Source organism: Actinosynnema sp. NPDC050436, from assembly GCF_040655415.1.
In the GTDB taxonomy this organism is placed as follows: domain Bacteria; phylum Actinomycetota; class Actinomycetes; order Mycobacteriales; family Pseudonocardiaceae; genus Actinosynnema.
This window is the reverse complement of record NZ_JBFAJV010000008.1, coordinates 115343-173013: the sequence shown is the minus strand read 5'-3', so window position 1 is coordinate 173013 and position 57671 is coordinate 115343. Positions and strand designations below refer to the sequence as shown.

At 75.2% G+C, this 57671-nt stretch carries 46 protein-coding genes (2 of these 46 running past the window's edge); 24 read left to right on the top strand and 22 right to left on the bottom strand.

The genetic code is table 11. From position 1 onward, the window contains the following. A protein-coding gene (locus AB0I60_RS20820; protein ID WP_360732071.1) for a DEAD/DEAH box helicase crosses the window boundary here: on the bottom strand, positions 1-1795 show its 5' portion. 1637 nt of this gene lie to the left of the window's left edge; the window shows 1795 of its 3432 coding nt (coding positions 1-1795); the start codon lies at positions 1793-1795; its stop codon lies off the left edge, out of view. Between the two features lie 71 nt (positions 1796-1866). Then, positions 1867-2775, bottom strand: coding sequence for a helix-turn-helix domain-containing protein (locus AB0I60_RS20815; protein ID WP_360732070.1), 909 nt, complete (start codon positions 2773-2775; stop codon positions 1867-1869). A 70-nt stretch (positions 2776-2845) separates the two neighbouring features. On the opposite strand from AB0I60_RS20815, the gene AB0I60_RS20810 reads away from it, so the two are divergent. Continuing rightward, the gene (locus tag AB0I60_RS20810) at positions 2846-3886 is read left to right on the top strand and encodes a hypothetical protein (RefSeq protein WP_360732069.1); all 1041 of its coding nucleotides are present in this window, start codon (positions 2846-2848) and stop codon (positions 3884-3886) included. Between the two features lie 50 nt (positions 3887-3936). Here the strand turns inward: AB0I60_RS20810 and AB0I60_RS20805 are convergent, their stop codons facing one another. Next, the gene (locus AB0I60_RS20805) at positions 3937-5325 is read right to left on the bottom strand and encodes a serine hydrolase domain-containing protein (RefSeq protein WP_360732068.1); all 1389 of its coding nucleotides are present in this window, start codon (positions 5323-5325) and stop codon (positions 3937-3939) included. A gap of 87 nt (positions 5326-5412) precedes the next feature. On the opposite strand from AB0I60_RS20805, the gene AB0I60_RS20800 reads away from it, so the two are divergent. Further along, positions 5413-6522, top strand: coding sequence for a sensor histidine kinase (locus AB0I60_RS20800; protein ID WP_360732067.1), 1110 nt, complete (start codon positions 5413-5415; stop codon positions 6520-6522). Next, positions 6512-7159, top strand: a complete 648-nt coding sequence (locus AB0I60_RS20795; protein ID WP_360732065.1) for a response regulator transcription factor — start codon at positions 6512-6514, stop codon at positions 7157-7159. Before AB0I60_RS20800 ends, AB0I60_RS20795 begins: the two co-directional genes overlap by 11 nt. Here the strand turns inward: AB0I60_RS20795 and AB0I60_RS20790 are convergent. Both AB0I60_RS20790 and AB0I60_RS20785 read right to left on the bottom strand, forming a co-directional pair. After that, on the bottom strand, positions 7135-7497 hold the full coding sequence (locus tag AB0I60_RS20790; protein ID WP_360732064.1) for a hypothetical protein: 363 nt from the start codon (positions 7495-7497) through the stop codon (positions 7135-7137). The two genes, AB0I60_RS20795 and AB0I60_RS20790, sit on opposite strands and share 25 nt — an antisense overlap. A 22-nt stretch (positions 7498-7519) precedes the next feature. Continuing rightward, entirely contained in the window at positions 7520-7885 is a 366-nt protein-coding gene (locus tag AB0I60_RS20785; protein ID WP_360732063.1) for a transcriptional regulator, read from the bottom strand. Between the two features lie 107 nt (positions 7886-7992). On the opposite strand from AB0I60_RS20785, the gene AB0I60_RS20780 reads away from it, so the two are divergent. From AB0I60_RS20780 to AB0I60_RS20770, 3 genes are all read left to right on the top strand, one after another. Then, complete coding sequence (locus AB0I60_RS20780) at positions 7993-9180, top strand: helix-turn-helix transcriptional regulator (protein WP_360732062.1); 1188 nt, start codon at positions 7993-7995, stop codon at positions 9178-9180. Between the two features lie 50 nt (positions 9181-9230). Next, positions 9231-10103 (top strand): DMT family transporter, encoded by an 873-nt coding sequence (locus AB0I60_RS20775; RefSeq protein ID WP_360732061.1) that lies wholly within the window; start codon positions 9231-9233, stop codon positions 10101-10103. A 77-nt stretch (positions 10104-10180) separates the two neighbouring features. Beyond that, positions 10181-10762 carry a signal peptidase II gene (locus tag AB0I60_RS20770; protein WP_360732059.1) on the top strand — a complete coding sequence of 194 codons (582 nt, stop codon included), beginning with the start codon at positions 10181-10183 and terminating at the stop codon, positions 10760-10762. Here the strand turns inward: AB0I60_RS20770 and AB0I60_RS20765 are convergent. Then, on the bottom strand, positions 10732-11436 hold the full coding sequence (locus AB0I60_RS20765; protein ID WP_360732057.1) for an SDR family oxidoreductase: 705 nt from the start codon (positions 11434-11436) through the stop codon (positions 10732-10734). The two genes, AB0I60_RS20770 and AB0I60_RS20765, sit on opposite strands and share 31 nt — an antisense overlap. Before the next feature lie 144 nt (positions 11437-11580). Between AB0I60_RS20765 and AB0I60_RS20760 the strand changes: the two genes are divergently transcribed. Further along, positions 11581-12369: a molybdenum cofactor biosynthesis F family protein gene (locus AB0I60_RS20760; RefSeq protein ID WP_360732056.1), complete on the top strand. Its 789-nt coding sequence runs from the start codon at positions 11581-11583 to the stop codon at positions 12367-12369. A 61-nt stretch (positions 12370-12430) separates the two neighbouring features. Here the strand turns inward: AB0I60_RS20760 and AB0I60_RS20755 are convergent, their stop codons facing one another. Continuing rightward, complete coding sequence (locus tag AB0I60_RS20755; RefSeq protein WP_360732055.1) at positions 12431-12868, bottom strand: PPOX class F420-dependent oxidoreductase; 438 nt, start codon at positions 12866-12868, stop codon at positions 12431-12433. 280 nt (positions 12869-13148) lie between these two features. On the opposite strand from AB0I60_RS20755, the gene AB0I60_RS20750 reads away from it, so the two are divergent. From AB0I60_RS20750 to AB0I60_RS20740, 3 genes are all read left to right on the top strand, one after another. Continuing rightward, on the top strand, positions 13149-14588 hold the full coding sequence (locus AB0I60_RS20750) for a S1 family peptidase (RefSeq protein ID WP_360732054.1): 1440 nt from the start codon (positions 13149-13151) through the stop codon (positions 14586-14588). A gap of 130 nt (positions 14589-14718) precedes the next feature. After that, positions 14719-15693, top strand: a complete 975-nt coding sequence (locus tag AB0I60_RS20745; RefSeq protein ID WP_360732052.1) for a LysR family transcriptional regulator — start codon at positions 14719-14721, stop codon at positions 15691-15693. 217 nt (positions 15694-15910) lie between these two features. Beyond that, entirely contained in the window at positions 15911-18637 is a 2727-nt protein-coding gene (locus AB0I60_RS20740) for a BTAD domain-containing putative transcriptional regulator (RefSeq protein ID WP_360732051.1), read from the top strand. Positions 18638-18688: 51 nt separating this feature from the next. Here AB0I60_RS20740 and AB0I60_RS20735 read toward each other — a convergent pair whose 3' ends face one another. The 4 genes from AB0I60_RS20735 to AB0I60_RS20720 all read right to left on the bottom strand — a co-directional run bounded on the left by AB0I60_RS20735 (position 18689) and on the right by AB0I60_RS20720 (position 23810). Next, positions 18689-20017 carry a glutamate decarboxylase gene (locus tag AB0I60_RS20735; RefSeq protein WP_360732323.1) on the bottom strand — a complete coding sequence of 443 codons (1329 nt, stop codon included), beginning with the start codon at positions 20015-20017 and terminating at the stop codon, positions 18689-18691. A 90-nt stretch (positions 20018-20107) separates the two neighbouring features. After that, a complete protein-coding gene (locus AB0I60_RS20730) occupies positions 20108-20956 on the bottom strand; it encodes a class II glutamine amidotransferase (RefSeq protein ID WP_360732049.1) in 849 nt (282 codons plus the stop codon). Between the two features lie 109 nt (positions 20957-21065). After that, the gene (locus AB0I60_RS20725) at positions 21066-23219 is read right to left on the bottom strand and encodes an LCP family protein (RefSeq protein WP_360732048.1); all 2154 of its coding nucleotides are present in this window, start codon (positions 23217-23219) and stop codon (positions 21066-21068) included. A 156-nt stretch (positions 23220-23375) separates the two neighbouring features. Continuing rightward, on the bottom strand, positions 23376-23810 hold the full coding sequence (locus AB0I60_RS20720; protein ID WP_360732046.1) for a hypothetical protein: 435 nt from the start codon (positions 23808-23810) through the stop codon (positions 23376-23378). Between AB0I60_RS20720 and AB0I60_RS20715 the strand changes: the two genes are divergently transcribed. The 3 genes from AB0I60_RS20715 (at position 23791) to AB0I60_RS20705 (ending at position 25974) form a co-directional block, all read left to right on the top strand. After that, the gene (locus tag AB0I60_RS20715; RefSeq protein ID WP_360732044.1) at positions 23791-24606 is read left to right on the top strand and encodes a proteophosphoglycan 5; all 816 of its coding nucleotides are present in this window, start codon (positions 23791-23793) and stop codon (positions 24604-24606) included. The two genes, AB0I60_RS20720 and AB0I60_RS20715, sit on opposite strands and share 20 nt — an antisense overlap. 250 nt (positions 24607-24856) lie before the next feature. After that, entirely contained in the window at positions 24857-25222 is a 366-nt protein-coding gene (locus AB0I60_RS20710) for a helix-turn-helix domain-containing protein (protein WP_360732042.1), read from the top strand. A 146-nt stretch (positions 25223-25368) separates the two neighbouring features. Continuing rightward, positions 25369-25974 carry a response regulator transcription factor gene (locus AB0I60_RS20705; RefSeq protein ID WP_360732041.1) on the top strand — a complete coding sequence of 202 codons (606 nt, stop codon included), beginning with the start codon at positions 25369-25371 and terminating at the stop codon, positions 25972-25974. Positions 25975-26011: 37 nt separating this feature from the next. Here AB0I60_RS20705 and AB0I60_RS20700 read toward each other — a convergent pair whose 3' ends face one another. From AB0I60_RS20700 to AB0I60_RS20685, 4 genes are all read right to left on the bottom strand, one after another. Beyond that, positions 26012-28255 (bottom strand): histidine kinase, encoded by a 2244-nt coding sequence (locus tag AB0I60_RS20700; RefSeq protein WP_360732039.1) that lies wholly within the window; start codon positions 28253-28255, stop codon positions 26012-26014. Positions 28256-28368: 113 nt separating this feature from the next. Then, positions 28369-29856: a SagB family peptide dehydrogenase gene (locus AB0I60_RS20695; protein ID WP_360732037.1), complete on the bottom strand. Its 1488-nt coding sequence runs from the start codon at positions 29854-29856 to the stop codon at positions 28369-28371. Between the two features lie 18 nt (positions 29857-29874). Next, positions 29875-32094 carry a TOMM precursor leader peptide-binding protein gene (locus AB0I60_RS20690; protein ID WP_360732036.1) on the bottom strand — a complete coding sequence of 740 codons (2220 nt, stop codon included), beginning with the start codon at positions 32092-32094 and terminating at the stop codon, positions 29875-29877. Beyond that, on the bottom strand, positions 32091-32258 hold the full coding sequence (locus AB0I60_RS20685) for a hypothetical protein (protein WP_360732034.1): 168 nt from the start codon (positions 32256-32258) through the stop codon (positions 32091-32093). Before AB0I60_RS20685 ends, AB0I60_RS20690 begins: the two co-directional genes overlap by 4 nt. A 256-nt stretch (positions 32259-32514) precedes the next feature. Between AB0I60_RS20685 and AB0I60_RS20680 the strand changes: the two genes are divergently transcribed. Then, positions 32515-32988, top strand: coding sequence for an SRPBCC domain-containing protein (locus tag AB0I60_RS20680; protein ID WP_360732032.1), 474 nt, complete (start codon positions 32515-32517; stop codon positions 32986-32988). Between the two features lie 6 nt (positions 32989-32994). Here the strand turns inward: AB0I60_RS20680 and AB0I60_RS20675 are convergent, their stop codons facing one another. Next, positions 32995-33963, bottom strand: coding sequence for a LysR family transcriptional regulator (locus tag AB0I60_RS20675; RefSeq protein WP_360732031.1), 969 nt, complete (start codon positions 33961-33963; stop codon positions 32995-32997). A gap of 115 nt (positions 33964-34078) precedes the next feature. On the opposite strand from AB0I60_RS20675, the gene mdlC reads away from it, so the two are divergent. The 3 genes from mdlC (at position 34079) to AB0I60_RS20660 (ending at position 37950) form a co-directional block, all read left to right on the top strand. Next, complete coding sequence (mdlC, locus tag AB0I60_RS20670) at positions 34079-35647, top strand: benzoylformate decarboxylase (protein ID WP_360732029.1); 1569 nt, start codon at positions 34079-34081, stop codon at positions 35645-35647. Between the two features lie 36 nt (positions 35648-35683). Then, positions 35684-36886 carry an aromatic acid/H+ symport family MFS transporter gene (locus AB0I60_RS20665; RefSeq protein ID WP_360732028.1) on the top strand — a complete coding sequence of 401 codons (1203 nt, stop codon included), beginning with the start codon at positions 35684-35686 and terminating at the stop codon, positions 36884-36886. Between the two features lie 179 nt (positions 36887-37065). Then, positions 37066-37950, top strand: a complete 885-nt coding sequence (locus AB0I60_RS20660; protein WP_360732027.1) for a M28 family peptidase — start codon at positions 37066-37068, stop codon at positions 37948-37950. Between the two features lie 139 nt (positions 37951-38089). Here AB0I60_RS20660 and AB0I60_RS20655 read toward each other — a convergent pair whose 3' ends face one another. Continuing rightward, entirely contained in the window at positions 38090-38215 is a 126-nt protein-coding gene (locus AB0I60_RS20655; RefSeq protein WP_360732025.1) for a hypothetical protein, read from the bottom strand. 274 nt (positions 38216-38489) lie between these two features. Here AB0I60_RS20655 and AB0I60_RS20650 point away from each other — a divergent pair, with 274 nt between their 5' ends. Continuing rightward, a complete protein-coding gene (locus AB0I60_RS20650; protein WP_360732024.1) occupies positions 38490-38738 on the top strand; it encodes a hypothetical protein in 249 nt (82 codons plus the stop codon). A gap of 537 nt (positions 38739-39275) precedes the next feature. On the opposite strand, the gene AB0I60_RS20645 is transcribed toward AB0I60_RS20650, so the two are convergent. Then, positions 39276-40523, bottom strand: a complete 1248-nt coding sequence (locus AB0I60_RS20645) for a M1 family metallopeptidase (protein ID WP_360732322.1) — start codon at positions 40521-40523, stop codon at positions 39276-39278. Continuing rightward, positions 40520-44311: a Pls/PosA family non-ribosomal peptide synthetase gene (locus AB0I60_RS20640; protein WP_360732320.1), complete on the bottom strand. Its 3792-nt coding sequence runs from the start codon at positions 44309-44311 to the stop codon at positions 40520-40522. Before AB0I60_RS20640 ends, AB0I60_RS20645 begins: the two co-directional genes overlap by 4 nt. Positions 44312-44574: 263 nt before the next feature. On the opposite strand from AB0I60_RS20640, the gene AB0I60_RS20635 reads away from it, so the two are divergent. Further along, positions 44575-45450, top strand: a complete 876-nt coding sequence (locus AB0I60_RS20635) for an LLM class flavin-dependent oxidoreductase (RefSeq protein ID WP_360732023.1) — start codon at positions 44575-44577, stop codon at positions 45448-45450. Between the two features lie 104 nt (positions 45451-45554). Here the strand turns inward: AB0I60_RS20635 and AB0I60_RS20630 are convergent, their stop codons facing one another. Then, on the bottom strand, positions 45555-46793 hold the full coding sequence (locus AB0I60_RS20630) for an MFS transporter (RefSeq protein ID WP_360732022.1): 1239 nt from the start codon (positions 46791-46793) through the stop codon (positions 45555-45557). A 234-nt stretch (positions 46794-47027) separates the two neighbouring features. On the opposite strand from AB0I60_RS20630, the gene AB0I60_RS20625 reads away from it, so the two are divergent. The 5 genes from AB0I60_RS20625 to AB0I60_RS20605 all read left to right on the top strand — a co-directional run bounded on the left by AB0I60_RS20625 (position 47028) and on the right by AB0I60_RS20605 (position 56266). Beyond that, positions 47028-49733 carry an AAA family ATPase gene (locus AB0I60_RS20625; protein ID WP_360732020.1) on the top strand — a complete coding sequence of 902 codons (2706 nt, stop codon included), beginning with the start codon at positions 47028-47030 and terminating at the stop codon, positions 49731-49733. A gap of 490 nt (positions 49734-50223) precedes the next feature. Beyond that, a complete protein-coding gene (locus AB0I60_RS20620; RefSeq protein ID WP_360732018.1) occupies positions 50224-50889 on the top strand; it encodes a hypothetical protein in 666 nt (221 codons plus the stop codon). Next, positions 50886-52409 carry an AMP-binding protein gene (locus AB0I60_RS20615; protein WP_360732016.1) on the top strand — a complete coding sequence of 508 codons (1524 nt, stop codon included), beginning with the start codon at positions 50886-50888 and terminating at the stop codon, positions 52407-52409. The genes AB0I60_RS20620 and AB0I60_RS20615 overlap by 4 nt, the downstream gene beginning before the upstream one ends. A 564-nt stretch (positions 52410-52973) precedes the next feature. Further along, positions 52974-53591: a hypothetical protein gene (locus AB0I60_RS20610; RefSeq protein WP_360732014.1), complete on the top strand. Its 618-nt coding sequence runs from the start codon at positions 52974-52976 to the stop codon at positions 53589-53591. A gap of 1427 nt (positions 53592-55018) precedes the next feature. Next, positions 55019-56266: a nucleotide sugar dehydrogenase gene (locus AB0I60_RS20605; RefSeq protein ID WP_360732012.1), complete on the top strand. Its 1248-nt coding sequence runs from the start codon at positions 55019-55021 to the stop codon at positions 56264-56266. A gap of 56 nt (positions 56267-56322) precedes the next feature. Here the strand turns inward: AB0I60_RS20605 and AB0I60_RS20600 are convergent, their stop codons facing one another. Continuing rightward, a complete protein-coding gene (locus tag AB0I60_RS20600) occupies positions 56323-57156 on the bottom strand; it encodes a sugar phosphate isomerase/epimerase family protein (protein ID WP_360732010.1) in 834 nt (277 codons plus the stop codon). Continuing rightward, positions 57146-57671 carry the 3' portion of a Gfo/Idh/MocA family oxidoreductase gene (locus AB0I60_RS20595; protein WP_360732008.1) on the bottom strand. Its footprint extends 488 nt past the window's final position, so 526 of the gene's 1014 nt are visible here — the last part of the coding sequence; its start codon lies off the right edge, out of view; the stop codon is at positions 57146-57148. Before AB0I60_RS20595 ends, AB0I60_RS20600 begins: the two co-directional genes overlap by 11 nt.

Here is a 57671-nt window from a genome sequence, read left to right as displayed (position 1 = left end):
GCACGTTCCGCTTGGAGCCGCAGAACACCAGCACGCTGCCCTGCTCGGCGGTGTGCCGGGTGGTCAGGTCGACCACGACCTGCTCGCGCAGCCGGGCGTTGGCCGCGAAGCCGGACCCGGCGGGCACGGTCGGCAGCTGCCAGGTCACCCGCGACGGCCGCCAGGTGGTCGCCACCAGGTCGGCCTCCAGCCACTCGGCGACCTCGGCGGCGTTGGACACCGTCGCCGACAGGCCGACGATCCGGACCGGCGAGTCCGCGCCGCGCACCCGGGCCAGCAGCGCCTCCAGCAGCGCGCCCCGGCCGGGCGTGCCCAGCAGGTGGATCTCGTCCACGACCAGGCAGCCGACCTCGCCCAGCGCGGCCTGCAACGACGCCGCCCGGCAGACCGCCTCGAACTTCTCCGTGGTGGCGACCCACAGGTCGGCGGCCCGGACCCGCTCGACGTCGACCGCGTACTCGCCGGAGAGCCGCTCGACGCGCAGGCCCCGCGCGCGCCAGGTCTCCAGCTCGCGGTCCAGCTCGTCGGTCAGCGACCGCTGCGGGACCAGCCAGGCGGCCTTGCGGCCCTCCTCCAGGATGGCGCGCAGCACGGCCAGCATCCCGATCGCGGTCTTGCCCGCCCCGGTCGGCGCGGTGATCAGCAGGTGCGCGTCGTCGTCCAGGACGTGCGGCGCGGCCTGCGCCTGCGCGGGGTTCAACGTCGGGAACGGCAGGAACGGCAGCCACGGCGCGGGCACCAGCCGGTCCACCGGGACGGGGTCGGGCACGGGACCGGGCGCGTCGTCGTGCAGGTCCCAGAGCAGGCCGAACGCCAGCCGCGCGGCGAGGGCCTCGTCCCCGGCCACGGGTTCGCAGCGGTCCGGGACGACGCCGCCGACCTCGGACAGCCACGCGGTGGCCTGGAGGTGGTCGCCCTCGCCCGCCACGGTCTCCCGCTCCAGCCAGTGCCGCACCGACCGGTGCTCGACGCCCTCCTGGGTGAGCAGCGCGCGCAGCCCGTCGAACTCCGCGCGGTCGGGCATGATCACCCGCCCGCCGGTCACGCCGGGCGGCGGCTTGAGCGTCGGGTCGGTGGTCTTGCACCACCACACCGGGCCCACGTCGTCGACCAGGTGCGCGGGCAGCAGGGGCGGCTCGTCGCCCTGCGCCGAGGGGACCGCCTCGGACCCGGCGAGGATGGACCGGATGCGGGCGGCCATGACGGTGGTCGACATCCGCCGTGCGGGCCGTGCGGCCGGCTCGACCTCGTCGGCCGAAGTTCCGACGGGCTCGTCGGCGGGCGTGCTGACCGGCTCGTCCGCGGGCGTGCCGGCAGGCGCTGCGGAGGGTGCGGCCGGCGGCGCTGCGGCCGGCACGTCGGCGGACGCGGGCGGCGGGGTGCGCACCGGCCGCCGGGTGGCCGGGGGCTGCGGGTCGGGCCGTTCCGGCGCGACGGCCTCGCGGGCGAGCGCCGCCAACTGCGCGTCCTCGGCCGCCCGGCGGGCCACCGCCTCCGGCCGCAGCTCGCCCAGCACCGACCGCTGCGACAGGTGCAGCTCGCGCAGCGTGAACGACGCCGGGCAGGTCACGCACACCACGGCCGCCTGCAACTGCTGCTTGCCCCGGTGCGGGTGCGCCCGGTACAGGCCGTGCAGCGGGGCGGCGCAGCGCGGGCACGGCTTGTCGACCGGGATCGGCGACCACTGCCAGCCGGGCTCGGCGTAGCGGGCGATCGCGGCGGCCGGCCGGACTCCCCACCGCGCCTCGACCACGCCCGCGACCGACGTGTCGACCTGCGGTGACCCGCCAACCACTCAACGCCTCCACTACGCCCCGGTGAGCACGCGATGCTAACCCGCCCCGGCCGGTCGGCGCAGGCGGCGGGTCAGGCCCGGCGGTAGCGGACCACCGTGCCGGACCTGGTCCGGGTGACCATCCCGGCCCGGTGCAGCCGGCTCAGGTGGTAGGAGACCGTCGACGGCGCGAGGTGGTGGCGGCGGGCCAGCTCCGTCGTCGTGCGCGGCGCGGTGAGGTCGCGCAGCAGGGCGTCGCGGGTCGAGCCCAGCACGCCCGCCAGGTCGTGGTCGGCCGTCGTCGCCGGGTAGACGAGGTGGACCGGGCGCACGCCCAGCGGGTCCACGCCCACCCCCACGTGACCCGCCAGCGTGGACGGCAGGAGCAGCAGGCCGGTGTTCTCCCGCACCTCGCGGTCGAACGGCCGGTCCACCTGGAGCGCGCCGTCCCGCCAGGTGGTCGCGGCGTCCAGCCCGCCGAGCACCGCGCCCAGGCCCTCGCGGGCCGCGACCCTGGCCCGGCGGTCCACGTCGGCCTCCAGCCTGCGGTGCACCGCAGGCCACCGGGGCGAGAGGAAGTCGGCGTGGAACCGGTCCAGCTCGTCCGCCACCTGCTGCGCGAACCGGTCCTCCCCGCGCTCCAGGGCGTCGAGCACCCGGCGCGGCCGGGGAGCGGGCCGCAGCCTGCCGCGCGCCCACCCGGCCACCTCGGCGGCCACCTGCTCCGGCGCGGCCGTCGCCACGGCGTGCAGCTCCGCCTGCACGTCCGCGTCGTACCCGGCGGGCAGCGGGTTGAGGAAGTCCGGCACGTACCCCCGGTGCTCCAGGAAACCGGCCAGCAGCCGCAGGTCCAGGCGCACCACGGTGTCCAGCGCGGAGCGGGCCCAGCGCGCGCCGCGCCGGGCCTGCCACTGGTTGAGCACGGTGCCGATCTCCATCAGCGGGGACAACCCGAACCGCGCGGACGCCAGGGCCGGCGCGGACAGCTCGATCCTGATCATCGGCCCTCCAGACGTTCGATTCTGCTCGAAAACCTGGCGCGCAGATCCGCCGAACGGCCACGATCGTGCGGTGCGCAAGCGAATCTGGTCCCTGACGGTCGCGCTCACCCTGGCGACACCCCTGTCCGCAACCGCCGCCGACTCGCCCTGGCAGAACCAACCCCCGGACGGTCGCGGCGCCCTGACCGCCGTCACGTCCGGCCCCGAGGGCACCTGGGCCTTCGGCGAAACCCCCGAAGGCCGGTCCTACGCCCTGCGCTGGACCGACGACTGGCAGCCCGCCCCGATCCCCGACATCGGCCGGGTCCACCACGCCCAGAGCGGCTGGGCGGTGGGCCGGCGCGGCGCGCTGCGCTGGGCCGACGGCTGGCAGCGGGTGCCGGTCGCCGCCCGGCCCGGCACCACCACGACCCTCGAAGCCGTCGAAACCGACCCGCTGGACGGCGCCCGCGCGTGGGCGGTCGGCGCGGAGACCGCGCCCGGCACCCAGCGGCGGCGCGGCGTCGTGCAGCGCTGGGACGGCACCGCGTGGCGCCAGGTGCCGGTGCCGGAGGCCCTGCTCGACGGCTCCAGCGAGCTGACCGGCGTCGAACCGCGCGGCGGCGACGAGGTGTACGTGTTCGGCGTCGACCACGACCGGTCGGGCGACCGCGTGGTGGTGCTGCGGTACGCCGCAGGCGCGTGGACGTCCGTGCCGGTGCCCCGGCGGGCGGGTTACGACGAGCACGTCGCGGGCCACAGCTCGATGGCCGCCCGCCTGGTCGGCTGGACCGCCCCGGTCGGGGCACCGGCCTCCGCGCGCCGGCCGCTGGTGCTGCGGCTGGAACCGGAGACCCGCGAGGTGGTGCGGGAACGGGTCCCCGCCACCGCCGCCGAGCTGACCTCGGCCACCTCCGAGTACGGCACGCCGCTGGCCGTGGGCCACACGGCGGACGGGCGGCCGTTCGCGGTCCGCCTGTCCGGCGACCCGGCGGAGGGCCGGTGGATCGCCGACCCGGTGCCGTCCGTCCGGGGCCGCCTGCTGGCGATCGCCGGGATCGTGGTGCCGGACATCTGGGCGGTGGGCGTCACCCCCGCCAACCGCCCGCTGGTCCTGCGCGACTCGCCCTGACCGCACCGACCCCTCCGGCCCGTCCGTCGACGGACGGGCCGGAGGGCCGATCACGGGGCGGCCGGGCGTCGGGCGCGGTGCGCGACCCCGACCACCAGGACGACCGCGCACGCCACGGCCGTCACCAGCAGCAGCACCGTGAACGTCGGGTAGAGGTAGGCGGCCTGCTGCCACGACACGTCCCGCCCCCGGTACAGGAACCCCACCACCAGGTGGATCGTCGACGCGAGCAGCACCGGCAGCAGCAACGGCAACAACCGCCACCACGGACGGCGCGCGTGCCTGCGGGCGCGCACCACCCCGCGCACGGCCAACGCGACCACACCCGCCGCCAGAGCCAGCAGGACGACGTCCACCACCAGGAACGGATCCGACACCGGCTCGAACGGCCGCCCCTCCACCAGCGCCACGAGACGGTCACCGAGCGCCTGCGCGTCGCCGTACTGCGTCCCGGTGTTGGCCATCACGGCGATCCCGTACCCCGAATCGGGCAGCAGCGCCTGGTAGGCGGTGGACGTGAACAGGTCGCCCCCGTGGTCGATGAGCCGTGCGCCCGAGCCGGTGGTGCCGACGAACCAGCCCAGGCCGTACGAGCCCGCCGACCGGGTGTGCGCGGCGGCGATGCCCTCCGGCGTGGCGATCGACGTGCCGGTGTTCTGCGCGACCAGCCACGACGCCATGTCCCGCGCGGAGCTGAGCACGCCGCCCGACCCGTTGCCGAACGCCGGCGGCTCGGGCAGCGGCACGGCCCCGCCGAGCACCTTGAGGTGCCCGCGAGCGCTGGGCGGCAGGTCGCGTTCGGTGTCGGCGGTGGAGCTGTCGGACATGCGCAGGGGCTCGAACACGTGCCGGCGCAGGTAGTCGGCGAACGTCTCGCCGCTCACCACCTCCACGAGCCGGGCCGCCACCTGGAAGTTCGGGTTGTGGTACTGCCACTTCGCACCCGGGTCCGACGCCAGCGTCGCGTCCCGCAGCGCGGCGACCGCCTCCCGCAGGGTGTCCACGCGGGGCACGGTCGAGGTCGCGTCGGACAGGCCGGAGGTCTGGTCGAGCAGGTGCCGCACGGTGATCCGCCCGGCGCGCGGGTCGGCCGGCGCGAACTCAGGGAGGTGGTCGCGCACCGGGTCGTCCAGGCGCAACCGGCCCGCCTCGGCGAGCTGCACGACGGCCAGCGCGGTGAACGACTTGCTGACCGACGCCACGGCCATCGTCGTGCGCTCGGACACGGCCGTGCCGTCCGGGGTCCGGCCGTACCCGGCCACGCGCACGACGGTCGTTCCGCGCGTGACGGCCACCGCCGCACCGGGCACCCCCGCTTCTTTTCGGTACTCCTCGACCACGCGGTCTATCGCGGCGGCGTCCGGGTTCGCGGTGGTGGTCGTGGTCGGGGCGATCGTGGGGGAGAAGAGCAGGAGCACGGACATGATCGACGTGAACACGCCGCGCAGTCTCGGTCCGCGCGCGGGCTGCCCGCATCGGACCGGAGTCCGAGGTGCGCCGGCCGTGGCGCGGATACCGTGTCGGGCATGAAGCCCTGGCTCGCGACCACCGTGGACGTGGTCGCCTCGGCGTCGGCCGTGGTCGCCGTGGTGCTCCGCACGCCTCAGCACCACGTGTCGGTGTGGGCGCTCGCGGTGGCGCTGGGCGGGTCGCTGGCGCTGCGGCGGTGGCGTCCGGTCGTGGCCCTGGTCGGGACGGTGGTGCTCGGGGTCGTGATGGTCGTCGTCGGCTGCGGCAACGAGACCGTGCCGTTCGCGGTCGCGTGGGCGCTGTACCCGGTGGCGGCGGCGAGACCCGCGCTCCCGCACGCGGTCGGGTCGGTCGCCGCGGTGTGCGGCGCGGGCGTGGCGGTGTGGGCGGTGCCCGGCCTGCCGCTGATCCCGCCGCGCGGCGGTGAGGAGTCGTTCGCCACGTCACCGCTGTCCACGCTGTTCTTCACCGCAGTGGTGATCGTCGCGGCGTGGGCGGTGGCGGCGGCGCTGCGGGTCCGCCGCCGGCAGGCCGCCGAACTGGCCGAATTGCGCACCGGCCGCGCGGTCGCCGAGGAGCGGCTGCGCATCGCCCGTGACATCCACGACGTGGTCGGCCACAACCTGAGTTTGATCACCATGAAAGCGGCCGTCGCCACGCACCTCGCGGGCACCCACCCTGACGAGCAGGGCGCGGCACTGCGCACCATCGAACAGGTCGGCCGGGCGGCGCTGGAGGACGTCCGGGTGGTGCTCGGCCCGTTGCGCGACACGGCCGCACCCTCCCTGGACCGCCTGGTGGACGATGCGCGGGCGGCCGGCGTCGAGGTGGTCGCGGACCTGGTGGACCTGGCCCGCGTGCCGGCCGCCGTGCGGATCTCGGCCTACCGCATCGCGCAGGAGGCGCTGACGAACGTGCGCCGGCACAGCCACCCGCCGACCTGCCGGCTGACCACCGCGCTGGACGGCGACCGGCTGGTGGTGTCGGTCGAGGACGCCGGCACCGGCCCGCCCGGCGTCGGCGAACGCGGCCCGGCCGGGCACGGCCTGCTCGGGATGGGGGAGCGGGCGGCGCTGCACGGCGGCGAGGTCGTCGCCGGCCCCGCGCCCGGCGGCGGCTTCGCGGTGCGGGCGACCCTCCCGTTCGGGACCCGCCGTGCCGGGTGACCGCGTGCGGGTCCTGCTCGCCGACGACGAACCGCTGTTCCGGGACACCGTCCGGGTCCTGCTGGACGCGCAACCCGATCTGGCCGTGGTGGGCGAGGCCGGCACCGGGCGAGAGGCGTGCGCGCTGGCCGAGCGGACCCGGGCCGACGTCGTGCTGATGGACGTCCGGATGCCCGACCTGGACGGCGTCGCGGCGACCCGCCGGATCACCGCGCTGCCCGCAGCGCCGAAGGTGCTCGTGCTGACCACGTTCGACGAGGACGAGGCGGTGCGCGGAGCGCTGCGGGCCGGAGCGGACGGCTTCCTGCTCAAGGACACCCCACCGGCCCGCCTGCTGGACGCGGTCCGCGCGGCGGCGGCGGGTGAGGCACTGCTCGCACCCAGCGTCACCCGCCGGATGATCGAGGACTACCTCACCCGTGCCCCGAGCCCGGACCGACTGACCGGCGTGACCCCGCGCGAGCGGGAAGTGCTCGCACTCATCACGCGGGGCCTGTCGAACCAGGAGATCGAGCAACGCCTGCACCTGAGCCGCCACACCGTGAAGACCCACATCGGCCACCTGATGACGAAATTGATGGCCCGCGACCGTGCCCAACTCGTCATAGCGGGCTACGAAGCCGGCCTGGCCGACTGAACTCCGTGCGTCGCAGGGATCGTCTCGTCCAGCCACACCACATGCACTCGTGACACTCCTGTGGATCGCGCGCTGATCTCGAACAGGATTCGGGCGTTCTCCGCGTTCTGGGAGCGCAAGGGAGCGTGACCGTCCACGGAGTTGACGTCAGCCCGGTCGGCGTAGGCCAGGCCGTAGCCCGCCACACGTGCGTCTTCGGCCTCGCCGTACTCCTCCACGAGCGCGAACAGCCGTGGCGCCCCGCCGGCCGCCAGCTCACGCATGATTGCGGTGAATTGCTTCGCACTCCACGGAAGTCCTGCGATGGTCGGCCCATGACGTTCGGCCGGTTCGGTCATACGATCTTCCTCTCCTTGTCGCTCAGAAGCACAAAGGCCCGTCGGCATTGCCCTGCCTTCCTGTCGAGGAACGGTCGGTGGGGGTGGACGTGGGTATGACCTCGAACAGATCGTTAGAGCACATCGGGGTCAGGGCGACGAGAGCGCCGCCGATGAAGGCCGGACCGGGTTGCAGGAGACCGCTCAGCACCCGTGCGACCGTGGAGCGGTTGACCTCCATCGCCTTGGCAAGTCCGTAGTCCGAGCGGAAGCCCGCGAGCTGTACTGCTCTGGCGAAGGCGTCAGCGCGCAGCCGAATGGTGTACGACACCTCCGCCCCCTCGATCCGGTGTTCCCACGGCCGTGACCAAGAGTGGAATCCCGGTGAGGTGGCGAACAGCGCCGCCACGAGGCACCGGCATCGCCCGAACGGGGCCCGCATGATTCACCGCTACGCTCAACCAGCGGGAACGTCCATCCCCAGGATGCGGTAGGCAGATGCCAGGAGGTCACCCGATGGCGGCACGACGTATCGGCCTCATCCGCGCCAGAAGAGCCGCCGGCTTCACCCAGGAGTCCTTCGCAGAAGCCACACACGTCGACCGCTCCACAGTGGCCCGCTGGGAACAGGGCACCCGCGAGCCACTGCCGTACCAGCGCCCGAAACTGGCTCGGCTGCTGAAGATCACGATGAACGAACTGGACGAGCTGCTGCGCGCCGAGGCGGAAAGCGTTGCGGCGACACAACGTTCGATTCCATCCGCCCGGACAGTGCCCGCACCACGGGTGGTCCGCGCTGAGCTGCTGATGCAGTACGAGACGCTGACGAGCGCCTACCGACAGATCGACTACCAAGCCGGTTCGGCAGCGGTGTACGAGCACACCGTGTCCCAGCTTCACCGGCTGATGGGGATGGCGGACAACGTGCCGTCATCCTGCTACCAGCGGTTCGCTCTGATTCTCGGCGACACCGCCCAGCTGGCCGCCTGGCTGGCAATCGATCACCAGGACTACGGCGCAGCGCGACGCTACACCTCACTGGCGTTGTCCAGCGCGCAAGAAGGTGAGGACCCGCAGCTGCACGCCTACGTGCTGGGGATCATGAGCTACATCCACCTGCACGCGGGTCGAGGGCCGGATGCGGTGCGCCTGCTGCTGGCCGCGCTGCAACTGGCCGAGAACCCCCGCTTCGGCGTTGGCCACGCCGTCCACTCCTGGCTTTCCGAAGCCATGGGGGAGGCGTACGCCCTGGCCGGAGACCACCGGGCGGGAGCAGCAGCGCTGGCCAAGGCCGAGCGGCTGTTCGATGGCGTCGACCAAGCCGACGTACCGGAGTGGCTCGGGTTCTACAACGGCGTCGAGCACATCATGCGATTGAAGGGGCGCTGCCTCGTGCGGCTGGGTGATGGTGCCGCTGCGGTGGTTGCGCTGGAGGAAGCCGTCCGGGCGTTGCCTGTGCACTACGTCCGGGAGCGCTCCGGCACGCTCATCGACCTGGCCATCGCCCACCTGATATCGTCGCGCACCGTCCGGACCTCAGCCGTCGAGCCCGAGGCTGCTGCCGCTGCTGCCCTCGAAGCCTGGGAGCTTGCCGTCCAGACCGGCTCCGGTCGCAACCAGCGTCGAGTGCGCGAGCTGCTGCCCCAGTTTCAGCCCTACAGGCAACTCGGCGCTGTGCGGACGCTTCTGGATGCTGCCCCGTAGCATCGGTCCGTGCTGATCGAACGTGGAGACCGTACCGAAAGCGCCGGGTAATGAACCGCAGGAACTGGCTGCTGCTCGCAACGTTGTCCTTCTTGTGGGGTGCGGCCTACCTGGTTATCGCGGTTGCGTTGCGCGGGTTTCCGCCGGTGATTGTGGTGTTCGGGCGGGTCTTCATCGCTGCACTGATCCTCGTGCCGCTAGCCATTCACCGCGATGTCTTGAAGCCTCTTTTTAAGCACCCGTGGTGGGTGCTCGTGACCGTGCTGGTGCAGTCCACCGCGCCTCTGCTCCTGCTTACTTACGGGCAGCAATGGCTGTCTGCCGGTCTTACGGGCATCCTCATCGGGGCGCAACCGCTGTTTGTCGCAGTACTCGCCACCTGGTTCGCGCCCGACGAGAGGCCGAAGGGTGTCAGGGGAATCTTCGGGCTGGTGTTGGGCTTTGCCGGTATTGCACTGCTGTTCGGGGTGGATATCGGCGGCAGTTCTGACCTGTTTCTCGGTGGCGTTCTGGTCACCGCAGCCGCATTGTGCTACGCCGTCGGCTCGATCCTGATCCACCGCAAACTTGGCTTCGCCGAACCGCTTGGTATGGCGACATCGGCCATGCTGGTGAGTAGTGCGGCAACTGCGATCCCGGCCGCATTGCTGTTGCCGGAGAACGTGCCACAGTTGAGCAGCGCAATTGCCTTGATCACGCTGGGCGTGGTGTTCACGGCTTTGACGTTGTCTGTGTTCTACGGCCTCATCGCGCGCGCTGGACCGGGCAAAGCGACATTGGCGTTCTACCTGTCGCCCGGCGTCACTGTCGTGCTCGGCTGGCTGCTCCTCGACGAGCAGGTGCGGTGGTCCACGGCAGTGGGACTGGCGGCGATCATTGCGGGATCGGTGTTGGTGGCGGGGAGGGCGGAGGTGAGTGGGTGAGCGATGACAGAGCGGTTCGGGTGCGCACGACCCGGCTTCACCGGGCGCGCACCCGGGCTCGACTACCATCGCCGGCGATGACCACCAGTACCCACACCCGCCGCTTCCCGATCGTCGCCGCGTTGGCCGCGACGGTCCTGCTCGTCGACCAGGCGACCAAGTTCTGGGCCGAGTCCACCCTCGTCGGGCGCGCGCCCGTGCCGCTGATCGGGGACTTCCTGCGCCTGCGGCTGCTCTACAACCCCGGCGCGGCGTTCTCGCTGGGCAGCGGCTCGACGTGGATCTTCACCATCGTCGCGGCGGTGGCCGTGGTGGTGCTCGTGCGCTACGCGCTCCGGCCGCAGCCGGTCGGTCGGGCGCTCGCGCTGGCGCTGCTGCTGGGTGGCGCGACCACGCACCTGCTGGACCGGTTGTTCCGGGAGCCGGGGTTCGCGCGCGGGCACGTGGTCGACTTCATCGACTACAACGGCTGGTTCGTGGGCAACGTCGCGGACATCGCGCTGACCGTGGGCGCGGTGCTGCTCGTCCTGTTCGGGATCACCGACCCGGAGGACGAGCCCTCACCGACCGCCGAGCCGACCGGTGAGGGCACGACCGCTGAGCCGGCAGAGTCGAGCGGACCCGTTGATCAGGCCGGGAAGCCGGAGCGGGCGGAGTAGCCGTAGTCGGCCAGCAGCGCGTGACCGTTGAGCGTCGGCGACGTCGCCAGGAACAGCACCTGCCGGGCCACGTCGTCCGGTGACTGCACCGGGAACGCCGCGTCGTCCAGTGCCGCGTCGCCGAGGTCCGCGCGGGCCATCGGCGTGTCCACCACGGACGGGCACACGCAGTTGACCCGCACCCGGTCCAGTTCCACGGCCAGCGCCCGGGTCAGCGCGACCACCGCGCCCTTCGACGCGCAGTACGCCGCCATGCCGGGCGCGGCGACGAACGCCGAGTCGCTGGCCAGCAGCACGATCGCACCGCCGGTCGCCAGGTGCGGGTAGGTGTGCTTGGCCAGCAGCAGTTGCCCGGTCACGTTGACCGCCAGCACGTTCGCCAGGTCCGCCGCCGCCGTGTCCACCAGCGGCGTGCCGACCGGTCCGGACACGCCCGCGCAGCCGACCACCACGTCGAGCCCGCCCAGGTGGGCCACCGCCTCGGCGACCGCCGCCGCCAGGCCCGGTTCGTCGGTCACGTCCGCCCGCACCGCGCGCACGTCGGCCGGCCCGTCGGCCAGGTCGAGCGCCACGACGTCCGCGCCCTCCGCCGCGAACGCCCGCGCGCAGGCCCGGCCGATCCCCGAAGCGCCGCCCGTGACCAGCACCTTCTTGCCCGCAAGCCCGAGTTCCACGACAGCCATCCTGGACGGGCCGGCGGCGGCCCGGGTTGTCGGTCGACGCACCGTCCTTGTCCGCTGCCGCACGACCGCGCACCGGCCGGTTCCCCGGGCCCGCCGCCGGGGCAAGACTGCGATCACGTCGAGAAAGGACCGCCCGTGACCCAAACCGCATCGACCCTGTCGGACACCTCGACCTGGCTGCCCCTGGACGGCCTGGCTCCGGGGTTCGACGCGAACAAGGCGCCCACGGTCGGCGACCTGGACGGCCGCGAGATCACCCTCGACGGCCCGGACGGGCCGCTGCCGACTGCGCGGTTCGCCGGGAGCCGGATCGAGTGGGACGGCGGGACCGACGACTGCGAGACGTTCCTGGTCGACGACGGCCTGTACTACACCCAGTTCCACCCGCAGTCCCGGCCGCAGGAGGCGGTGTCGCTGTTCCTGGACGTGCGCGACGGCCGCGCGCTGCTGGTCACCACGACGATCAACGAGACCGGCGTCCCGCGCGTCACCCAGCGGTTCACGCCCGCGACCATCCGGGACGCGGTGGTGGGCGGCGCCGAGCCCGCGCCGACCCGATCGCTGATCGGCCGCCGGGCCATGTGGGTCTACAGCACCGAGCACGCCTACGAGCACGTCTACCTCAGCCCGCACTGGTACACCTGGCAGTGCCTGGCCGGCCCGGAGAAGGGCCTGGCGGACACCGACGAGAACTCGGCCTACCAGCTGCGGCCCGGCATCTTCGTGTTCACCTGGCGGGAGAAGGTCATCCCGTGCGCGTCGGTCACCGTCGCCGACCACCGCGACGTGCACCGGCTGCGGTCGCACGGCGTGCTGTTCGGCCTGGACGAGTCCGGCGAGCGGCCGACGCACTTCACGTTCGGCGCGCACGGCCGCCTGCTGAGCAACACCGTGCACCCGCAGGAGTACGACCCGGCGTCCTGAGCCGCCCCGGCGGACCGCCGCCGCGTTCGCACCGACCGGGCGAGCGCGGCGGCCCGGACGCCTACCTGTCCTCCAGCACCCCGGGCCGGAACGGCTCGACGCCCACGACGTGGCGGACCTTCGTCGGCTCCACGAGCAGCATCACCCGGCGCTCACCGGGGATGCGCCACTCGTAGCGCTCGGTGCCGACGTACTTGCGCGCCAACCGGTCGATGGACTCCTCGGCCTCCTCGCCGACCACGAACTCCACCACCCGGCCCCGGATCTCCACCCGGTCGTACGGGTTGGCACCGTCCACACAGGACAGCGACACGCGCGGGTCGCGGCGCAGGTTCTCCTCCTTCACCCGGCCCAGGGCGGTGTTGAGCACGACGAGGTCGCCTTCCAGGTCCACCCACATCGGGGTCACCTGCGGCGAGCCGTCGGGGTTCACGGTGGCCAGGTGCCAGAAGTTCGGTGCCCTGAGCCTGGCCCGGACCAGGTCTGTCAACGCGGCCACGCCGCTCCCTCCGCCGGATGTGGTGGTAGGTGTCCGATTGTGGCCGTGGCCGGGTGCCGGTGTCACCCCGCCGCGTGCCTCGAAGCCGCCGCCGACAGTGCCTGCGCAGCGCGTCGGACCAGGGGTTTCGGCGGTGCTATGGCGATCTGTGATCTCCCCGGCCGGACGGGCGCGGACTACGTTCGGGTGAACCGCCGGGGCGGGCCGTCGACAGCCCGCCTCCGCCGCACCCCCTGCCGCGCGGCCTTCGGCGGTCCCCTGCACCGCGAGGAGATCCAGCATGTCCAGACTGCGCCTGTCACCGGTCGTCGCGCTGGTGGTGATGACCACCGTCGGGGGTTTCGCGGTGGCCGCGACACCGGCCCTCGGCGAGCCCTCGGCCGCCGAGCAGCCGGTGCTCGCCGCGATGCGGCGCGACCTCGGCGTCGCCGACCCGGTCGCCCGGCTCGCCGCCGAGCGCGTCGCGGCCCAGGCGGACCGGGGGCTGCGCGCGGCCCTCGGCCCGCGCCTGGGCGGCAGTTGGTTCGACGCCGAGCGGGGTGCGCTCGTCGTCGCGGTCACCGACGAGCGGGCCGCCGCGACCGTGCGGGCCCGGGGTGCGGAACCCCGGGTCGTGCGCCGCTCGGAGGCCGCGCTCGACTCGGCCAAGGCGCGGCTGGACCGCGCGGCGGCGAGTGCTCCGGCGGGCGTGCCGGGGTGGCAGACGGACCCGGCGGCCAACGCCGTCGTGGTCAAGCACGCGCCCGGGGCGGCGGACCGGGCGCGTGCGTGGGTCGCCGCCACCGGGGCGGACCCGGCGGCGGTGATCTACGCCGAGAGCCTGGAGCGCCCGCGCCCGCTGATCGACGTCGTGGGCGGCAACCGGTACTGGACCAGCAAGTACGGCTGCTCGGTCGGGTTCCCCGTGCAGGGCGGGTTCATCACCGCCGGGCACTGCGGCGAGGTCGGCGAGACGACCACGCAGCCGGGCGGCCGGTTCGAGGGCTCCAGCTTCCCGACCGACGACATGGCGTTCGTGCGCACCAGCGCGGGGGAGACCCCGGTCGGCGCGGTGAACGACTACAACGGCGGCCGGGTCGCCGTGAAGGGGTCGCAGGAGGCGCCGGTCGGCGCGGCGATCTGCCGGTCCGGTGGTACGACCGGCTGGCACTGCGGCACCATCCGGTCCCGCAACGCGACCGTCGACTACGGCCCGGAGATCGGCAAGGTCTACGAGGCCATCGAGACCACGGTGTGCGCCGAGCCCGGCGACTCCGGCGGTTCGGCGATCTCCGACGGCCAGGCCCAGGGCGTGACCTCGGGCGGGTCCGGCGACTGCAAGGGCGGCGCGGCCACCACCTACTTCCAGCCGGTGGCCGAGATCCTGCGCACGTACGGCGTCACGCTGCTGACCTCGGACGGCGGTCCGGGCACGCCGCCGGGCTGCGGCACGTCCGCGACCGGCACGGTCACCTCCGGCGGCAGCGCGGTGCAGCCGACGGCCGGGTCGTACGACGCGGGTGCGGGCGCGCACAAGGGCTGCCTGAAGGGCCCGGCGGGCTCCGACTTCGACCTGTACCTGCAGAAGCAGAGCGGGACGACGTGGCGCACGGTCGCGTCCGGCACGGGTCCCGACTCGACCGAGACGGTCACCTACACCGGGACGGCCGGCAAGTACCGGTGGCTGGTCCGCTCCTACAGCGGGTCCGGCCGGTTCACCCTGGAGACGACCAGGCCGTAGCTCCCACCACGCACCGGGTCAGGGGTCCGCACCGCTGCGGACCCCTTTCCCGCGCGCGCCGGACGGCGGTACGGTCGCGGGACCACCCAGGGGCGGGCGGACCCGCCTGCGCGGGGAGTGCGGAGGTCCCGTGGAGCTGGAAGTGCGCCACCTGCGCGCGTTGGCCGCGATCGACGACACCGGCAGCCTCACCCGGGCCGCCCGGCTGCTGGGCATGACCCAGCCCGCGCTGTCCGGCCTGCTCAAGCGCATCGAGCACAGCGTCGGCGGCCCGCTGTTCTTCCGCGCCGAGTACGGCTGCCTGCCCACGCCGCTGGGCACCGAGGTGCTGGGCGAGGCGCGGGTGGTGCTCAGCAGCATGTCCGCGATCGCCGAGCGGGTGGGCGAGTGGTCCCGGCGCGGCGGGCCGTCGGACCCGCTGCGAGTCGGCGGCTACTGCGGGTACCTGCACGTCGAGGTGAGCCGGTGGCTGCGCGACCAGCCGTGGTGCGCGGACGTGAGCGTGCAGGAGGACATGGACGAGCGGATCGGCGTGGAGAAGGTCGCCATCGGGGAGACGGACCTGGCGCTGGTCTACCGGCCGCCGCTGGCGGGCCTGACCACGCCGCCGGGCGTGGCCAGCGCGCTCGTGCACCCGGCGGAGCCGGTGTTCGTGATGATGGCGCACGACCACCCGATCGCCCGGTCGGGCCCGGTGCCGCTGGCCGACATCTTCGACCACGCCTGGGTGGACGAGCCGCCGGGCGCGACCCGCTGGTGGACCTACCTGAGCCAGGTGTGCCACGAGCACGGCCTCGCGCTGCGCCAGCCGCACAACCCGCAGTGCCTGGCCACGCTGCTGGAGCTGGTGCGGGCGAAGCTCGCGGTGGGCCCGGCCCTGGCGACCAGCCGTGACCACCCGGACAGCATCGTGGTGCGCGCGATCGAGGGCACGCCGATGTGGCAGGAACTGCGGCTGTTCTACCGGCCGGGCACCGTGGTGGCCGAGCACATCGAGGAGATCCACCACCAGGTCATGGTGGCGTACGCGGCGCGGCGCGGGTGCAGCCCGGCGTTCGACGCCTGGTGGTTCGAACGGGGCCGTGAGCTGCTGCCCGCCGTCTGATGCCCGATCCGCCCGCTGCGCGCGACGCCCGCCGGACCCGCCGCCCGCCCGCCGAGTGGTCTGGACCATTCGGGGCACCCGGTGGCCGGCCGCCCGGCGCGTGCCGGAGAATTCGCCGCCGGTCGTGTCGGTGCACGACCGTTCGGGTGAGCGCGGTGCGCGGCGACGCCACCGGCCGTGGCACGCGGACGCACCAGCAGTCGGGTCGGGAGCGCTGATGGAGGTAAGGATCGCCCTGTTGGGCGAGGTGGTGGCCCACGTGGGCGGACAGCGGGTGGACCTCGGGCCCGCCAAGCAGCGGTGCGTGCTGGCCGCGCTGGCGGTCGACCTCGACCGCGCCGTGCCGGTGGAGCGGCTGACCGAGCGGGTGTGGGGTGCCCGGCCGCCCCTGCGCGCCCGCGACACGCTGTCCAGCTACCTGTCGCGGCTGCGCCGGGTCGGCCTCGCGCTCGACCGCCGGTCCGGCGGGTACGCCCTGGTCGCCGAGGAGGGCGCGGTCGACCTGCACCGGTTCCGCGCGCTGTGCGCCCAAGCCCGCACCGGCGGCGACGACCGCGCGGCGGCGCTGTTCGCCGAGGCGCTCGACCTGTGGCGCGGCGACCCGCTGGGCGGCCTGGACGGCGACTGGGCGGCCGGCGAGCGCGGCCGGCTGCGCCAGGAGCGGCTGGGCGTGCAGACCGAGCTGACCGACGTGCGGCTGCGCCTGGGCCAGGGCGCGGGCCTGGTGGCCGAGCTGTCCGGCCGGGTCGCGGAGCACCCGCTGGACGAGCGGGTCGCCGCCCAGTACCTGCTGGCCCTGCACCGGGCGGGGCGCGCGGCCGACGCCCTGGAGCACTACCGGGTCGTGCACGCCCGGCTGGCGGCCGAACTCGGCACCGACCCCGGCGCGGCGCTGCGCGACCTGCACGGCCGCATCCTCCAGGGCGACCCCGCGCTGGACGGGGCGGCCCGCCCGGCACCCGCCGCCGTCCCGCGCCAACTGCCCGCCGCGCCCGCGCCGTTCGTCGGCAGGCACCACGAGCTGGACCGGCTGGACGCGGCGCTGGCCCGGTCCGGCGGCACGGTGGTCATCTCCGCGATCGCGGGCGCTGGCGGCATCGGCAAGACCTGGTTGGCCCTGCACTGGGCGCACCGCAACCTGGACCGGTTCCCGGACGGCCAGCTCTTCGTGGACCTGCGCGGCTTCAGCCCGGACGGCACGCCGATCAGCTCCGGCGCGGCGGTCCGGGGCTTCCTCGACGCGCTGGGCGCGGACCCCGCCAAGGTCCCCGTCGACCCGCACGCCCGGTCGGCGCTGTTCCGCAGCCTGGTGGCGGACAAGCGGATGCTGGTCGTGCTGGACAACGCCGCCGACACCGCCCAGGTCGCCGACCTGCTGCCGGGTACCTCCTGCACGGTCCTGGTGACCAGCCGCAACCGGCTGTCCGGCCTGGTCACCGCCCACTCGGCGGAGCACCTGCCGCTGGACCGGCTCGCCGACGCCGAGGCCCGCGCGCTGCTGGCCGACCGGCTGGGCGCGGACCGGGTCGCCGCCGAGCCCGGCGCGGTGGCCGAGCTGGTCGCGCTGTGCGGCGGCTACCCGCTCGCGCTGAGCATCGTCGCGGGTCGGGCCTCGGCGGGCCACCCGCTCGCCGCCCTGGTCGCCGACCTGCGGGAGTTCGGCCTGGTCGCGCTGGACGACGGCGACCCGGAGGCGAGCCTGCCGGCGGTGTTCTCCTGGTCGCACCGCACGCTCACCGACGACCAGGCGCGGCTGTTCGCGCTGCTGGGCGTGGCACCGGGCCCGGACATCGGCCTGGCGGCGGCAGCCGCGCTGGCCGGCCTGCCGCCGGTCCGGGTGCGGACCCTGCTGCGCGAGCTGGACCAGGCGTCGCTGCTGGCGCAGGACGCCTCCGGCCGGTACCGGATGCACGACCTGGTCCGCCGGTACGCCGCCGACCGGGCCGCCGACCTGGACACCACGGCCGCGCTGCGCCGGCTGACCGCCTTCCACCTGCACACCGGCCACGCCGGGAACCTGCTGCTGCACCCGTACGTCACCCCGATCGACCTCGACCCGCTGCCCGCCGACGTGCGGCCGGTGCCGCTGGCCGACGACGCGGCGGCGCTGGCCTGGTTCGACGCCGAGCACGCCTGCCTGCTGGCCACCGCCGACGCGGCGCGCGAGCGGGGCGACGACCTCGCGGTGTGGCAGCTCGCCTGGACGGTGAACAACTACCACTTCCGCCGGGGCGACCGGCACAACCAGCTCGCGCTGTGGGAGCGGGCGCTCGCGGCGGCCCGACGGCTGGACGACCCGGCCGCGCAGGTCCTCGCGCACCGCAACACCGGCCGCGCGCTGGCCGACGTCGACCGGCCCGAAGAGGCCATGGACCACCTCTACCAGGCGCTGGAGCTGGCCGAGCGGTCCGGTGCGCGGGCCGACGAGGCGCACACCCACCACGCGCTGAGCTGGTCGTGGATCCAGCGCGGCGACGACGAGCGCGCCCTGTCGCACGCCACCAGCTCGCTGGCCATCCACCGCACCCTGGGCAACCCGGCGTGGGAGGCGGACGCCCTCAACGCCGTGGGCTGGTGCGCGGCCCGCCTGGGCCGCCACGACCACGCCCGCGAGCACTGCCGGGCCGCGCTCGACCTGCACCGCACCCACCAGGACCGGGACGGCCAGGCGGACACCTTGGACAGCCTCGGGTTCATCGACCACCAGACCGGCAACCACCAGGACGCCGTCGAGCACTACACGGCGGCCGTCGCGCTCTACCGCGAACTCGGCAACAGCTACCAGGCGGTCAACACCCTGGACCGGCTCGCGGAGTCCCTGCTCGCGGTCGGCCGCGCCGAGGACGCCCGGACGGCGTGGCAGGAGGCCGAGGGCCTGTACCGGGCCCAGCAACGCGCCGAGGAAGCCGACGAGGTGCTCCGGAAACTCGCCACCACGACCTGACCGCGCGCAGTCGCGCACCCCGCGCCGACACCGGGACGGGCCGGCCGGGCGTCACGCGGGGTGCGGCGGGGCGGCGCCGTGCGAGAACGAGGCGGACTCCGGGCCGTGACGCGGGGCGCCCTGCGCGCGCAGCGTCGGCAGCGCGCTCGTCAGCGCCTCCACCAGCAGGTCGGCCAGGTCGTGGGTGAAGCCGTTGCGCACCACGACCCGCAGCACCTCCAGGTCCTGCCGGTCGGCCGGGAAGCGGTACGCCGGGACCAGCCACCCCCGTTCCCGCAGCGCCGCCGAGACGTCGTAGACCGAGTAGCCGCGCTCGCCGTCGGCCAGCGCGAACGCGAACACCGGCAACTGGGTGCCGTCGGTGAGCAGGCGGAACGCGCCCAGCCCGGCGATCCGCGCGGCCAAGTCGGTGGCGACGTCCCGCGAGTACTGCTGCACCCGCCGCAGCCCCTCCCGGCCCAGCCGCAGGAACGTGTAGTACTGGGCGACGACCTGCGCGCCCGGCCGGGAGAAGTTCAGCGCGAACGTCGGCATCTCCCCGCCCAGGTAGTCGACCTTGAACACCAGGTCGGCGGGCAGGGCCGACGCGTCGCGCCACACCACCCAGCCGACGCCGGGGTAGACCAGCCCGTACTTGTGGCCGGAGGTGTTGATCGAGGCCACCCGCGGCAGGCCGAAGTCCCACACCAGGTCCGGGTCGCAGAACGGGGCGACCATCGCGCCGGACGCGCCGTCCACGTGCACCGGGACGTCGAGCCCGGTGGTGGCCTGGAAGGCGTCCAGCGCGGCGCAGATCTCCGCGACCGGCTCGTAGCTGCCGTCGAAGGTCGAGCCGAGGACCGCGACGACGCCGACGGTGTTCTCGTCGCAGCGCGCGGCGGCCTCGTCGGCGGTCAGGTGGAAGCGGTCGCCCGACATCGGCACCAACCGCGCCTCCACGTCCCAGTAGTCGGCGAACTTCTCCCAGCACACCTGGACGTTCGCGCCCATCACGAGGTTGGGCCGGTCGGTGGGCAGCCCGGCGGCGCGGCGGCGGTGCTGCCACCGCCGCTTGAGCGCCAGGCCGGCGAGCATGGACGCCTCGCTGGAACCGGTGGTCGAACAGCCCGTGGCGTGGTCCGGGTCGGCCGCGTGCCACAGGTCGGCGAGCATCCGCACGCACCGCTGCTCCAGGTCGGCGGTGCGCGGGTACTCGTCCTTGTCGATCATGTTCTTGTCGAGGCACTCGACCATCAGCGCCCGCGCCCGGGGCTCCATCCAGGTGGTGACGAACGTGGCCAGGTTGAGCCGCGCGTTGCCGTCGAGCATCAGCTCGTCGTGCACCACCTGGTAGGCGGTGTCCGCGTCGAGCTCCCCGTCCGGGAGCCGGTTGCGCGGGATGCGGGCTGGCTCGTCGGTGAACACCGGGTTGATCGACACGTGGTCGCGGCCGGAGTCCGGCGGGTGGTCGAGCGGCACGGGTCTCGCCTTTCACCGTTGGGAGGCGGCGGCGCGCGCGCCGAGCGCGCGCAGGGACAGCGGGTGCCGGGGCGGGTGGTCCACGACCGTGCGGCGGCTGGTGCGCAGGTCGCCGTCGACGTGCAGCAGCTCGCCGGGCCGCAGCGCCTGCCAGCCCGGGTCCTCGTCCATCCGCTCGGTGGCGACCACGACAGCGGGGTGGTCGGCCAGCGCGCCGGAACGCGCCCTGATCCGGCCCGCCGCGCCGGCGTGCTCCAAGTGCCGCCCGCGCGGCTCGCGGTGCAGCGCGAACAGCTCGTGCGTGTCCGGGTAGCGCAGCGCCCACAGCTCGGTCTTCGTGGTCAGCACCAGGTTCACCGCGTACACCGGCAGCGCGTCGGCGACCCAGCGCGCGGCGGCGGCGATGCCCTCGCCGACGTCCCCGAGCGCCTCGGCGTGCTTGGTGATCAGCGTGAACAGCCGCTCCGAGTCGGTGTCGCCCGCGACCAGGTCGCGGTGGTCGCCCAGTTCGGCATCCAGCCGGGACAGGTCGCCGACCACGCCGTTGTGCGCGAACAGCCGGCCGTGCTGCTCGAACGAGTGAGTGTTGCGCGGTTCGACACCGCCGGTCGAGGCGTAGCGGACGTGCGCGAGGAACGTCGTGGACTCGCGCTCACGGGCGTCGCGCGCGAACCGCTCGTCCTCGTAGGCGGCGATCGGCTGCTTGTCGACGTGCGGCGTGCCGTCGGCGTCGAACCACCCGAGCCCGGTGCCGTCCGGCTCGCGCCTGCTCTGCCGGGCCAGGCTGTCCGGCGCTTCCAGCAGCCAGAACGCGGCGTGCACGCGCAGCGGCGCGGCGGACAGCCCGAACAGCCGGCACATCACGCACCTGCCAGGCGAGGTCGGCTCACCCGCCCAGCCAAGCACCGACCCCGCCCCGCCGCAGCCCGTGCCGCTCCTCTTTCGGGTGGCAGCGGGTGCCTTGGGGCGGTCAGTTGACGCAGCGGGTGTCGGTCGGAGCGGTGGCGGGCTCGGCGTCCTTCGGGGGACTGGTCAGCAGGTCCGCGACGAACCGGCGTACCTGCTCCTCGTCCACGGGCAGGACGCCGTCCCCGGCCGCGCTCGGCGTGCCGACCGGGATCGTGGTGAAGCGGACGTCCCGCGCGGTCAGGGCGCGCAGGTGGGAAGCGAATTCGAGCAGGTCCCAGCTCTCGTCGAGCACCATCGACTTCTGCAGGGCCGTCGCCAGGCCGGTCACCGCCGAGGGGTTGGTCAGGGTCCCCGCCGAGAGCACCTTGCCCACCAGCGCCGCCAGGAACACCTGCTGGCGGTCGAGGTGGTCGAGGTCGCCGCGCGGCAGGCCGTGCCGCTGGCGGAGGAACGACAGGGCGTCCGCGCCGGCCAGCGACTGCCGGCCCGCCGGGAAGTCCGCGCCCGACCCGCTGTCGCGCACCGGGCCGTTCAGGCACACCTCGACGCCGCCGATCTCCTGGCTGATCAGGTAGAAGCCGTACAGGTTGAGTTCGGCGAACCGGTCCACGCGCACGCCCGTGAGCTGCTGCACGGCCCCGACCAGCGCCTTGCGCCCGGCGAGGTCGCCGTCCCGGCCCGGCGCGGAGCGCGCGGTGTCGAAGACCCCGCGCACCGGCCCCTGCCCGCCGCCGGGCATCGCGACGCGGACGTCGCGCGGGATCGAGGCGACGACGGCCTTGCTGCCGTCGTGGGGCACGCGGATCAGCAGCAGCGTGTCGGTGTTCGAGCCGGGGGACTGCTCGGTGCGCAACTGGCGCAGCACGTCGTCCGGCAACGCGTTGCCCTTGGTGTCGGTCCGGCTGTCGCTGCCGACGAACAGGATGTCTGTCGCGCCGTCGCCGGCGTCCGGGCTGCTGGGCACGTCGAGCACACCGGCCTGCTGCACCTCGCCGTCCAGGCCGCTCAACGCCACCCACGTGAGGCCGGCCGCCAGGAGCACGACGACGGCGGCGACCGCCACGGCCCCGCGCCCCAGGTCGTGCCTCCACCGCTTCGGCTCGTGCTGCTCGACCAGCTCGGTGATGGCGGCGGGGGGTTCGGCGGGCGGCTCGGGCTCGACCACGCGGCCCGCCGTGGGCTCCTCGTCGCGGCGCGGCCCGAAGCCGAACGCCTTGGTCGGGCCGGCCACGTCGGTCGGCGCGACCCCCATCGTCTCCGCTGATCCGGCCTCCGCCTCCTCGGCCCGGACGGCGTCCGGCGTCGAGTCCGCTGGGGTTGCGTCGGACAAGGCTGCGTCTGCCGGTGGTGCGTCCTGCGGCACGGCTGCGGTGGTCGGGACGGTGTCGGCGGTCTCCCGCGTCGCGGCTGCGGTGAGGGCGTCGCGGAACTCGGTGGCCGTGGCGTGGCGAAGGGCGGGATCGGTCGCCAGGGCCTTGACCAGCACCGCCATCACCGGCTCGGGCACGCCCGGGATCGCGGGGACCGGCTGGTCGTGCATCCGGATGATCTCCGGCAGGCTCGGCGTGCCGCTCGCGGGGAACCTCGGCGGGCGGCCGGTGATCAGCGCGTGCAGGGTGGCGGCCAGCGCGAAGACGTCCGCCTGCGCGGTGGGCCGCTCCTGCCGGAACGCCTCCGGGGCCGCGTACGACGGGGTGAGCGCGGTGAGGCTGGCGGACGACTCGCGGCCGGGCTCGGCCAGCGCCGCGAGGCCGAAATCGGCCAGGCCGCACATGCCGTACCGGTTGACCAGGATGTTGGCCGGCTTGATGTCGCGGTGCAAAACGCCGACCTCGTGCGCGGCGGCCAGCGCGTCGGCGATCTTCACGCCCAGCGCGCACGCCTCCGCGACGCTCAGCGGACCGACGTGCTGGAGCCGGTCGAACAGCGAGCCGCCGGTGCACAGTTCCATGACCAGGTAGGGGCGTCCGTCGTCCAGCACGCCGGCGTCGTAGACGTCCACGACGTGCGGGTGGCCGGACAACCGGCCCGCCGCACGGGCCTCGCGCAGGAACCGCCGCCGGTCGTCCTCGTCCAGCACCATCCGGCTGTCCACCTTGACCGCGACCTCGCGGTCCACGGTGACCTGCACGGCCCGGTAGACGACGCCGAACCCTCCTCGGCCCACCACGTCGACGACCGAGTAGCCGGGCACCCGGGGATGAGAGGTCTGCACGGCCGGAAGTCTAGATCTCGTTGCACAGCCCGAAATTCTGCGGCTCCACGGACTTCCGGAGGGCTGCCCACGGGTCCGTTCGGACCTGCTTGTGGGCCGTGCGGCCGAGTTCGTGCGGCGCCGTGGGCGGTGGACGGGTGCGTGGTCGGGTGGCGGTCAGCGGAGTTCGGCGGCGGTGAGCAGGCGGAGCTGGGCGGCCGGCCGGGTGTCCGGGTCGGGCGCGGCGGCGAGGGCGTCGAGGTGGTGCGCCGCCGTGGTCAGCCCCGTCCGGCGCAGGGCGGTGGCCGCGTCGGCCAGCCGGGTGCGGGTGCTGTCCGGCAGGTGGTCCACGCCCCGGTGCGCGGCTTCGGCGGTCGCGGCCGGCGCGTCGACCACCTCCGCGTCCAGCCGCTGCGCGCCGGGGTCGTAGCCGATCCGCCGGACCTCGCCGATCCGGACCACCCGCACCGCCTCCGCCTCGACCCTCGGCCGGACCAGCGCCGGCGGCAGCTCGCGCAGCGCGCGGGAGACCCGCTCCAGGTCGTCGACCAGCACGGTCGCGGGCAGCGACGCCCAGGACCGGCCGACCGGGGTGATCGACGTCCGCGACACCCGGCCGGACGTCAGCCGCACCACCCGGCTCGCGCTGCGCGCCGCCGACTCCGACACCACGCTGGACGCCGCCGGCGCGCCCGGCGTCGACCCGGCCAGCCGGACTACCCGCTGCCCGTCGAGGTCTGAACCACCCGTCTACGCTTGGCCGGCGGGTCGGACGGGGTTGAGGAGGAACGTGGTGGCGCTGGTCGAGGTGGAACTGCCCGAACCCCGGCGGATGCGGGGGCGGTGGGCGGCGTTCGCCGCGGTGTGCGCGGCGCGCGGGTGGGGCGACACCTGCCACGCCGACGGGCCGGTCTGGCACTACGACGACGGCGGCGGCAACTGGGCCGACCTGCACCTGATCGGGGAGCGCGCGGTGCTGCTCGGCCACGACCACGAGTACTCCGAGACCTACTACGCGACCTCCGCCCAGTACTTCGAGGAACCCGAGACCGACCTGCTGGCGGGCGCGCCGGACTGGTGGGCGGGCCCGGTCCGCCCGACCCTGGCCCAGGGCTCGTGGGTCGGCTTCGTGTACGGGTTCGAGGACGGCGCGTGGCGGCGTGCCGCGTACGACCTGGACGACGGCTTCGACTCGCTCAACCTGCCCGCCGCCGACGACCTGCGCTGCCGCGAGCTGATCGTGGAGTTCACCCGTGACGCGCCGGACGGCGTGGCGGACCCGGCGGCGGTCGCCGCCCTCGTCGCGGCCGACGCCGACGTCACCGAGGAGCAGGTCGCGGCGGTCGTGGGCCGGAGCTGGGACGTGGCGGCGGGCACGGCGGCGGCCCGGGGCTTCCTGGCCCGCTGACCCCCGCTCGCGCACCCCGACCGGTGTCCACAGTGGACTTCCCGGATGGCGCTGGACCGGATCGTCGGCAACTGCGGCACGACGCCGGGAAGCCCGCGAAAAGTACCAGTTCGCCCGAGAGCGTTGACTGTCCGCTCGCGGTCGCCGGTTCGTACCTTCGGGAGCACCGAGACCGAAGGAGTTCCCTCATGCCAAGCAGATCTGTGGACGAATCCCCGGCGGGCGGTTCCGCGCGTTGCGTCCGCGCGTCATGAGCGGCCCCGTGTTGTTGCACCGCGTCAAGGCGTTCATCGACGCCCACCTGTCGGACCCGGAGTTGAGCCCGGTGCAGGTCGCGGCGGCCAACCACGTGTCCACCCGCCAGCTCCACCGGTTGTTCGAGGGCGAGGGCACGACGGTGGCGCGGTGGATCCGCGACCGGCGGCTGGAGCGCTGCCGGCGCGACCTGATCGCCGACTGCGCCGGGGTCGGCGTGGTGGGCGCGCGCTGGGGGATGCCGGACTCCTCCTACTTCAGCAGGGTCTTCCGCCAGGCGTACGGCTGCCCGCCCCGGGAGTACCGGCGCGCGGCCGGCGTCGGCCGCCGGCCCGCCGCAGCCACCCGGTCGAGCGACTGACGGCCCGCCGCCGTCACCCGATCGACTGGTTGCGCCGGGATGGTGCTGCTCACGGGCCCGTGCGCGGTCCAGGGGTCCGTTCAGCGCACAGGCGCGGATTCGAGGGGTGGTACAACGAAAGGACAGCGTCGCCCGAAAGGTCACCCGTGATCCGCATCCTGCTCGCCGAGGACATGCACATGGTCCGGGGCGCACTCGTCGCCCTGCTCAACCTCGAAACCGACATCGAGGTCGTGGCCGAGGTCGCCTCGGGTGACGCCATCCTGCCCGCCGCGCAGGAGCACCGGGTGGACGTGGCGGTGATCGACATCGACCTGCCCGGCAAGGACGGCCTGACCGCCGCCGAGGAGATCCACGAGCACCTGCCCGAGTGCCGCACGCTCATCCTGACCAGCCTCAACCGCCCCGGCACGCTGCGCCGCGCGCTGGCCGCCAAGGTCAGCGGGTTCATCCTCAAGGACGCGCCCGCCGACCGGCTGGCCAACGCGGTGCGCGGGGTCGCGGAGGGCCGCCGGGTGGTGGACGCCGAACTCGCGCTCTCCGCGTGGGACACCGCCGACTGCCCGCTGACCAGCCGCGAGATCGAGGTGCTGCGGATGGCGGCGGCGGGCGCGAACCCGACCGAGATCGCCGCCCGGCTCTACCTGTCGGCCGGCACCGTGCGCAACTACCTCACCACGATCGTCACCAAGTTCCAGGCGCGCAACCGGGTGGACGCGATCCGCATCGCCAAGGAGTCCGGCTGGCTGTAGCCGGGCCGGCTCGCGGCCTGTCGAGTCCAACCCGGGGTCACCAGCGCGGCCGGCGGACGTCCGCGATCACGGCGGTCAGGCGGGTCCGGCCGGCCGCCAGCGGTCGCACCACCAGGTCCGCGCCCAGCTCCGCCAGCCGGTCGCGCAGGCCGGGGCCGGCGTCCAGGCCGTCGTGCCGGTCGGTGACCGCGACGACGGCGCCCGCGTCCCGGTGCTCCACGCCGACCTGGCACCGGTAGCCCACGTCCTCCGGCAGCCGCGCCGCCCGGTGGTGCACGATCGCCGCCAGCACCCCGCGCACCGGCAGCGGCAGCTCGCCCAGGTCCCGCTCCACGCCGGCCACGACCTCGGTGGCGGCCAGCGACGCCAACGCCGACTGGACCTCCTCCACCGGGAACTCGCGGTAGCCGCGCGCCACCGACCGGACGTCGGCCAGCGCCCGCCGGGCCAGCTCCAGCACGGTCGCCAGCTCGTGCTCCGCGCGCTCCGGGTCCGGCCCGACCAGCCGGCGGACCAGCTCGCTCTTCATGGTGATCGCGGACAGGCTCAGGCCCAGCAGGTCGTGCAGGTCGCGGGCGAACCGCAGCCGCTCCTCGGTGAGCACCAGGCCGACCAGCCCGTCCCGCGTCCGCCGCACCTCGGCAGCCACCCGCGACAGCGTGCCCAGCCCGAACACCACCAGGCCGCCGACGAACGCGGCCACGACGTTGAACACCACGTCCAGGTGGTCGTGGGCGTAGACCTCCTGCACCACGCCCACGCTCACCACCACGCCCGCGAACGCCGTCCACGCCGCCCACGGCCGCAGCACCAGCAGCGCCGACCCGGCCAGGAAGCCCGGCAGGCTCACCCACGCCGCGCCGAGCACCGGCAGCGGCAGGTACACCAGCGCCGCCTGCACGAGCAGGACGGCCCGGCCCAGCCGGGGCCGGGCACGCGGGTCGGTCCGGGTGAAGCACACCAACTGCACGGCGAGCAGGCCCGCCGCGCCGCCGATGCCGACGGCCAGCAGCAGCGGGTCCCCGGTCAGGTAGAGCAGGTGCACGACGGCGGCGGCGAAGTACCCGACCAGCACCAGCGCGGTGACCACCGCCGACACGCCCGCCTCGGTCGGGCCGGCGGTCCGCCGCTCCGGCTCGTCGGCGCGACCCGCCCGGACGGGCACCTGCGCGGACAGCCGGAACCGGCCCGGCCCGTCCGGCCCGGCGCGCAGCCCGCCGCCGAGCGCGCCCACCCGGTGCGCCAGGTTGTCGATGCCGCTGCCGGCGCGGTCGGCGGGCACGTCGGCGGGCCGGTCGGGGACGCCGTCGTTGACCACGTCGAGCCACGCCCGGCCGTCGCGGACGGACACCGACACCGAGCACCGCTCGACCCTGCTGTGCCGCAGCACGTTGGTCACCGCCTCGCGCAGCACGGTGGCGAGCACCGACCGCACCCCCTCGGGCAGCCCGTCGTCGGCGCGGTCCAGCCGCACCGCCACGTTCGCCGCCCGCAGCACCGCGCACGCGTTGTCGCACTCCTGCTCCAGCGACAGCGCCGCGTACCCGCCCGCGACCGACCGCACGTCGCCCAGCGCGCGCCGCGCCACGCCCAGCACCTCGTCCACCTCCTGCCCGGCCCGGTCCGGATCGACCCGCAGCAGGCGCAGCGCCAGCTCGGTCTTGAACGCGATCGCGGACAAGCTCAGCCCCAGCAGGTCGTGCAGGTCGCGGGCGAACCGCAGCCGCTCCTGCGCCACCACCGCGCCGGCCAGCTCCGCGCGGGTCGAGGCGAGCTGGCCGATCAGCCGGGACAGCCGGGTGATGCCGTAGACCGACAGCGCGAACACCATGACGCCCAGCGGCGTGTAGACCACGTCCAGCAGGTTGTCGCTGAGCCGGCCCTGCACGACGGTGACCGCGCCGAGCCCCGCCGCGAACGCCGCCCAGCCCGCCGCCGACGGCCACACCAGCAGCAGGCTGCCGAGGAAGAAGCTGGGCATCCCGATCCACGCCTGGGCGAACACCGGCAGCGGCGCGAACGACAGCACCGCCTGCGCCGCCAGCGCCAGCAGGGCCGGCGTCGAGCGCAGGTCCCGGTCGTGCCGGCCGAAGCAGCCGAGCTGCACCGCCAGCAGCGACACCAGGCAGCCCACCGCCAGCGCGAGCTGCGCCGGCGTAGGTCCGGTGAGCAGCACCTGGAGGGGCCCGACGACGCCGTAGCCGAGGAACACCGCCGACACCACCGCCACGGCCAGCCAGGGCGCGAGCCGCACGCCCCGACCGACCCTGATGGCCCGCACCCGGCCTCCGTCCCCCGGCCCGCCGGTCGGTGAGCAACGCTGATCCGCCCGTCCCGGGGCGAGGGCACATCGTATCCGGCAGCCGACCGCCCGCTGCGGCTCGTCCTGCGAGGTCAAACGCCGTGACGGCCATCCGGAGCAGCCGCCGCCGGGTACCCCACCGCGCACTCGCCGACCGCCGTCTCCGCCCGCCAGTCCAGGCCCAGCACGCGGTCGGCCACGTCACCGGGCCCGAACGGCGGCACCAGCGGGCCCAGGCCCATCGCGCGCGCGGTCAGGTGCAGCAGTTGTTGCAGGGCGCCGACGTGGGTCAGCGCCATCGCGTACCCGGTGTCCCGGTAGACCCACGACGACCGGTCGGTGCGCAGCGTGACCGTGATCAGCACCGGCGGCCGGTCGTCCGCGCCCACCGCGACCCGCGTGCCGTCCAGCAGCTCGCCCAGGCCCTCGTCGTCGGCGTCGAGCGCGGTGAGGGCGTGGCCGGCCGGGTCGTAGTGGTAGAGGCCGCGCGCCAGGCCGTCGCAGCGGTCCACGCACAGGTACAGCTCCAGCTCGTACAGGCCGAGCCAGTCGACGTGCGGCCGGTCGCCTACCTCGTGCGCCGGGACGCCGTCCACCAGGGCGCGGGTGGTGCGCCGGACGCGGGCCGTGCGGTAGAGCAGCTCGCCCAGCTCCGCGCACGACGGCGCGCGCACGCCCGGCGGGCCCGCGCCGCGCTCCGCCTCGACGACCGCCACCAGCGGCGGGTCGGTGGCGGCCCGCGCCGCCAGGTCCGGGCGCGGCAGCGGCACGGCGCGGCCGGGCCGGGGCGGGCGCAGCGCGGGCGGCGGCGGGGTGCGGCCGGCGAGCGGGTAGACCGCGCCGGACGGGCCGTCGCCCCGCCCGTGCCGGGTCGCGGTGTGGAAGTGCAGGTCGTGGCCGGTCCACCGGGCCAGCACCGGGTCGTGGTCCTCGGCGAAGCCCGTCCGCCCGGCCGGCGGGTCGCGGTCGCCGCGCAGCACCACCCCGGCCGCCACCAGGTAGGCCACCAGGTCGGTGACCACCGGCCTGGTCACCCGCAGCGCGGTCGCCAGGTCGACCACGGTCGTGGCGGCGCTCAGCGCGGTGGCCACGCGCACCGCCAGGTGCCGGTGCAGCCGCACCCGGTAGGGGGCCAGCGGCGACTCCACCAGCAGTTCGCCCCCGCACGGGCGCAGCACCGCGAACCGGGACAGCCGCACCCGGTCGCGCGGCTGGAGCAGCGGCAGCACGAACCGGGCGCGCGCGCCGACCGGTGCCGCCGACAGCAGCGGCCGGCCGTCCTGCCCGGCGGCCGAGTGCACCACCACGTCGCAGAGCCGGTCGAGCACCGAGGCGAACAGCGCCCACTCCGGCTCGCCGCCCAGGTGCCGGGGTCGGAGCACGTTGTCCGGCGAGACCGGGCCCAGCACCATCCGGCGCAGCGCCTCGCCGACCGCTCGGTCGACGGCCACCCCGGTCTCGCCCCGGTCGGACACCGCGACGGCCGTGCCCCGCTCGGAGTCCAGCTCCAGCAGCACGTCCTCCTGGAACGACCACAGCCGCACCAGCGACAGGACCCCGTCACCCCACCTCTTCGGCACGTCACGCCCCCGCGACCGTCAGAGGAACACCGGGACCGGGTTGAGCCGGTCGTAGGGCGTGGGGCGCTCCACCCGGCCGAGCGCCACCGGCACGTCGAACAGCCGGCCGGGCGCGAACCGCGCCCAGAAGTGCCGCAGGCCCGGCGCGAGCACCTTCACCACCGGCACGCCCACGTCCGGCCGCGTCTGGTCCAGCACCAGCACCTCCACCCCGGCGGCCTCGACCCGCCCGCGCACCAGCGCGACGTCGGCCGACAGGTCCTGCTCCGGCGCGGGCGGGAAGTCGCCCGGACGGCGCGCGACCGCCTCCGGCGCGGGGCGCAGGTGCGGCAGGGCGGCGGCGGTCGCGGTCCGCCACCACAGCGCCAGGTCCGGGTCGTCGGCGGTCGGGTCGGCGTCGGCCAGCACGGCGGGCATCATCTGGTTCAGCTCGGCCACCGCGCGGCGCAGCGCGGTCCGCGCGTCCAGGTGCGCACCCAGGCCGAGCACCACCCGGCCCCCGGTGTCCGCGCGGGCCGACAGCGCCGCGAACACCGGCACGCCGAGGTCCGACGTCACGTCGAGCACCCACACGCACCGCCCCAGCGCGGCGTGCCGGGCACGCGACTCGTCCACCCACGGGTCGGCGAACGCGTCGAGGTCCAGCCCGGCCACGCGCAGCCGGTTGTACCACCAGATGGCCACCGCGTCCCGCTCGACCAGCTCGCACAAGCCCTGCAGCACCGCGTCTTCGAGGCTGCCGCCCGCCGCGTTGCCGTTGGAGTCGGCGCGCAGGCTCGCACCCTCCGGCCCGGTGGGCACGCCGAAGTAGAGCATCGCGGTCGGCACCAGCCGGTGCCGGCCCGAGGTCAGCGACCACACCGGGGTCCAGTCCAGCTCGACGTCCGGGTCGAACGGCGCGACCACGTGCTGGAACGGCGCGTGCGCGGCGTTCCAGCGGTCCCGGTCGGCGAACTGGCGCGGGTCGTGCAGCAGCAGCTCCTGCGGGTGCAGGGCGACCTCGCCCAGGCCGCGCAACGTGCCCCGGACGCGCTCCTCGTCGCCGTGGAACAGCGCCGAGTGCCGTTCGGCCGCCTCGCACAGCGCGCCCGCCTCGGCGTGCAGCGGGGTCACGCCCTTGCCGCCGTTGTGCGCGCGCAGCGCGGAGCGCAGGCCGTCCAGGTCGGTGACCGAGGCGGCCACGTTGGGGCCGGAGCGGTAGCAGTTGAAGAACTCCGGGCCGTCCGGCACGACCTGCTTCACGATCCCGGTGACCGGGCCGACCAGGTGGCCGTGCCGCGCCAGCACCTCGCCGGGCGACAGCGCGCGGTCGCCGCCGGGCGCCTTCCCGCACGGCCGCAGCCGCACCGGCCGCCACGCCCGCTCGCGCACCAGGCCCGGCGTGCCGCAGGACGGGCACTGCGGGTCGGGGCGCAGCTCGTGGTGCTCGGTGCGCAGGGTCAGGCTGTCCATCGTCCACACCGCGCGCTGCCCGTCGTGGCGGTGGCCGGCCAGCCACTGGGCGACCTGGAGCGCGGCGACGTTGACCGATGCGGCCACCAGCGGCGGCAGCGAGCACGGCGGCGTGGGCGCGGGACCGGTGCGGCCCAACGCGTCCTGGGCGCACGCCTCGGCCCTGCGGTGCCGCCACAGCCGGGCGGCCAGGCAGTGCCAGCAGCCGGGGCCGTCGGACGGGAACACCGGGCCCACCCACACCGTCGCGCCGACCGGCTTGACCGGCAGCCACGGCGTGCCGCTCGCCCGGTGCTCCGCGTCCACGCGCGCCAGCGCCGGGTCCAGGTAGTCCGCGCACAGCACCGCCGTCAGCGCCGCCGGGCCGTCCGGCACGACGTCGAAACCGCTGCCGCGCAACGCCTCGGCGGTCGGGGCCGGGTCGAGCCCGCCGAGCGCGACGACCCGCACCCGGCCCGGCGCGGCCGGCCGGTCGACGCCGGCGGCGTCCCAGTAGGCGGTCGCCGGGAGGTCCGCACCAGGGGCGTGCGCCGTCAACAGGCCCTCGTCGCTGAGCCGCAGCAGCGCGGCGGCCACGCCCGAGGCGTCGCCCGGCACGGCGGCCAGCACGTCGCCCAGGTCGCGCCGGCCGTCCAGCAGCGCGGCCAGCGCGGGGGCGTGCGGTCCCTCCAGGACGGTGACGTCGTGCTCCGAGAACAGGTACGCCCGCCCCGGCCCGGCCGCCTCCGCCCGCAGGTGGCGCTTGAACCCGAGGTACCGGCGCGGACCCCCGGCGACCGGCGTCACCGGGGGGCGGGCGCGGCGCTGCTGGCGCAGACCGTCGGTCGCAGCGCGGCGTCCGCGCGGTCGGAGCGGTGGTCGTAGGTGTCGATGCGCAACACCGAAGCGTCGCCGGGGCCGACGCCGAGTTCGGCGAGCCTGATCAGGAGCTGTCTGCTGGTGTGGTTCACGGTGCACCTCCGGGGTCGAAGACCTGTTGCGGGGACTGCGTCGCGGTGCAGTGTTCTGCCCGCCGCCACCGGCCAACCAGTGTGCCGAGCACGGCCACTACGTGTTCTTTTCACGACGGTTCGCGTGGCCGGCGCACTGTCGCCCCGCCGGTGGGTTCTGGGACCGTGGACCGACCGGTCCACGCGCGGGCGCGGGGCGCGGTCGAGCAGCCGCCGGCCGGGGGAACACCGCGTGCCGGATGGGGGAGGACGGACGATGAGCAGTGCCGAGGCAGCGGTCCGCGTCGGGGAGGCCGCCGTGCGCGTGCCGGAGATCCTGCACTCGACCCTGGTCCGCGCCGCACCGGCGGTGGTGTTCGAGTTGGTCAGCAGCGGCGCGGCGTGGGACCGGTGGTTCACCGACGGTTCCTCGTTCGACCCCGAGGTCGGCAGCCCGGTGCACCTGGTGTGGAAGGGCTGGACCGACGACGGCTCGGACGTGACCGACGAGGGCGAGGTCGTGGCCTGCGAACCGGGGGAGAGGTTCGCGTTCACCTGGGGGGCGCCGCCGTCGCTGGTCACCTTCACCACCACGCCGCACGGGGACGGCACGTGGTTGCAGGTGGTGGAGACCGGCCTGCCGCAGACCGAGACGGGCCTGCGCCGCTTCGCCGAGTGCTCCACCGGCTGGGGCGAGGCGCTCACCCTGGTGCGCTGCTACGCCGAGCACGGCATCCGCCTGTCCACTTAGGACGTTCTATCCGCCGTCCGGCGGTTGCGGGCGGCCGGGTGGCGGGCCGGCGGGTCGGGCTTCGGGGTCGTCGGTCAGCGCGCGGGCCATGAAGTCGACCAGCCAGGACTGCGCCGGGCTGCGGGCGTGGGCGTGGCGGGCGTAGATCGAGACCAGGGCCGGTTCGATGTCGAACGGCAGCTCCAGCAGGCGGACCCGGTGCGCGGCGGCGAACGCCCGCGCGACCAGCCGGGGCACCATCGCCACCAGGTCGTCGTCCTGCACCAGGTACGGCAGCGACGTGAACCTGGTCGTCTCCACCACCACCCGGTCGTGCAGCCCGTGGGCCTCCAGCGCCCGGCGCGGCCCCTCGTGCCCGGTCGGCCCGTACACCGTGAGGTGCCGCTCCCCGGCCAGCTCCGCCACCGTCGCCCGCTCGCCGCGCAGGCGCGGGTGCGACTGCGCGACCATCGCCACGTACCCCTCCGCGAACAGCGGCACCCGGGCCACCCGGGGCGTGCTGAACAGCGGTGACGCGATGAACGCGTCGACCTCGCCGCGACCGACCAGGTCCGGCGCGTTGACCACGTCCAGCGGCCGGACGGTGAACGTCACGCCCGGCGCCCGCGCGCGCAGCGCGGCGACCAGCCGGGGGAGCAGCGCCACCTCGCCCAGGTCGGACAGCGCGAGCGTGAACGTGGCGTGCGCGGTCGCCGGGTCGAACGGCCACGCGCCGCTCACCGCCTCCTCGATGCTCGCCAACGCCCCGTGCAGCGGCTCGTAGAGCGATCGCGCCGTGGCCGTCGGCACCAGCCCGCCCTTCGCGCGGCGGAATAGCTCGTCGCTGAACCGGCGGCGCAGCTTCTGGAGGCTGTAGCTGATCGTCGGCTGGGTCACGTGCAGCGCCTCGGCCGTCGCGGTGACGCTGCGCGTCTCGTAGAGCAGCACGAACGTGCGCACCAGGTTCAGGTCGAAGTCCCGCACTATCGATCCCATCGATGTCACCGTCGCCGAACATTTATTGGAACACAGTCCATCGGTGTTCCTATGGTCTGGGACACCCGTCCGGGACACCCGGGGCTCACCAGACCCCTGACCGAGGAGGACCCCCGTGCCGACCGTCCGCCGCATCGTCCACGAGTTCCTCGAACGTCGCGGTCTCACCACCATCTTCGGCAACCCCGGCTCGAACGAGCTGCCGTTCCTGGCCGACCTGCCCGACTCGTTCCGCTACGTGCTGGGCCTGCACGAGGGCGCCGTCGTCGGCATGGCCGACGGCTACGCGCAGGCCACCGGCCGCCCGGTGCTGGTCAACCTGCACGCGGCGGCCGGGTCCGGCAACGCCATGGGCGCGCTGACCAACGCCGTCTACTCGCGCTCGCCGCTGGTGCTCACGGCGGGCCAGCAGGTCCGGTCGGCCATCGGCCTGGAGGCGATGCTGGCCAACGTCGACGCGCCGCAGCTCATGCGCCCGCTGGTCGCCTGGTCCGGCGAGCCCGCCACCGCCGGCGACGTGCCGCGCTCGGTCGCCCAGGCGGTGTTCGAGGCGGAGCTGCACCGCCGGCCCACCTACCTGTCCGTGCCCTACGACGACTGGGGCCGCGAGCTGGACGACAGCGCGGCGGTCACCCTCGACCGGACCGTGCGGCGCGGCACCCACCCCTCGGACCACCAGCTCGCAGACCTGGTCGCGCGGTTCGAGGCCGCGCGCAACCCGGCGCTCGTGCTGGGCGGCGAGATCGACGCGGCCGGCCTGTTCGACCGGGTGGTGGCGCTGGCCGAGCACCGGTCGCTGCCGACCTGGGTCGCGCCGTCGCCCTACCGGCTGCCGTTCCCCAACCGGCACGAGCTGTTCCGGGGCGTGCTGCCCGCCGGCATCGCCGCCGTGTCCGACGCGCTGGCCGGCCACGACCTGGTCCTGGTGCTGGGCGCCCCGGTGTTCCGCTACCACCAGCACGTGCCGGGCCCCTACCTGCCGCCGGGCAGCCGGCTGGTCCAGGTCACCGACGACCCGGGCGCGGCGGCCCGCGCACCGATGGGGGAGGCGCTGGTCGCCGACCCCGGCGTGGTCGTCGAGGCGCTGCTCGCGCGGACCTCCGCCAAGCCGACCGCCCGCTCGTTCCGGCCCGACCCCGAACCCGCCACCGCGCCGAGCGCGCTGCACCCGGAGCAGGTGTTCGCGGCGCTGCGCGACACCCAGCCGGAGGACACCGCGTACGTGGTGGAGTCGACCTCCACCAACTCCGCCTGGTGGCGGCAGATGGACCTGCGCCGGGGCGGCTCGTACTACTTCCCGGCCTCCGGCGGGCTCGGGTTCGGCCTGCCCGCCGCCGTCGGCGTGGCGATGGGCCGCCCGGACCGGCCGGTGGTGGCGGTCGTCGGCGACGGCTCCGCGAACTACGGCATCACCGCGCTGTGGACCGCCGCGCACTACGGCGTGCCGGTCAAGTTCGTCATCCTGCGCAACGGGACCTACGGCGCGCTGCGCTGGTTCGGGCAGCTGCTGGGCACGCCGGACGTGCCCGGCACGGAAATCCCCGGTCTGGACTTCACCCGGATCGCCGAGGGCTACGGCGTCCCCGCCACCGCCGTCACCGGCGTGGAGGAGCTGCGGGCCCAGCTCAAGGTCCCCGGCCTGCGGCTGATCCAGGTCGACACGTTCCCCACCTCCCCGGAGTGACCGGCTGACCCGTCAGCCGGCGGAAGGAGCTCGGCGATGCCCACGTCTGGAACCCGCTCGACCTGGACGGCGGTGCTGTGCTGGCTGACCGTCCTGCTGGAGGGCTACGACCTGGTGGCCTTCGCGGCCACCATCCCGACCCTGCTGAAGTCCGGTCACCTGGGCTTCACGCCGGCCGGGGCGACGCTCGTGGCCACCCTGTCGCTGGTCGGTGTCGCGTTCGGCGCGGCCGGGCTGAGCCCGCTCACCGACCGGTTCGGCCGCCGCAGGCTGCTGATCGGCTCGGTCCTGTTGTTCTCGCTGTTCACGCTCGTGATCCCGCTGTCGCCGAGCGTGTGGGTGTTCGCGGCCCTGCGGTTCGTCGCGGGGCTCGGCCTGGGCGCTTGCATGCCGATCGCGCTGACCGTTATGGCGGAGAACCTGCCGGCCCGCCGCCGGGCCAGCGCGAGCACGATGACGATGACCGGATACCACGTCGGAGCGGTGCTGATGTCGGTGCTGGCGCTGTCCGCCGGCGACGACTGGCACCTGCTGTTCTACGGCGGCGGGGTCGCGGGCCTGCTCGTGGTGCCGCTGATGTGGTGGCGGCTGCCGGAGTCCAGCGCGTTCCTGGCCGCCCGGGAGCGGTCCGCGCGGATGTCGCCGCGCGACCTGCTCGGCCCGCGCTACCGGCGGACCAGCGTGGCGGTGTGGGTCGGGTCGTTCATGGGGCTGCTGCTGGTCTACGGGCTCAACACCTGGCTGCCGCAGCTCATGCGCGGCGCCGGCTACCCGATCTCCACGGCGCTCACCCTGCTGCTGGTGCTCAACGTGGGCGCGGTGCTCGGCCTGCTCGCGGCGGGCCTGATCGCCGACCGGTACGGCGTGAAGCCGGTCGCGGTGATCTGGTTCGGCGCGTCGGCGGTGCTGCTGGCGGCGCTGAGCCTGCGGGTGGGCGACGCGCTGCTGCTCAACGTGGTGGTGCTGCTGACGGGCGTGTTCGTGTTCTCCGCGCAGGTGCTGATCTACGGGTACGTGGCGCAGGCGTTCCCGGCCGAGGCCCGGGGCACCGCGCTGGGCTTCACCTCGGCGGTGGGCCGGATCGGCTCGATCGTCGGCCCGTTCATCACCGGTGCGCTGGTCACGGCAGGTGTCGCGGACCCGTGGGGGTTCTGGTTCTTCGCGGTGGTCGCGGTGCTCGGGCTGGGGGCGGTGCTCCTGCTGGCCCGCAACCCCGCACTGCGTTCCGTCACCACCTGAGCGGTCCGCCGACCGGGCCCGCGCCGTCCACGGGGGCGGCGCGGGCCCGCCCGACGATCGGACGGGCCTGTCCGGATGTCCGTATTGCGCCGCACGCACGTTTCGGGCTCGTGCGGGGAGCCGGTAGCGTGCGGAGACGCCGCCGCATAGCGCGAACTCCTCCCTGTTTAGGAGCGCACATGCGAATAGCGAAGATCCTCGGGTCGGCCGCCGCCCTCGCGGCGCTGGTCGGAGCGGGGCTCGCAGCACCGTCCTCGGCCGCGCCGGCGACCCTGGCCGCGCCGCCCGCCATCCCGGCCGACGCCGTGCAGGTCCACCTCCAGCAGTTCCAGTCCATCGCTACCGCCAACGGCGGCAACCGGGCGCACGGCCGGCCCGGCTACCGGGCGTCGGCGGACTACGTGAAGGGCAAGCTGGACGCGGCCGGCTTCACGACCACCCTGCAGCAGTTCACCCACGGCGGGGCCACCGGCTGGAACGTCATCGCCGAGTGGCCGCAGGGCGACGCCAACCAGGTCGTCTTCCTCGGCGCCCACCTCGACTCGGTCACCGCCGGGCCCGGCCTCAACGACAACGCGTCCGGGTCGGCCGCCGTGCTGGAGACCGCGCTCACCCTGGCCCGCACCAAGCCCACCCTGCAGAAGCGGATGCGGTTCGGCTGGTGGGGAGCGGAGGAGCTCGGGCTCATCGGCTCGAAGTACTACGCCTCGCGGCTGCCCGCCGCCGAGCGCAGCAAGATCAAGACCTACCTGAACTTCGACATGGTCGGCGCGAAGAACACCACCACGTGGGGCGTCTACACCGACAACGCCGGGCTGCGCCAGCAGTTCGAGACCTACTTCCGGGGCAAGAGCATCCCGACCCGGGGGGTGAACATCGCCGGGCGCAGCGACCACGCGTCGTTCGCCCAGATCGGCGTCCCGGTCTCGGGCATCACCAGCGGCAACGACCCGTGCTACCACTCGCGGTGCGACACGATCACCAACGTCACCGCGAGCGTCGTGGCGACCGGTGCCAGTGCCGCCGCGCACCTCGGCTGGACCCTCGCCGGGGCCACCCGCTGACCCGGGTGGGCGGCGGCCGACCACCGGCCGCCGCCCACCGTGGACGGTGCCCGCGCCGGCCGGGCACCGCCCACCAGGGGTGTCGCACCGCCGGCGTCGCGCGAGCCCGGCCCGCGCGGGGAGCGTCAAGCCGTGATCATCAGGCCGTGATCGTCGGGCTGGAGAAGGTGCCGTTCCACGCCGACCGGTACGAGCCGGAACCACCCGTGTAGTTGAAGACGCACGAGTCACCCGGGTAGATCTGGCCTGCCCAGCTCTCCTTCACCTCCGAGTTGTTCTTCTGCGTGGGGACCCACTCCGGCTGCTCGTCGAATGACCGGAGAACTGATGTGTTGACGACACACCGCCATTCGCCGTGATGCCGGGAATCGCCGCCGCGCGCCGATGATCCGGGAACTCCGCGTCGAGTTCCCCGAACGGACGGAGGTCTGGCCGGCCGGTGGACCGGTACCGGTGAGGCTGATCCAGTGGTCCGGACGGAGTGCGGACAAACTCCGGGCAGCCGATGCCCGGTGCCGCACGGCGTAGAAGATGGTTTTGTGACTCGTGAGGTCGTCCGTCCCGGATCAGCACAGGACGCGGCGGAGTTCGTCGCGCTGCTGCGCGCGCTCAAACGGAGTTCAGGCCGCACCTTGCGTCAATTGGAAGAACAGGCCGTGGAGCAGGGTGCCGCACTACCCCGCAGCACCACCGCCGACATGGTGCGTCGTGGCACGCTTCCCCGGCCGGAACTGCCGGCGGTGTTCGTGCGCGCCTGCGGCCACGGGCGAACCTGGGGGAGTGGTTGAGCGCCCGCGAACGCCTGGCCGTGGGCAGCACCTCGACCAGGTGCCACCACCCCCGACAGCCGAGCCCGACCCGACGTCCGCCGCACCACGACGGCGCGGGCGGGTGGGCCCGGATCCGCCCGGCGGGCGCACCGGACCTGTGCCTGGCCGAAGGCCGCGAGCACACCGGGCACTACGGCTCCGCCATCGCGGTCCTGCGCCCCTGCGCCCAGAAAGGGGTTGCCCAGGGTGCTCCTGCAACCCGTCGGCGCCGAACTGGCCACGACCAAGTGGGAACGCCCCGTCTACGAGCGGCCACCCGCACGTCACCTCCCTTGACGAGCTGCCGGCCTGCGGGCCCGGTGGAGGTGGTGGCCGACGCGGTGGGCCGCGCCAGTCCGAACGCTGCCACGGCCACTGTCAGAGCGGCCGGGAACTTCAGGGGCGGCGGTGCGCCACCGGGGCCGGCCCACCCGCCTCCGGCCGGAGGTTCCCGCCGTGCGCCCAAGCCGCACGAGGCCGACACCCTCGGCAGACCCGGAGCGGCGCGGCGCGGGTTCAGGGCAGGCGGGGTTGGCTCAGCCACGCGTCGAAGAACGGCTGGAGCGGCGCGACGCTGTGCCACTGCGCCAGCGCCACGAAGTCCGCCGTCGTCGCCGTGGCGTGCCGGTGGTCGCGGGTCCAGTCCCGCAGCACGGTGAAGAACGCCTGGTCGCCCAACCGCTCGCGCAACGCGTGCAGGGTCAGCGCACCGCGCTTGTACACCCGGTCGTCGAACATGTCGGCCACGCCCGGGTCGCCGATCCGCAGGTCCTGCGGCAGCCGGGCCAGCCGGGCGCGGGTCCGCTCGGCGTGCACCGCCGCCGGCACGCCCCCGGAGTGCTCCGACCACAGCCACTCGGCGTAGCAGGCGAAGCCCTCGTTGAGCCAGATGTCGCGCCACTCCGCCAGCCCGACGCTGTTGCCGAACCACTGGTGCGCCAGCTCGTGCGCCACGAGCCGCTCGAAACCGCGCCGGCCGTCGACGTGGTTCGCGCCGAACACCGACAGGCCCTGCGCCTCGACCGGGACCTCCAGCTCGTCGTCGGTCACCACGACGTGGTACTCCCGGAACGGGTAGGGCCCGAACAGCTCCTCGAACAGCGCGATCATCTGCGGCTGGCGGCCGAAGTCGTGCGCCGCCGCCCGTCGCAGCCGGGCGGGCACCAGCACGTCCTGGCCCAGCGCGAGGGGCAGCCGCTCGTACTGGCCGATCTGCACCGAGGCCAGGTACGCCGCCATCGGTTCGGCCTGCTCGTACACCCGCGTCGTGGTGCTGCCGCCCGTCCGGCTGTCGACCAGCACGCCGTTGGCCACCGCCGTGTACGGCGACGCGGTGGTCACCGAGATCCGGTACGTGGCCTTGTCGCCCACCAGGTCGTTGCACGGGAACCACGACGGCGCCCCGATGGGCTGGCCGGCCACCAGCGCGCCGTCGGTGAGCTGCTCCCAGCCCAGGTCGCCCCAGTGCCGGGTGCGGATCGGCTGCGGCAGGCCCGAGTACCGCACCTCGACCACGCTGCGGCCCCGCCCCCGGTGCCGCAGCCGCAGCTTGCCGTTGCTGTGCGTGTAGCGCGTCGGCTTGCCGTCCACCAGGACCTTGCCGATGGTGAACCGGCCGAGGTCCAGCGCGATCGGGCCCTCGGCGTGCACCCACAGCCGGGCGCGCGCAGCCAGCCGCCCGGTGAGCGGCTTGTAGTCCAGTTCGAGGTCGTAGTGCTCGACCCGGCACGCGGGGTCCCCGTGCTGCGGGAGGTAGGCCGTCATCGCCACGCGGAGATCGGGTTGCCCAACCACCGGCTGCCCGCCGGGACCTCCTCGCCGCGCATCACCAGCGAGGCGGGCCCCACGGTCGTGTGCGCGCCGACCGTCGCGCCGGGCAGCACGATGCCGTGCGGTCCGAGCGTCGAGCCCGCCGCCAGCGTCACCTGGTCCATGCGCAGGATCCGGTCGTGGAACAGGTGCGTCTGCACCACGCAGCCCCGGTTCACCGTCGCGCCGTCGCCCAGCCGGACGAGGTCGGCCTCGGGGAACCAGTACGACTCGACCCAGGTGCCCCGGCCGATCCGCGCGCCGAGGGTGCGCAGCCACGTCCTCATCAGCGGCGAGCCGCCCGCCGAGCCGACCAGCCACGGCACGGCCAGCACCTCCACGAAGGTGTCCGCCAGCTCGTTGCGCCACACGAACGCGCTCCACAGCGGGTACTCCCGCTGCCGGAACCGCCCGATCAGCGCCCACTTCGCCACCAGCGCCACCGCGCACGCCACCAGGCCGGCCGCCAGCAGCACCACGCCGGCCAGCAGCGGCGCGAACGCGCCCAGCTCGCGCAGCGCGAACAGCACCAGCACGACCAGCGCCACGTGGCACATCACCGGCACGACCCGGCACAGCTCCACCAGCGCCCGCGCGACGACCAGCCGCCGGGGCGGGTCGAACGTGCGGCTCTGGTCGCCGTCCGCGACGGCGCGCGGCAGCTTCATCGGCGGCATCCCGAGGTACGAGCTGCCCGCCTTGGCGCGCTTGGGCGCGGCCGACAGCACGCCCACCAGGCCCCGGTTGGGCACCTCGCGGCCGGGCGCGGTCATCCCCGAGTTGCCCAGGAACGCCCGCTTGCCGACCCGCGCGGAGGCGATCCGCAGCCAGCCGCCGCCCAGCTCGTAGGAGGCGACCATGGTGTCGTCGGCGAGGAACGCGCCGTCGCCGATCCGGGTCATCTTCGGCAGCGCGAGCACGGTCGAGGCTTCCACGCCCCGCCCGACCCGCATCCCGAGCAGCCGCAGCCAGACCGGCGTGAACAGGCTGGCGTAGAGCGGGAACAGCGCCACCCGCGCCATGTTCATCAGCCGCTCGGTGGTCCACGCCTGCCAGGCGACCCGGCTGTGCACCGGGTACGCGCCCGCCCGCAGCCCGATCCCGAGCAGCCGCACGGACACCAGCACGAGCAGCGCGTACGCGCCCAGCCACGCCACGGTGGCGAGCGGCACCGCGAGCAGCGCCGCGCCCACCGTCAGCTCCGCGCCCGCGAACGGGCCGCGCGCCACCAGCAGCAGCGCGGGCAGCGCCGCCACGGCGGGCAGCAGACCCAGCGCGAACGTCGACGCGCCGTACACGTTCTTCCACCACAGCGAGCGCGGCGGGCGCGGGCCGGGCCGCGACGCCTTGCCGGTGCGCTGCGCGGGCACGCCCGACCACCGCTGGCCGGTCGGCACCGAGCCGGTCACGCCGGAACCGGGCGCGACCTCGGCCCGCTTGGCGACCCGCGCGCCGGGGAACAGCGTGCTGCGCGCGCCGACCGTGGCACCCGCGCCGACCCGGATGCGGCCGATGCGCACCCGGTCGCCGTCCACCCAGGTGCCGGACAGGTCCACCTCGGGCTCGATCGCGCTGCCCCGGCCCAGCTTGAGCATCCCGGTGACCGGGGGCAGCGAGTGCAGGTCGACGTCGGGGCCGACCTTGGCGCCCAGCGCGCGGGCGTAGTGGGTGATCCACGATCCGGCGAGGTTGGTCGCGCCGCTGTGCTCGGCGAGCTTCTCGGCCGCCCACAGCCGCAGGTGCACGTTCCCGCCGCGCGGGTAGGTGCCCGGTTTGACGCCGCGCAGCAGCAGGCGCGCGCCGCCCGCCGCGACGGCGACCTTGCCGGGCGGGCTGACGAACAGCAGCCACCCGGCCCCGACCAGCCACCACGACACCGACACCAGGCCCAGCACGTTGCCGATCGCGGCGAGCGCGACCGTCCACCGCAGACCGGCGACGGTCATCAGCGGCACGGTGAGCAGCGCCTGCACCAGGGTCGCCCGGCGCGGGGTCGGCGCGACCTCGCGGACCGGCGCGTCGTGCGCGGCCAGCTCGTCCAACCGCGACGCGAACGCCCGCAGCGTCGGGTGCTGGTAGACGTCGCTGACCGACACCCCGGCGAACTTGGTGCGCACCAACGACATCAGCTGCGCGGCGGCGAGGCTGCCGCCGCCGCTGGCGAAGAAGTCGGCGTCGGGGCTGGAGACCCGCGAGCCCAGGACGCCGGCCCACTGCTCGGCCAGCCACGCCTCGGTCCCCTGGAGGTGCGACTCCGCCTCGGTGTCGAGCGCGGGCAGCGGCCACGGCAGGGCGTTGCGGTCGACCTTGCCGGAGGTGCGGGTGGGCAGCGTGTCCACCACCGCGACCAGCGGCACCAGCGCGGCGGGCAGCGCGGCCCGCAGCCGGGACACCGCGTCGGCGTGGTCGAAGCCGTCGCCGGCCACCAGGTAGCCGACCAGGACCTGGTTGCCGCCCTTGGTGGTGCGCACGGCCGCCGCCGCGCCGGCCACGCCGGGCAGGGCCTGGAGCGCCGCGTCGACCTCGCCCAGCTCGATGCGCCGGCCGCCCAGCTTGACCTGCTCGTCGGCGCGGCCCAGGAACAGCAGGCCCTCGGGCTCGGCCTTGACCAGGTCGCCGCTGCGGTAGGCGCGGGCCCAGCCCAGCGCGGGCAGCGGCGCGAACTTCTCGGCGTCCTTGACCGGGTCCAGGTAGCGGGCCAGGCCGACGCCGCCGATCACCAGCTCGCCGGTGCCGCCCATCGGCACGACCCGGCCGTCGCCGTCGACCACGGCCAGCTCCCAGCCGTCCAGCGGCAGGCCGATGCGCACCGGGCCGACGCCGGTCAGCGGCGCCCCGCAGGCGACGACCGTGGCCTCGGTGGGCCCGTAGGTGTTCCACACCTCGCGGCCCTCGACCGCCAGCCGCTCGGCCAGCTCCGGCGGGCACGCCTCGCCGCCGAAGATCAGCAGCCGCACGTCGTCCAGCGCCTCCACCGGCCACAGCGCGGCCAGCGTCGGCACCGTGGACACGACGGTGATCTCCTGCTCCACCAGCCACGGCCCGAGGTCCATGCCGGTGCGCACCAGCGCGCGCGGCGCGGCCACCAGGCACGCGCCGTTGCGCCACGCCAGCCACATCTCCTCGCAGGAGGCGTCGAACGCGACGGACAGGCCCGCCAGGACCCGGTCGTCCGGGCCGATCGGGTCGTCCACGAGGAACAGGCGCGCTTCGGCGTCCACGAACGCGGCGGCGGAGCGGTGCGACACCGCGACGCCCTTGGGCTTGCCGGTGGAGCCGGAGGTGAAGATGATCCAGGCGTCGTCGTCCAGGCCGGGTTCGCCGACCATGCCCAGCGGGGCGGACCTCGGCACGATCGCGCGGCCGGCGGTCAGCACGGCGCAGGCGTCCGCCTCGGTGAACACCAGTTCGGCGCGCTCGTCCGGGTCCTCGGCGTCGACCGGCACGTAGGCCGCGCCGGCGGCGAGCACGGCGAGGATCGACACGTAGAGGTCGGCGGTGCCGGACGGCACGCGGACGCCGACCCGGTCGCCGACGCCGACGCCGAGGTCGGCCAGCTCCCGGCGGGTGGTGTCGACCTCGGCGAGGAGTTCGTTGTAGGTCAGCGAAGTCGTGCCGTCGTCGACCGCCGGCGCGTCGGGGTACTTGCGCGCGGTCTCGGTGAGCACGTCGAGCAGGGTGCGCTCCGGCGTGGCGGCGCGGGCGCGGAACAGCGCAGGGGCGAGGGTGTGGTCGTGGGCGATGGTCACCGGCGGGCACCGGCTGAGGGCAGACGCACTTTCGTCCTCCGCGGGGGTGGGGGAGCTGCTCCGCACCCGGTCGGTACCGGCCAGGCAGCCACGGCGACCGCGTGCCGCGAAATCGCCGATTTGCCACTCTACCTGGGGTTCCCGGGCGTGCCGCGTGATCGACACCCGAAGTGGGGGGACTCACAGACGGTAATCGCCTTGACTGACGAACACCGGCTCTGTTCGATCGAACAGGACGACTGATTGGAGTGGTGCGGGTGAAGGTCGGGATCACCATCCTCCCGGAGTACCGCTGGGCCGAGGCCCGGCCGCGCTGGCAAGCCTTGGAGCGCTACGGTTTCCACCACGCGTGGACCTTCGACCACGTGGGCTGGCGCACCCTCGTGGACGGTCCCTGGTACGCCTCGGTGCCCACGTTGGCGCTGGCAGCGGCGGCGACGACGCGGATCGAGCTGGGGATGCTGGTCGCCTCGCCCAACTTCCGCCACCCGGTGCCGTTCGCGCGCGAGCTGATCGCGCTGGACGACGTGTCGGACGGGCGCTTCACGCTCGGCGTCGGCGCGGGCGGGATGCGGGGCTACGACACGGAGGTGTTCGGCGGGACCAACGCCGCCGCCAGCCCGGCCCGCCGTTACGCGGAGTTCGTGGAACTGCTGGATGCCCTGCTCACCCGGGACGATGTCACCTGGACGGGTGAGTACTACCGGGCATCCGGGGCGCGGAACCTGCCGGGGTGCGTGCAGCGGCCCCGCATCCCGTTCGTGCTGGCCGCCAACGGGCCCAAGGCGCTGCGCCTGGTCGCCCGGCACGGCCAGGGCTGGATCACCACCGGCACGTCGCAGGACTCGCTGGAGTCGTGGTGGGCCTCGGTGGCGGAGCTGTCCGCGCGGCTGGACGACGCGCTGGCGGAGTCCGGCCGGGACCGCGCGGGCGTGCGGCGGTTCCTCCAGACCGACGCCGCGCCGGTCTTCTCGCTGTCGAGCGTCGAGTGCTACCGCGATTTCCTGGGCCGCGCCGAGGAGTTGGGCTTCACCGACGTGGCCGCGCCGTGGCCCCGCGAGTCCGGTGTGTTCGCCGGGGACGAGGGCCTGCTCGACACGATCGCCGCCGAGGTGCTGCCCACCCTGGCGTGACGGGGAGGCGTCGACCCGTCACGCCGGGCACGGGTCGACGCCTCCGTTCTCGCGGAGTTCCCCCACCCGTCACCGGGAATTGCGCATCAGTCCACTGTAGACAGCTACGGTGGGCTGCCCGGTGCCGCCGCTGCGGTGGGGTCGCGCCGGGTCAGCCGCCGCACCTCGCGGCTGCACAGCGCCAGGCAGGTGGCCGCGACGAGCACCGCCGCGCCGGCCAGCAGCGTCGGCTCCACGCCGAACCGCGTGGCCAGCGGCCCGGCCGCGACCTCGCCGAGCGGCAGGGCGATGAACGACCCGAGCATGTCGTAGGAGTAGACCCGGGCGAGCTTCTGCTCGGCGACGTTCTCCTGCAACGACACGTCCCACGCCACGACGAACACCTCCGTCGAGGCGCCCACCAGGAACAGCGCCGCCACCAGCGGGACGACCAGCGGCAGTTCGGCCAGCACCACCAGTGGCACCGCCTCCAGCAGGATCGCCGCCACGCCGACCGCCAGCGCCCGGCGCGGTCGCCAGTGCGCCACCAGCACCCCGCCGACCAGCGCACCCAACGTCTGCGCGGCGATCGCGAACCCCCACGCGGTGCGCCCGACCGTCTGGTCGGCCACGGCCGGCCCCAGCACCAGCAGCGCGCCCGCCAGCACGGCGTTGACCACCATGAACTGGAGCACCACCACCCACACCCAGGTGTGCTCGGTGAACTCGCGCCACCCGTCGGCGAGGTCGCGCAGCACGCCCGCGCGCTCGGGCCGGGGCGCGCGGCCGACCCGCACCAGCCGGTAGGCGAAGACCGCCGCCAGGAACACCGCCGCGTCGACCACCATCGCCCAGCCGGGCCCCAACACGCCGACCAGCAGGCCGCCGACCGCCGCACCGGTGAACCGGCCGGTGTTCACGCCGATCCGGGCCAGCGCGTTGGCCTGGGCGAGCAGGTCCGGCGCCACGGTCTGCGGGGTCAGCGCGGCGGCGGCCGGCAGCGACACCGCCGCCGCCATCCCGTTCACCACGCTGAGCGCGACCAGCAGCGGCACGGACGCGAAGCCGCCCAGCACGGCCGCCGCCGTCACCGCCTCGGTGACCGCCGCGACCAGCGCCGTGCCCTGGAGGAGCACCGAGCGCGGCAGGCGGTCGGCGAGCATCCCGCCGAACAGCACCAGCACCACGACCGCCGCCGACCGCGCGCCCACCACCAGGCCGAGGTCGACCAGGCTGCCGGTCAGGTCCAGCACGGCGAACGCCAGCGCCACGGGCGCGATCGCGTTCGCCAGCTCGGCGCAGCCGCGCCCGGCCACCAGCCGTCGGAACGCCGGGGTGCGCAGCGGCGCGAGGACCGCGCTCATGCCGGACGGTCCGTTCCGGGTGGGCGCACGTCCCGGTCCTCCTCGCTCGGCCGGGCGAGGCGGTCGCGCACGACCGGTCGACCCCCCTCGTGGTCGCCGATCATTCTCCGAAGCCCGCCGGTCGTCGTCCAGGCAATAACCGCGCCGTCGGGTCGGCTCGCCGCTCGGCGACCTTTTGGCCGGCTGCCGTATCCCCGGCCGGCCGGGCCCCCTCCTTGTCGGTGGAGGCGAGCCATGACCACTGGGGAACCGGTCGGGGTGCGGGACGCGCTGGGCCGGCTCGCGGACCTGCCCGGCCCGGGTGGGCCGCGACGGGTGCGCGTCGCCGGAGGGGCCGGCGCGGGCAAGACGCGGCTGCTCGCCGAACTCGCGCGGGCCCGCCGCCGGGGCGGGCTGCCGGTGCTCTCCGCCCGGGGCACGGACACCGGCCGGGTGGTGCCCTTCGGCGCGCTGCGGGACTCGCTGGGCCACCCCGCCGACGTGCCGACCCCGACCGCGCGCACCGCGCTCGTGCTGCTGCGCGCGGTCTTCGACTCGCTGCTGGCCCCGGGCCGGTCCGCGCCGCCCTCCGCCGAGCGCCACCGCGTCTACCGGACCGTGGGCGAGCTGGTCGAGTCGGTGGCCCGCCCGGCGGGTCTGGTGGTGCTGCTGGACGACGCGCACCTGGCCGACGCCGGCTCGCTGGAGCTGCTCGGCCACCTCCTGCGCCACCCGCCCCGGGCCGGCCTCGCGGTGGTCGCCGCCCACCCGCCGGGTGCCTGCCCGGACGGGTTCGCCGACGCCGAGGGGATCGACCTCGCCGACCCGCCCGCAGTCGAACGGTCTGCCGGCGGGGTGAGGACCGATGCGGCGGAACTCGGCGTGGTGGAGGGCGGCGTGGTGGGGCGCAGCGCTGCGATGGCCGGCGGTGCGGTGGCCGGTGCTGCCGGGGGCAGCACTGCGGAGGTCGGCGTCGAGACAGGCGGGGCTGCGGGGGCCGGCGGGGCGGTGGGAGGCGGCGTGGTGGGGGCAGGTGGGGACACCGCGCCGGTCGAGCCGAGGGACCTGCGGGTCGCGCAGGCGGTGGCCGTGCTCGGCGACGCCGAACCGCGCCTGGTCGCCGCCGTGGCCGGCACCACGCTGCACGAGACCCGCGCCGCGCTGGTCCGGCTGGCGTCCCGAGGGGTGCTGGGCGGCGAGGGCAGCGCGCTGCACTACCGCGCGACCCGCCTGCGGGACGCCGTCTACGCGTCCGCCGACGCCGAGTGGCGGCGCTGCGCGCACGCCCGCGCCGCGCAGGCGCTGCGGGACGAGGGCGTGCCCGTCGCGCTCCGGGCCCACCAGGTGGCGCGCGCCGCCCGCGTCGGCGACCAGGCCGCCGTGACCGAGCTGGTGCGCGCCGCCGACGAGGCGGTCGGCATCGCGCCGGCCATCGCCGCCCACTGGCTGGCCGAGGCGCTGCGCCTGTCGCCCCGCGCCGGCGGCGCGTCCCGGCTGCGGCTGCTGCGCCGGCTGGCGACCGCCGCCCGCGCCGCCGGCCGCCCCGACGAGCACCTGCGCGCCGTGCTGGCCGTGCTGGCGGGCCGCCCGGCCGACCGGGCGGAGGTCGCGCTGCGCGGCGCGCTGGCGCAACGCGCGTGCGGCCGGCACACCGCCGCCGCCGACCTGCTGCGCCGGCTGCTCCCGGACCCCGGCGGGCGGCGCGGCCGGCTGCTGCTGGAACTGGGCCTGGCCGCCGACCCGGCGGTGAGCGCCCGGCGCGCGGACGAGGTGCTCGCCGCCGCCCGCGCGGCCGGGGACGACGCGGTGCTGGCGCTGGCGCTGGGCGTGCGGCTGCGCAAACCGCCGCACGACCCGGCCCTGCTGGACGAGGCCGCCGCGCTCGCCGACCGGCTGCGCGACTGCCCGCCGGAGGCCCTGCTGTGGTTGGCCCGCGCGGAGGCCGCCCTGGAACGCCCGCCCGACGCCGTCCGGCACGCGGACCGGGCGATCGGCCTGGCCCGCGCCACCGACCGGGGCGACCTGCTGCCGCAGCTGTGGCTGACCCGGGGCGAGGCGCTGGAGCGGCTGGGCCGGCTGGCCGAGGCCGACGAGTGCTTCGCCGACGCCGCCGAGGCCGCCGCGCTGGCCGGCACGTCCCGGTGCCTGCCGCTGGCCGGGCGGGCGCGGATCGCGGTGTGGCGCGGCCGGTCCGACGAGGCCCTGCGGCACGCCGGGCAGGCGGTGGTCGAGGGCGTCGAGAGCCGCGCGCACGTGGCGCTGGCGCTGGCCCACCTGCACGCCGACGACCCCGACCGGTGCGTGGCGCACCTGCTCGCGGTCGACGTGCCGCCCGCCGACCCGCTGGCCGCCGTCGAGTGGTGCAGCCTGGTGGCCCTCGCCGAGGGGGCGCGCCGGCGCGTGCCGGACGCCGTGCGCTGGGCGGAGCGGGCCGGTGACCTGGCCCGCGCGCTGCCCGCCGGCCTGCGCCGGGGGTACGCCCACCTCGCCCAGGTCGGCGCGCTGCGGCACACCGACCCGGCCGCCGCCGCCACCGAGGCGCAGCGGGCCGCCGAGCTGTTCGAGCGGGTCGGCAACCGGGTGCACGCGGGCCGGGCCCGGCTGATGGCCTCGGCGCTGCACCACCTGGCCGGGTGCGTCCGCCCGGCGCGCGCGGAGCGCGACCGGGCGCGGGACCTGCTCGACGGCTGCGAGCCGGGCCTGTTCGACCGCGTGGCCGGGAGCTGGGCCCCGGTCGCCGACCACGGCCTGACCGACCGCGAGCACACCGTCCTGGAGGTGCTGGCGCAGGGCCTGACGGCCGACGCCATCGCCCGCCGGATGGACATCTCGCCGCGCACCGTCCACCGCCACCTGCAACACCTGTACCGCAAGCTGGGCACCGCCGACCGGCTGTCGACCGTGCTGCGCGCCCAGTCGCTCGGCCTGCTCGCCGACACGTCCGCGACGGCCGGCTGGTGACCCGCCCCGGCAGGTGCCGCTGATGGAGGTCCGGCGCGGTGGCCACCGGGTCGACCGCGCCCGCGCGGCGACCGGCACCCGCACGAGGTGGACGGGTGGGGCGTCGGGCACGACGGCGGCGCACCGCGCCGGACTCGCGGGTCGCCGGCAGCACGGCGACCAGGTCCGCGAACCGCCCCGACCGGGCGGCGGCTCGCGGCCAGTCTGCGGCGCGGCGGCCGTCCGGGTAACCCGGGCCGTCCCGGAACGGCCGCCTCCCGCGCGCCGGGTGGCCGGAGGAGCTGTCACCACAGCGGATTCGGGCCGACGTGCTGCCTCCGCGCGCCGGGTGGCCGGTCCACGACCCCCAGGGCCGCCTCCCGCGCCGGGCAGTGGGTACTTGTGCCCATTCCGGTATTCGCGCGCCGGCGCGACTGTTGACTGGCTGAGACCGCCGGTGGCTGTCCATCGGCTCATCGGGGGGAAGTCCTGGGGGAGTGCGGTGGCTGGAGTGACGGTGCAGGGACCGGTGGCCCGCAACCGGGGCGCGCGACGGGTCGAGGTGCCGCCCGGCGGCGCGAGGACGTTCGGCACCTGCGGGTGCGGCCGGTGCTCGTGGGACCTCCTGATCCCCGGCCGGCCGGCGGCCGACCTGCGGGGCGTGGTCGAGGCGGACCGGTCGGTGTGGTGGCCGGCCAACCTGTCCGACCGCAGGCCGCTGTTCGTGGCGGACGTCGACCGGCCCGGCGAGGCCGGCCCGGTGCGGCCCGGCGAGCGGCTGCCGTTCGGGCTCGACATGGCGGTCGTGTCGCCCACCCGGCAGCCCGGACCGCCGGTGGTGACGGTGTTCGCCGGCTTCGCCGCGCGGCCCCTGCCCCGGTCGCCGCGCTGCCCGGCGATCCACCCGGACGAACCGAGGCTCGACCCGGACGCCCGCTACTACGCCGTGCTCGCCGCCCTGTGCGGGGGTGCCGGGCCGTTCGCCCCCACCTCCGCCGACATCGCTGCCCGCCTGCGGATGAGCCCGCGCGCGGTGGACGCCCACATCGACTACCTGGTGCGCAAGCTGGACCTGCCGGAACCCGCCACCCGCCGCAACGGCTGGAAGCGCACCGCCCTGATCGACCACGTCCGCGCGCACGGCACGCTCGGCCGCGAGCTGGCGGAGACGGCGTGACCCGCGCCCCGGTCCACGACGTCTTCCGCGCCCGTGCCCGGGAGCACCCGCACGCGGCGGCGCTGGTGCACCGCGCGGGCGTGACCACCTACGGCGAGCTGGACCGGCTGTCCGACGGGGTCGCGCGCGACCTGTCCGCCTCCGGCGTGGGGCCGGGCAACGTCGTCCCGGTCGTGCTGCCCGTGTCGCCGACCCTGGTGGCGACGCTGCTCGGCGTGCTGAAGTGCGGTGCGGCGTACGCGGCGCTCGACGTGGCGGGCTCCGCCGACGACCTGCGCGGCGTCGAGGCACTCCTGCTGGACCAGGTCGCGGTGGCGGACGGGTCCGTGGCGGCGTTCCCGCGCCGGGTCGGCGACCCCTGCGGACCCCCGCCGACCACCGCCGAGGCCGCGATGGTGTTCACCGCGCCCGGCGAGCCCCGGGCGGTCGTGTCGCCGCACCGCGCCACCGCGCGCCTGGCCCGGGACGGCGCGTTCGGCGTGGTGGACCGCGCTGCGGTCGTGCCGCTGCTGTCGCCCCCGTCGTCGGCCTCCTTCGCGCTGGAGCTGTGGGGCGTGCTGCTCAACGGCGGCACGTCGGTCCTGCCCGGGAACGGCCCGCCGACCGCCGGTGCGCTGCGCGACCTGACCGGACTGCACGGCGTCACCGCCGTGTTCCTGACCGCCGCGCAGTGCCGGCTGGTCGTGGCCGAGGACGTGCGCGCGTTCGGCGGCCTGACCGCGCTCGTGGTGGGCGACGGCCGGCTGTCCGCCGCCCACGCCGCCGCCGTCCTCGGCGCGCACCCCGACCTCCGGCTGGTGACCCGCTACGGCACGGCGGAGAGCACCGGCTGCGCGCTCACCCACGACGTCCGGCCGGCCGACGACCCGATCCCGCTGGGCCGCCCGGTTGCCCGCACCTCGGTGCACGTGCTGGCGGACGGCCGGGAGTGCGGGCCGGGCGAGGTCGGGGAGCTGGTCGTCGCGGGTGACGGCCTGGCACTGGGCTACCTGGGCGACCCGGGGTCGACCGCCCGCGCGTTCGTCACCGCGCCCCTCGACGGCTACCCGATCCGCGTCCACCGCACCGGCGAACTCGGCCGCGTCGACGCGAACGGCGTCTTCCACGCCCACGAACGGCAGGTCGCGGCGCGCAGGGAGCCGGTCTTCCCGTCGTCCCCCGACGGGAAGACCGGTCCGCCGCAGCGGCCCGCGCTCCCGGCCGGACGGGCGGCGAGGCAGCCGTACGCGAGCGCGGTGGAGGACGTGGTGGCCGTCGAGTTCGCGGCCCTGCTGGGCGTGGTCGACCGGCACGCGTCGTTCTTCGCGCAGGGCGGCACCTCGCTGGCGGCGGTCCGGCTGTGCACGCGGCTGGGCGCGCGCTTCGGCCGGTCCATCCCGGTGTCCCGGCTGGTCGCCGCGCCGACGGTGACCGCGTTCGCGGCGTGGCTCGGCCCGCTGCGGCCCGACCCGGCCGGTGGGGGACGAGGCTGGGCCGGCCGCGCCGTCCAGCGGTGCGGAGGTGCTCCGGGTCACCCGTGACCCGGACCGGGGCGGACGGCGCTGCGGCGTCCGACCCGGCCGGCGGGCGCGCTGGGGGCGCTCGCCGGGAAACCCGTCCGCGCGCGCCCGTTGCCGCCGTGGGCGCGCGCGGACGGGCGAATCGGCCGGTAATCGCCGCGCCCGCCGTTCTCCGCGCATCCCGCTCGGCCAAACGGCCGGGGCGCGGAATTCCGCACCGGGTGCCCGACCCCTTTTCGACATCGGGACGTGTCGCCGCGCACTTCTCGGCGGGTTCGCGCGGATTCCCGGCGGTGCCGGCCTGCGGGTTTGCGCACCGCTGCGACCTGGTTGCGGACCCGGCCGCGCCCACGGGGCAATCCGGGATGGCATGATGGGGAGAGCCGGGAAAGCGGTCCGCGAGGGAACCGGTCCGAACTCGGCGCTCACACCAGGGGCAAGGGGAGTTGGGGCCGTCGGTGCCCGGGGAACCGGGTGGTGGCGGTCGCGGTCCATTCGGGCACCGTCGGAAACCCGTCGACACGAGATATTCCTTACTCCGTGTCGGCGCGGCACCCGGCGCGGCGATCGGACAGGATGTGCGGCATGACCAGTGGCCGGAGAATCGTCACCGCTTGGTCCGCCCTTTCGGCGGACGAGTTGGGCGAACAGGTGCGGGCGCACGTGCGCGTCACGGACGGCACGACGCGTGCCGTGTGGGCGGCGGTGCGTGACGACCAGGTGCTCAGGGCCAGGGTGCGGGGCGCGTTGTCGGGGTTGAAGGCCGAGTTCCGGGGGCACCGGGACGAGGCCATGTGGCTGCTCTGGATCACCCGGGTGCAGCAGCAGCTGACCGTGGAGCCGCCGCCCGCCACCGCCGCCGAGATCGTCTCCGACCGGGCGGACGACGCCTGGGCGACGGCGCTCGACGCGCCGGAGGCCGCCGACGCCGGGGCCGACGCGGCGTGGGACGCGGCCGTGCAGACCTCGGACGGTGGTCGGCCGGACACCGGGGGTGCGGAGAACGGCAAGAGCTGGGCCGCGACGTTCGGTGTCCCGGCCACCGCCCAGCCGCCCGTCCCGGTGCCGTCGACCGGCCTGCCGTCGAACGGGGTGCCCGCCACCGGGCTGCCGTCGACCGAGGTGCCGCCCACGGCGGTGGCCGAGCAGTCCAAGCCCCGCCCGCAGGTGCCCATGGTGGTCTTCCAGACGCCCGCCGGCTGACAGCGGGGCGGGCCGGTCGGCCCGCCCCGACCACCGCGCGGCGGCTCGTCCACTGTGGATGGTCCCTGGCCTCGCCGGGCCCACGCCGCGCGGTGCGGTATCCCGAACTCTCCGCCGACCCGGTGCCACGCCGCTCCCAGGGCGGCCGGGCTTCACCGAGTCCTTCGGCGACCCGTCGGCGACCGCCGTCCTTGAGTGCGTGATCTCTTTGCCGCGCAACGGTTCACGCCGAAACCGTTCCGGGTCGCGCGTGGCTGCTTCGCCGTTCCGGGGTGTGAACGTTCCTCCCCGCGCTGGGCGCGATTGATGTTTGAAGTGCCCTCCTCCTTGCGGCCCAAGCCGATCAAGGTCGGTCGGCTCGCGTGATCACCCGGCCCCGCCCCGACTTCGGCGCCCCCGGGGTGCCGGCGGGTGTGATTGGTCCAACCACCCCGTCCCGAGTGGCGGCCGGCGGAGGCGACTCCGGCGGTCGCTCTTCCGCACGTGCCCAGGGCACCGGGCCGCTCGCGGGCCCGCCGGGGGTGGCGCGTTCGGTTCGGCAGGTGCCGGGCGAGGGGTGCCGTCGGGTGCCGGCGCACGGGACGTCGTCGGCGTACTGTGCCGGGACAACACCGCGTTCCCGCAAGGAGTTCCGGCCGCGACCCGGATCGGCGCGGCGGCCTGCCCGCCGCCGTTGCCGATGGGCTGCGCGGCCCGGAGGACGCCCGGCGCACCCGGCGGGTCATCAGCACCGCCGGCTGCGCCACCTCCGGTGCGGCAACCGGTCGCGGACCGGTCGGCTGCCGACCACCGGGACGCCCACCGGACGGACGTGGCCACCCGGACCGCTCAGGAGTCCTCTGTGGACGGATGACCGCCCCGGTCGGTCGACCGGCCGCCCGAGCGTCGGGCGGCCCACGCCTGCGGAGTCGCGGTGCCTCCGACGGTGCGGCCGGGAGTTGCGCACAGTGACCGCTTTACTGCGGATTCGGCGGGTTCGGTCACGCCGCGCGTTCACCCTCGCCGCAGGAACGCGGAGATCCCGGCATCCGGGTCGCTCGTCCTTGTGAATTCGTGCACGTGCAACCACGAAGGACCACCCTCGGAAGGCCGTCGGCTGCCATCCGGATGAACCTCGGTGGTGGCCGGCAACCTGCGCGAGTGGTGTTTCACCGAGCCGCTGCACCTTGCGCAGGGTGACTGTTAGCTTGCGGACAGCGATTGGCAGTTCCCCGGCTCACCGTCCCCAGTGGAGGCTCGGAATGGCACGCTTCACCACGGCCCCGCCCGCCGGCACCGCGCCCCCGGGACCGGCGGGCCGCACGTCCGGTGCCGGTGGCGTCCGCCGAGCCCCGGCCGCCGGGTCCGGCGCGGGCCGGCCGGCCGCCTCGCCCTGAGCCGTGCGGCCAAGGCGCACAACACAATCCGATGTGGTGGAAAGGGCGCACGTGTCCGTCGATCTCGTGGTCGTGGGAGTCGGCTACGTTGGACTCCCCCTGGCGGCGGCGGCGAGTGCCGCAGGGCTGTCGGTCATCGGGTACGACCTCTCGCCGACCGTCCGCGACCGGCTCCGGGCCGGCCTCTCGCACGTGCCGGACGTGACCCCGGCTCAGCTGAAGGCGATGCGCGCCACCGGGTTCGAGGCCACCACCGACCCGTCCGCCATCGCCGGGGCGGACACCGTCGTCATCTGCGTGCCCACCGGGCTCGGCCCGGACGGGCGGCCGGACCTGTCGGCCGTGCGCGCCGCGACCACGACCGTGTCCGAGCACCTGAGCCCGGGGACCCTGGTGGTCCTGGAGTCCACCAGCTTCCCGGGCACCACGGACGAGGTGGTGCGGCCGATCCTGGAGCGGTACGGCCTGGTCGCCGGCGAGGACTTCCCGCTGGCCTACTCGCCCGAGCGGATCGACCCCGGCAACGCCCGGCACGGCATCCGCAACACGCCCAAGGTGGTCAGCGGGCACACCCCGTTGTGCGCCAAGCACTGCGCGGCGTTCTACGGCCGGTTCGTGGAGACCGTCGTGGTGGCCCGGGGCACCCGCGAGGCGGAGATGGCCAAGCTGCTGGAGAACACCTACCGGTACGTGAACATCGCGCTGGTCAACGAGATGGCGGTGTTCTGCGACCAGTTGGGCCTGGACGTGTGGGACGTCCTGCACTGCGCGGCCACCAAGCCGTTCGGGTTCTCGCCGTTCACCCCGGGACCGGGCGTCGGCGGGCACTGCATCCCGATCGACCCCCGTTACCTGCTGGACAAGGCGCGGCGCGAGGGCGCGCGGCTGTCCGTCGTGGAGGCGGCCCGCGAGGTCGACCGGAACATGCCCGGCTACCTGGTGGACCGGGTGGCGCGGCTGCTGGCCGGCGACGGCAGGCCGGTGGCCGGTGCCCGGGTGCTGCTGCTGGGCGTGACCTACAAGGCCGACGTGCCCGACACCCGGGAGTCGGCGGCGCTGCGGATCGCGGCCGGGCTGACCGCGCTCGGTGCCCGGATCTCCTACTACGACCCCGTCGCGGGCGAGGTGCCGCAGCTCGGCCCGCCCGTGCCGGACCTGGACCGCGCGCTGCACGAGGCCGACGCGACCGTCCTGCTCGTCGCGCACCGCGCCTACGACCTGGGCCACCTGGCCCGGAACGCGCGGCTGCTGCTCGACGTCACCGGGCGCGTGCCCGGCGGGGAGGTCCAGCGCCTGTGAGCCGCGATACCGGGACCCCGCCCCGGGATCGGCGAGCGGCGTCGGGTCCGGCGCGGTCACCGCAGCAGGCGGGCCATCGCCCGGCCTGCCCGGACGAACGCCGCCGACGCGCCCACGGCCGGAACGCCACCCCGGTGCGGCACCGCGCAGAGGTGCGGTTCGAGCGACCAAGCACCCCGGTAACCGTTGTCCCGCAGCAGCTTCACGCAGTCGGCGACCCGCGCGGCACCCTGCCCCGGCGGCACGAAGCGGTCGCCCACCGCGTCCTTCACGTGCACGTGCGCCACGTGCGGCAGGACCTTCTCCAGCAGCGCGAACCCGTCGTAGCCGTGCGCCACGCCGTTGCCGGTGTCGAACAGCAGGCCGAGCGCCGGGCTGCGCACCTCCTCCAGCAGCTCCAGCGCCCGGTCGGCGTCGGTGCCCGCCCAGCCCGAGCAGTTCTCGTGCAGCAGCACCACGCCCGCTGCCTCGGCGACCTCGGCGAGCACGCCGATCCGGGCGATCACCCGCTCCCGCCACCGGGCCTCGGGCAGGCCGCAGTTGGGGTAGGACATGACCCGGACGTACCGGGTGCCGAGTTGACCGCAGCGGCGCACCAGGGTGTCCAGCTCGGCGAGGTCGTGCTCGAACGGCGTGGACACCGGCCGCGACCAGCCGCCGATCCGCGAAGCGAGGCACACCACGCGCACGCCCCGGTCGGACAGGGCCTCGGCGACCCGGGCGAAGCGGCGGTCGTCCAGCTCGGCCACCGGGACGGTGTCGACCGTGCGCAGCTCGACGGCCGACCAGCCCAGCTCGGCCAGCACCGCGAGCTGGCCCGGCAGGTCGGGCGCGGCCTCGTCGGTGATGCCCGCCAGCACCTCGCCGGGCCCGGCCGGGTCAGCGGGCACGGGCGGCCACCGGGGATCCCGCGCGGGAGGCGGGCACGACCGGCTCGGCGCAGATGTTCTTGGCCACCGAGAGCAGCTGCACGACGTCGGTGGCGAAGGCGAAACCCCGCGAGTGCTGGTCGCCGACGCCCTGGAAGAGCTGGTAGGCGCGGATCATCCACTCGGTCAGCGAGTCGTCGTGCAGCACCTCGTGCTCGCGGTGGCCGTTCACCGTCACCGACAGCTGCGAGTGGTCGTCGTCGGCGCTCACCGCGAAGTGGCCGACGGCGGTGCCCCGCTCGAACTCCACCGTGATCCGGCGCTCCCGCACCGGCGAGGTGAGGTCGGAGCTGATCTCGGTGCGCACCCCGCTGTTGTGCCGCAGCCCCACCCGCGCGCCGCCCATCCGGGGCACCACCACCTCCCCGACCACCAGGTCGAACCCGGCGGCGTGGGTGACCCGGGCGTTGCCGGCCAGGCGCAGCGCGAGGCCCACGCCGTGCGGCAGCTCCACGTCGAACGCGGTGGGGTGGCTG

Excerpts from the sequence above, each read along its gene's own strand:
- AB0I60_RS20675 (WP_360732031.1), bottom strand. The coding sequence starts at position 33,963 with ATGGGATCGATAGTGCGGGACTTCGACCTGAACCTGGTGCGCACGTTC.
- AB0I60_RS20710 (WP_360732042.1), top strand. The coding sequence starts at position 24,857 with ATGAGCGGCCCCGTGTTGTTGCACCGCGTCAAGGCGTTCATCGACGCC.
- AB0I60_RS20770 (WP_360732059.1), top strand. The coding sequence starts at position 10,181 with ATGACCACCAGTACCCACACCCGCCGCTTCCCGATCGTCGCCGCGTTG.
- AB0I60_RS20660 (WP_360732027.1), top strand. The coding sequence starts at position 37,066 with ATGCGAATAGCGAAGATCCTCGGGTCGGCCGCCGCCCTCGCGGCGCTG.
- AB0I60_RS20750 (WP_360732054.1), top strand. The coding sequence starts at position 13,149 with ATGTCCAGACTGCGCCTGTCACCGGTCGTCGCGCTGGTGGTGATGACC.
- AB0I60_RS20680 (WP_360732032.1), top strand. The coding sequence starts at position 32,515 with ATGAGCAGTGCCGAGGCAGCGGTCCGCGTCGGGGAGGCCGCCGTGCGC.
- AB0I60_RS20815 (WP_360732070.1), bottom strand. The coding sequence starts at position 2,775 with ATGATCAGGATCGAGCTGTCCGCGCCGGCCCTGGCGTCCGCGCGGTTC.
- AB0I60_RS20740 (WP_360732051.1), top strand. The coding sequence starts at position 15,911 with ATGGAGGTAAGGATCGCCCTGTTGGGCGAGGTGGTGGCCCACGTGGGC.
- AB0I60_RS20730 (WP_360732049.1), bottom strand. The coding sequence starts at position 20,956 with ATGTGCCGGCTGTTCGGGCTGTCCGCCGCGCCGCTGCGCGTGCACGCC.
- AB0I60_RS20610 (WP_360732014.1), top strand. The coding sequence starts at position 52,974 with ATGACCAGTGGCCGGAGAATCGTCACCGCTTGGTCCGCCCTTTCGGCG.
- AB0I60_RS20775 (WP_360732061.1), top strand. The coding sequence starts at position 9,231 with ATGAACCGCAGGAACTGGCTGCTGCTCGCAACGTTGTCCTTCTTGTGG.
- AB0I60_RS20665 (WP_360732028.1), top strand. The coding sequence starts at position 35,684 with ATGCCCACGTCTGGAACCCGCTCGACCTGGACGGCGGTGCTGTGCTGG.
- AB0I60_RS20645 (WP_360732322.1), bottom strand. The coding sequence starts at position 40,523 with ATGACGGCCTACCTCCCGCAGCACGGGGACCCCGCGTGCCGGGTCGAG.
- AB0I60_RS20790 (WP_360732064.1), bottom strand. The coding sequence starts at position 7,497 with ATGACCGAACCGGCCGAACGTCATGGGCCGACCATCGCAGGACTTCCG.
- AB0I60_RS20780 (WP_360732062.1), top strand. The coding sequence starts at position 7,993 with ATGGCGGCACGACGTATCGGCCTCATCCGCGCCAGAAGAGCCGCCGGC.
- AB0I60_RS20800 (WP_360732067.1), top strand. The coding sequence starts at position 5,413 with ATGAAGCCCTGGCTCGCGACCACCGTGGACGTGGTCGCCTCGGCGTCG.
- AB0I60_RS20630 (WP_360732022.1), bottom strand. The coding sequence starts at position 46,793 with ATGAGCGCGGTCCTCGCGCCGCTGCGCACCCCGGCGTTCCGACGGCTG.
- AB0I60_RS20625 (WP_360732020.1), top strand. The coding sequence starts at position 47,028 with ATGACCACTGGGGAACCGGTCGGGGTGCGGGACGCGCTGGGCCGGCTC.